The 56,718-nt window shown below is 60.8% G+C and carries 52 protein-coding genes and 2 pseudogenes (2 of these 54 only partly in view); 23 read left to right on the top strand and 31 right to left on the bottom strand.

The window, feature by feature from the left end; translation table 11 throughout:
* From HBJ59_RS09740 to HBJ59_RS09720, 5 genes are all read left to right on the top strand, one after another.
* Nucleotides 1-345: the 3' portion of a nuclear transport factor 2 family protein gene (locus HBJ59_RS09740; RefSeq protein ID WP_167663400.1), read on the top strand. 129 nt of this gene lie to the left of the window's left edge; 345 of the gene's 474 nt are visible here — the last part of the coding sequence; its start codon lies off the left edge, out of view; the stop codon is at nt 343-345.
* Between the two features lie 87 nt (nt 346-432).
* Nucleotides 433-1,896, top strand: coding sequence for an MFS transporter (locus HBJ59_RS09735; protein WP_167663399.1), 1,464 nt, complete (start codon nt 433-435; stop codon nt 1,894-1,896).
* Nucleotides 1,897-2,004: 108 nt separating this feature from the next.
* Nucleotides 2,005-2,505: a sigma-70 family RNA polymerase sigma factor gene (locus tag HBJ59_RS09730; RefSeq protein WP_076016721.1), complete on the top strand. Its 501-nt coding sequence runs from the start codon at nt 2,005-2,007 to the stop codon at nt 2,503-2,505.
* A 32-nt stretch (nt 2,506-2,537) separates the two neighbouring features.
* The gene (locus HBJ59_RS09725; protein ID WP_167663454.1) at nt 2,538-3,512 is read left to right on the top strand and encodes a FecR family protein; all 975 of its coding nucleotides are present in this window, start codon (nt 2,538-2,540) and stop codon (nt 3,510-3,512) included.
* A gap of 96 nt (nt 3,513-3,608) precedes the next feature.
* Entirely contained in the window at nt 3,609-6,014 is a 2,406-nt protein-coding gene (locus HBJ59_RS09720; RefSeq protein WP_167663398.1) for a TonB-dependent receptor, read from the top strand.
* Between the two features lie 277 nt (nt 6,015-6,291).
* Here HBJ59_RS09720 and HBJ59_RS09715 read toward each other — a convergent pair whose 3' ends face one another.
* Nucleotides 6,292-6,690: a hypothetical protein gene (locus HBJ59_RS09715; RefSeq protein WP_167663397.1), complete on the bottom strand. Its 399-nt coding sequence runs from the start codon at nt 6,688-6,690 to the stop codon at nt 6,292-6,294.
* Nucleotides 6,691-6,782: 92 nt separating this feature from the next.
* On the opposite strand from HBJ59_RS09715, the gene HBJ59_RS09710 reads away from it, so the two are divergent.
* The 4 genes from HBJ59_RS09710 to HBJ59_RS09695 all read left to right on the top strand — a co-directional run bounded on the left by HBJ59_RS09710 (nt 6,783) and on the right by HBJ59_RS09695 (nt 8,537).
* Entirely contained in the window at nt 6,783-7,019 is a 237-nt protein-coding gene (locus HBJ59_RS09710) for a hypothetical protein (protein ID WP_167663396.1), read from the top strand.
* A 95-nt stretch (nt 7,020-7,114) separates the two neighbouring features.
* Nucleotides 7,115-7,426: a hypothetical protein gene (locus HBJ59_RS31460; RefSeq protein WP_256670795.1), complete on the top strand. Its 312-nt coding sequence runs from the start codon at nt 7,115-7,117 to the stop codon at nt 7,424-7,426.
* Nucleotides 7,427-7,585: 159 nt separating this feature from the next.
* Nucleotides 7,586-7,933, top strand: coding sequence for a hypothetical protein (locus HBJ59_RS09700; RefSeq protein ID WP_167663395.1), 348 nt, complete (start codon nt 7,586-7,588; stop codon nt 7,931-7,933).
* Nucleotides 7,934-7,940: 7 nt separating this feature from the next.
* Complete coding sequence (locus tag HBJ59_RS09695) at nt 7,941-8,537, top strand: type III secretion effector protein (RefSeq protein WP_256670794.1); 597 nt, start codon at nt 7,941-7,943, stop codon at nt 8,535-8,537.
* A gap of 43 nt (nt 8,538-8,580) precedes the next feature.
* Here the strand turns inward: HBJ59_RS09695 and HBJ59_RS09690 are convergent, their stop codons facing one another.
* Entirely contained in the window at nt 8,581-9,732 is a 1,152-nt protein-coding gene (locus HBJ59_RS09690) for an MFS transporter (RefSeq protein ID WP_167663393.1), read from the bottom strand.
* 276 nt (nt 9,733-10,008) lie between these two features.
* Nucleotides 10,009-10,254: a hypothetical protein gene (locus tag HBJ59_RS09685; RefSeq protein ID WP_076016727.1), complete on the bottom strand. Its 246-nt coding sequence runs from the start codon at nt 10,252-10,254 to the stop codon at nt 10,009-10,011.
* 92 nt (nt 10,255-10,346) lie between these two features.
* On the opposite strand from HBJ59_RS09685, the gene HBJ59_RS09680 reads away from it, so the two are divergent.
* The gene (locus HBJ59_RS09680; protein ID WP_167663392.1) at nt 10,347-11,168 is read left to right on the top strand and encodes a helix-turn-helix domain-containing protein; all 822 of its coding nucleotides are present in this window, start codon (nt 10,347-10,349) and stop codon (nt 11,166-11,168) included.
* Here the strand turns inward: HBJ59_RS09680 and HBJ59_RS09675 are convergent.
* Genes HBJ59_RS09675 through HBJ59_RS09645 form a run of 7 tightly spaced genes read right to left on the bottom strand, consistent with a single transcriptional unit; the run spans nt 11,110 to nt 17,307 of the window.
* Nucleotides 11,110-12,330, bottom strand: coding sequence for a sugar MFS transporter (locus HBJ59_RS09675; RefSeq protein WP_167663391.1), 1,221 nt, complete (start codon nt 12,328-12,330; stop codon nt 11,110-11,112). The two genes, HBJ59_RS09680 and HBJ59_RS09675, sit on opposite strands and share 59 nt — an antisense overlap.
* A gap of 51 nt (nt 12,331-12,381) precedes the next feature.
* The gene (locus tag HBJ59_RS09670; RefSeq protein WP_167663390.1) at nt 12,382-12,729 is read right to left on the bottom strand and encodes an L-rhamnose mutarotase; all 348 of its coding nucleotides are present in this window, start codon (nt 12,727-12,729) and stop codon (nt 12,382-12,384) included.
* Nucleotides 12,726-13,499, bottom strand: coding sequence for an SDR family oxidoreductase (locus tag HBJ59_RS09665; RefSeq protein ID WP_167663389.1), 774 nt, complete (start codon nt 13,497-13,499; stop codon nt 12,726-12,728). Before HBJ59_RS09665 ends, HBJ59_RS09670 begins: the two co-directional genes overlap by 4 nt.
* Complete coding sequence (locus HBJ59_RS09660; RefSeq protein ID WP_167663388.1) at nt 13,496-14,356, bottom strand: amidohydrolase; 861 nt, start codon at nt 14,354-14,356, stop codon at nt 13,496-13,498. The genes HBJ59_RS09665 and HBJ59_RS09660 overlap by 4 nt, the downstream gene beginning before the upstream one ends.
* A gap of 38 nt (nt 14,357-14,394) precedes the next feature.
* Nucleotides 14,395-15,672 carry an L-fuconate dehydratase gene (locus tag HBJ59_RS09655; protein ID WP_167663387.1) on the bottom strand — a complete coding sequence of 426 codons (1,278 nt, stop codon included), beginning with the start codon at nt 15,670-15,672 and terminating at the stop codon, nt 14,395-14,397.
* Nucleotides 15,673-15,692: 20 nt separating this feature from the next.
* Nucleotides 15,693-16,538 carry an ureidoglycolate lyase gene (locus HBJ59_RS09650; protein WP_167663386.1) on the bottom strand — a complete coding sequence of 282 codons (846 nt, stop codon included), beginning with the start codon at nt 16,536-16,538 and terminating at the stop codon, nt 15,693-15,695.
* 28 nt (nt 16,539-16,566) lie between these two features.
* Nucleotides 16,567-17,307 (bottom strand): SDR family oxidoreductase, encoded by a 741-nt coding sequence (locus HBJ59_RS09645; protein ID WP_167663385.1) that lies wholly within the window; start codon nt 17,305-17,307, stop codon nt 16,567-16,569.
* A 234-nt stretch (nt 17,308-17,541) separates the two neighbouring features.
* On the opposite strand from HBJ59_RS09645, the gene HBJ59_RS09640 reads away from it, so the two are divergent.
* The 6 genes from HBJ59_RS09640 (at nt 17,542) to HBJ59_RS09620 (ending at nt 25,433) form a co-directional block, all read left to right on the top strand.
* Nucleotides 17,542-18,303, top strand: a complete 762-nt coding sequence (locus HBJ59_RS09640; protein WP_076016736.1) for a FadR/GntR family transcriptional regulator — start codon at nt 17,542-17,544, stop codon at nt 18,301-18,303.
* A complete protein-coding gene (locus HBJ59_RS09635) occupies nt 18,300-19,289 on the top strand; it encodes a diaminopimelate epimerase (protein ID WP_167663384.1) in 990 nt (329 codons plus the stop codon). Before HBJ59_RS09640 ends, HBJ59_RS09635 begins: the two co-directional genes overlap by 4 nt.
* Before the next feature lie 310 nt (nt 19,290-19,599).
* Nucleotides 19,600-21,642 (top strand): type VI secretion system tip protein TssI/VgrG, encoded by a 2,043-nt coding sequence (tssI, locus tag HBJ59_RS09630; protein ID WP_167663383.1) that lies wholly within the window; start codon nt 19,600-19,602, stop codon nt 21,640-21,642.
* Nucleotides 21,642-22,484, top strand: coding sequence for a DUF4123 domain-containing protein (locus HBJ59_RS09625; protein ID WP_167663382.1), 843 nt, complete (start codon nt 21,642-21,644; stop codon nt 22,482-22,484). The genes tssI and HBJ59_RS09625 overlap by 1 nt, the downstream gene beginning before the upstream one ends.
* Complete coding sequence (locus tag HBJ59_RS31455; RefSeq protein ID WP_256670793.1) at nt 22,477-23,271, top strand: hypothetical protein; 795 nt, start codon at nt 22,477-22,479, stop codon at nt 23,269-23,271. The genes HBJ59_RS09625 and HBJ59_RS31455 overlap by 8 nt, the downstream gene beginning before the upstream one ends.
* Nucleotides 23,272-23,282: 11 nt before the next feature.
* Nucleotides 23,283-25,433, top strand: a complete 2,151-nt coding sequence (locus HBJ59_RS09620) for a lipase family protein (RefSeq protein WP_167663381.1) — start codon at nt 23,283-23,285, stop codon at nt 25,431-25,433.
* Between the two features lie 2 nt (nt 25,434-25,435).
* On the opposite strand, the gene codA is transcribed toward HBJ59_RS09620, so the two are convergent.
* The 7 genes from codA to HBJ59_RS09585 all read right to left on the bottom strand — a co-directional run bounded on the left by codA (nt 25,436) and on the right by HBJ59_RS09585 (nt 32,078).
* Complete coding sequence (gene codA, locus HBJ59_RS09615) at nt 25,436-26,671, bottom strand: cytosine deaminase (RefSeq protein ID WP_167663380.1); 1,236 nt, start codon at nt 26,669-26,671, stop codon at nt 25,436-25,438.
* 27 nt (nt 26,672-26,698) lie between these two features.
* Nucleotides 26,699-27,916 (bottom strand): PucR family transcriptional regulator ligand-binding domain-containing protein, encoded by a 1,218-nt coding sequence (locus tag HBJ59_RS09610; RefSeq protein WP_167663379.1) that lies wholly within the window; start codon nt 27,914-27,916, stop codon nt 26,699-26,701.
* Complete coding sequence (codB, locus tag HBJ59_RS09605; RefSeq protein WP_076016744.1) at nt 27,913-29,181, bottom strand: cytosine permease; 1,269 nt, start codon at nt 29,179-29,181, stop codon at nt 27,913-27,915. The genes HBJ59_RS09610 and codB overlap by 4 nt, the downstream gene beginning before the upstream one ends.
* 202 nt (nt 29,182-29,383) lie before the next feature.
* The gene (locus tag HBJ59_RS09600; RefSeq protein WP_076016745.1) at nt 29,384-30,007 is read right to left on the bottom strand and encodes an NUDIX hydrolase; all 624 of its coding nucleotides are present in this window, start codon (nt 30,005-30,007) and stop codon (nt 29,384-29,386) included.
* 10 nt (nt 30,008-30,017) lie between these two features.
* A complete protein-coding gene (locus tag HBJ59_RS09595) occupies nt 30,018-30,470 on the bottom strand; it encodes a GNAT family N-acetyltransferase (protein ID WP_167663378.1) in 453 nt (150 codons plus the stop codon).
* A gap of 94 nt (nt 30,471-30,564) precedes the next feature.
* Nucleotides 30,565-30,921, bottom strand: a complete 357-nt coding sequence (gene queD / locus HBJ59_RS09590) for a 6-carboxytetrahydropterin synthase QueD (protein ID WP_167663377.1) — start codon at nt 30,919-30,921, stop codon at nt 30,565-30,567.
* Between the two features lie 77 nt (nt 30,922-30,998).
* Nucleotides 30,999-32,078, bottom strand: coding sequence for a patatin-like phospholipase family protein (locus HBJ59_RS09585; RefSeq protein WP_167663376.1), 1,080 nt, complete (start codon nt 32,076-32,078; stop codon nt 30,999-31,001).
* Between the two features lie 159 nt (nt 32,079-32,237).
* Here HBJ59_RS09585 and HBJ59_RS09580 point away from each other — a divergent pair, with 159 nt between their 5' ends.
* Genes HBJ59_RS09580 through HBJ59_RS09565 form a run of 4 tightly spaced genes read left to right on the top strand, consistent with a single transcriptional unit; the run spans nt 32,238 to nt 34,850 of the window.
* A complete protein-coding gene (locus HBJ59_RS09580; protein ID WP_008432789.1) occupies nt 32,238-32,546 on the top strand; it encodes a PepSY domain-containing protein in 309 nt (102 codons plus the stop codon).
* Nucleotides 32,546-32,869, top strand: a complete 324-nt coding sequence (locus HBJ59_RS09575; RefSeq protein ID WP_003219549.1) for a PepSY domain-containing protein — start codon at nt 32,546-32,548, stop codon at nt 32,867-32,869. The genes HBJ59_RS09580 and HBJ59_RS09575 overlap by 1 nt, the downstream gene beginning before the upstream one ends.
* Nucleotides 32,869-33,537 carry a response regulator transcription factor gene (locus tag HBJ59_RS09570; protein ID WP_076016748.1) on the top strand — a complete coding sequence of 223 codons (669 nt, stop codon included), beginning with the start codon at nt 32,869-32,871 and terminating at the stop codon, nt 33,535-33,537. Before HBJ59_RS09575 ends, HBJ59_RS09570 begins: the two co-directional genes overlap by 1 nt.
* Nucleotides 33,534-34,850 (top strand): sensor histidine kinase, encoded by a 1,317-nt coding sequence (locus HBJ59_RS09565; protein WP_167663375.1) that lies wholly within the window; start codon nt 33,534-33,536, stop codon nt 34,848-34,850. The genes HBJ59_RS09570 and HBJ59_RS09565 overlap by 4 nt, the downstream gene beginning before the upstream one ends.
* A gap of 41 nt (nt 34,851-34,891) precedes the next feature.
* Here the strand turns inward: HBJ59_RS09565 and HBJ59_RS32015 are convergent, their stop codons facing one another.
* Nucleotides 34,892-35,647: a methyl-accepting chemotaxis protein gene (locus HBJ59_RS32015; protein ID WP_371132963.1), complete on the bottom strand. Its 756-nt coding sequence runs from the start codon at nt 35,645-35,647 to the stop codon at nt 34,892-34,894.
* Between the two features lie 102 nt (nt 35,648-35,749).
* A pseudogene (locus tag HBJ59_RS32010) lies at nt 35,750-35,896 on the bottom strand (HAMP domain-containing protein); the annotation flags it as partial.
* A 1,537-nt stretch (nt 35,897-37,433) separates the two neighbouring features.
* Between HBJ59_RS32010 and HBJ59_RS09555 the strand changes: the two are divergent.
* The 3 genes and pseudogenes from HBJ59_RS09555 to HBJ59_RS32000 all read left to right on the top strand — a co-directional run bounded on the left by HBJ59_RS09555 (nt 37,434) and on the right by HBJ59_RS32000 (nt 40,503).
* Entirely contained in the window at nt 37,434-38,753 is a 1,320-nt protein-coding gene (locus tag HBJ59_RS09555) for a Na+/H+ antiporter family protein (protein WP_167410187.1), read from the top strand.
* A gap of 70 nt (nt 38,754-38,823) precedes the next feature.
* Nucleotides 38,824-39,645 (top strand): annotated as a pseudogene (locus tag HBJ59_RS32005) (cache domain-containing protein); the annotation flags it as partial.
* 36 nt (nt 39,646-39,681) lie between these two features.
* Nucleotides 39,682-40,503, top strand: a complete 822-nt coding sequence (locus HBJ59_RS32000; protein WP_372241461.1) for a methyl-accepting chemotaxis protein — start codon at nt 39,682-39,684, stop codon at nt 40,501-40,503.
* A gap of 12 nt (nt 40,504-40,515) precedes the next feature.
* Here the strand turns inward: HBJ59_RS32000 and HBJ59_RS09545 are convergent, their stop codons facing one another.
* From HBJ59_RS09545 to nuoC, 12 genes are all read right to left on the bottom strand, one after another.
* Nucleotides 40,516-43,875, bottom strand: a complete 3,360-nt coding sequence (locus tag HBJ59_RS09545; protein ID WP_167663373.1) for a dermonecrotic toxin domain-containing protein — start codon at nt 43,873-43,875, stop codon at nt 40,516-40,518.
* A gap of 350 nt (nt 43,876-44,225) precedes the next feature.
* Nucleotides 44,226-45,689: an NADH-quinone oxidoreductase subunit NuoN gene (gene nuoN / locus HBJ59_RS09540; protein ID WP_017476148.1), complete on the bottom strand. Its 1,464-nt coding sequence runs from the start codon at nt 45,687-45,689 to the stop codon at nt 44,226-44,228.
* A 7-nt stretch (nt 45,690-45,696) separates the two neighbouring features.
* Nucleotides 45,697-47,229, bottom strand: a complete 1,533-nt coding sequence (nuoM, locus tag HBJ59_RS09535; RefSeq protein ID WP_076016753.1) for an NADH-quinone oxidoreductase subunit M — start codon at nt 47,227-47,229, stop codon at nt 45,697-45,699.
* A 49-nt stretch (nt 47,230-47,278) separates the two neighbouring features.
* The gene (gene nuoL, locus HBJ59_RS09530) at nt 47,279-49,132 is read right to left on the bottom strand and encodes an NADH-quinone oxidoreductase subunit L (protein WP_076016754.1); all 1,854 of its coding nucleotides are present in this window, start codon (nt 49,130-49,132) and stop codon (nt 47,279-47,281) included.
* Complete coding sequence (gene nuoK, locus HBJ59_RS09525) at nt 49,129-49,437, bottom strand: NADH-quinone oxidoreductase subunit NuoK (RefSeq protein WP_003219560.1); 309 nt, start codon at nt 49,435-49,437, stop codon at nt 49,129-49,131. Before nuoK ends, nuoL begins: the two co-directional genes overlap by 4 nt.
* Before the next feature lie 2 nt (nt 49,438-49,439).
* Nucleotides 49,440-49,943 carry an NADH-quinone oxidoreductase subunit J gene (gene nuoJ / locus HBJ59_RS09520; protein WP_003219561.1) on the bottom strand — a complete coding sequence of 168 codons (504 nt, stop codon included), beginning with the start codon at nt 49,941-49,943 and terminating at the stop codon, nt 49,440-49,442.
* Between the two features lie 9 nt (nt 49,944-49,952).
* On the bottom strand, nt 49,953-50,501 hold the full coding sequence (nuoI, locus tag HBJ59_RS09515) for an NADH-quinone oxidoreductase subunit NuoI (RefSeq protein ID WP_003174725.1): 549 nt from the start codon (nt 50,499-50,501) through the stop codon (nt 49,953-49,955).
* Nucleotides 50,502-50,512: 11 nt separating this feature from the next.
* Nucleotides 50,513-51,520, bottom strand: coding sequence for an NADH-quinone oxidoreductase subunit NuoH (nuoH, locus tag HBJ59_RS09510; protein ID WP_076016755.1), 1,008 nt, complete (start codon nt 51,518-51,520; stop codon nt 50,513-50,515).
* Nucleotides 51,517-54,231: an NADH-quinone oxidoreductase subunit NuoG gene (nuoG, locus tag HBJ59_RS09505; RefSeq protein WP_076016756.1), complete on the bottom strand. Its 2,715-nt coding sequence runs from the start codon at nt 54,229-54,231 to the stop codon at nt 51,517-51,519. Before nuoG ends, nuoH begins: the two co-directional genes overlap by 4 nt.
* 135 nt (nt 54,232-54,366) lie before the next feature.
* Nucleotides 54,367-55,725, bottom strand: a complete 1,359-nt coding sequence (nuoF, locus tag HBJ59_RS09500) for an NADH-quinone oxidoreductase subunit NuoF (RefSeq protein ID WP_076016757.1) — start codon at nt 55,723-55,725, stop codon at nt 54,367-54,369.
* The gene (gene nuoE, locus HBJ59_RS09495) at nt 55,722-56,219 is read right to left on the bottom strand and encodes an NADH-quinone oxidoreductase subunit NuoE (RefSeq protein ID WP_003219568.1); all 498 of its coding nucleotides are present in this window, start codon (nt 56,217-56,219) and stop codon (nt 55,722-55,724) included. The genes nuoF and nuoE overlap by 4 nt, the downstream gene beginning before the upstream one ends.
* Nucleotides 56,220-56,221: 2 nt before the next feature.
* Nucleotides 56,222-56,718, bottom strand: partial view of an NADH-quinone oxidoreductase subunit C/D gene (gene nuoC / locus HBJ59_RS09490; RefSeq protein WP_167663372.1) — the 3' portion only. It continues 1,288 nt past the right edge of the window; the window shows 497 of its 1,785 coding nt (coding positions 1,289-1,785); its start codon lies off the right edge, out of view; the stop codon is at nt 56,222-56,224.

The following is a 56,718-nucleotide window of genomic DNA, read 5'->3' as shown; positions in this document are numbered from 1 at the left end:
GCCGACGCGACCCTGGAACTGCCGGGTTTTGGCGAGGGTGCCGGCCCGGAGGGTGTTGTAGCGATGGCTGAAGAGAGCTGGCGAAAGATGCCCCACATGCACCATTGGATGTCCAACCCGCTGATCCATATCGAGGGGGGCGTAGCCACGGCAACCGTCGCGGCTGACTGCCTCTTTCATGACATCGAAAAAGGCCCGGTACAGGTCAGCGGCCTGTATCACGACCACTTCGAGCGCCGCGAAGGCCAATGGCGATTCACCGCGCGACGTTTCGAACTGCACTTCCTCACACCGCTGGAAAACTGGAAGCCCATTGCTGGTTCGGAAACGTTTGTCGGTATTTGAACGAGAAACCTGCTCGGGACTCATCCGCTGGCCGCCTGGCGGATAACGCGAGGCCCATCATCGATTGGTTGTATATGGAGACTGTCCATGTTCTGCAATGATGTTTCCAAACCTGACCCTCGCCGTTGGGCGTTGTTCGTGGTTCTGCTTGTCGGCGCGTTCCTACCACCGCTGGATTTTTTTATCGTCAATATTGCACTCCCGTCGATCCGTGAGGAGTTGGGTGCCTCGGCCTCTGCTGAACAGTTGGTCATTTCTTCGTATGCTGCGCTTTATGCCGTGACACTGATCACTGGCGGGCGGCTCGGGGACTTGTACGGGAGAGGCCGTATGTTTCTTCTCGGGCTGGTCGGCTTTGCGGCCGCATCGGTGCTTTGCGGCTTCGCAGGGTCGCCCTGGGTGTTGGTTGTCGGACGCGCCTTGCAGGGCGTGACGGCGGCCGTAATGGCGCCGCAGGCGCTCGCGTCGGTGCAGGCGATTTTCCCTGATTCGGAAAAGCCCCTTGCGCTCAGCCTCTATGGTGCTGTCTTCGGCTTGGCCGCTGTAATCGGGCAGGCCCTGGGCGGCATCCTGATTTCCCTTGATTTCATGGGGCTGGGGTGGCGAGCAATTTTCCTCGTCAACTTGCCGGTGGTGGCGCTGGTCGCGCTGTTTGGCATCCCCTTGTTGAAGGAGATGCGCGTGCGCCACGCAACCAGGCTGGACCTGGGCGGCATGGGCTTGTCGATAGCCTGCCTCGGTGCGCTCATTGTACCGCTGATCGTGGGCCGGGAAGCAGGTTGGCCGTGGTGGTCGTGGTTGTCTCTTCTTACTGTACCGATGCTTGGGCGCCTGTTCTGGCTTTACGAGGCTCGCCTGGACCGTTCGGGCGGCGTGCCTCTTATCGTCCCGGCTGCATTGACGGCACCGGGGCTTGGCCGCGCGCTGATAATCGCATTGCTGTTTTACTCGATCGCGGTCTTCTTTCTGTTGTTCTCAGTCTATCTGCAGCAGGCGCTGCACGTATCCGCGCTGAGCGCCGGCCTTGTGTTCCTGCCATTTGGTGCAGGGCTTCTGGTAGGACCACTGCTGACGCCGTGGGGGCGGCGCATGCTCGGCGCCTATATCAATCCGCTCGGCATGGCCTTGGAGTCCATCGGGTTACTTGGGCTGGTCTGGCTCATCGTCGCGACACCGGTCGGGGTGCAACTGGCACCGGTGATCCTTGGCGCCATTCTGTTCGTGATTGGCCTCGGACAAGGCCTGACGATGCCGACGTTGATGCGAATGGTCACCGGCCGCGTTGCGCCGGCCTATTCGGGCATGATTGCCGGCATTGTCAGTTCGACCCTGCAAGTCAGCACCGCCCTCAGCGTCGCTGTAATTGGCGGGGTGTTCTATACCATCCTCGGTCCGCGCACCGATCCGGCAGCGATCACCCAGGCATTTATCGCCGCGACCCTTTGCATTGTCTTTTGCCTGGTCACGGGTGCAGGGTTGGGCATTACCCTCGCTTGGCGATCCGTAGCCAATGCCTCTGTCCTGGGGGGCTTGAGCCCACCCCGGCAGTAATGGGGTGGGACAGTGAAAAAACGATAACGAAAGAGGACGACAGGAAGCAATTGCCCCGCTTAATAGGAAGCATTACTATTCACGCCCCGCCTCCCCAGTGCTCCCTTGATGACTCCCCAGCCGCCCCGCAGAACAGGCTTTTTCGAGCACTACGAAGAGTTGATCGGGACCTGGACGCGGCGCCTGAGAAACCGTCAGCAGGCCGAGGACCTGGCCCACGACACCTTTGTTCGGGTGCTTGAGGCCAAGCCTACTGCGGTTGAGCAACCTCGTGCCTACCTGCATCAAACGGCGCGCAATATCGCAGTTGACGCCTATCGTCGCGAAGACCGCCGGGAGGCGATGGCGTTGGAAGCCTTTGATCAGAGCCCGCCCCACGGTGGCGACCCGGAGCATTTCATGCACGCGATCCAGCTGGCGGACTCCATCGAGCGGGCCTTGGCCGAGTTGCCGCTGAACTGCCGCAAGATTTTCATCTGGCAGAAAATCGAGGGCCTGACCCAGCAGGAAATCGCCGAACGCCTGGGCCTGTCTAAAAACATGGTGGAAAAGTATATGATCCGCACCCTGCGGCATCTACGTGACCGCCTGGACGCGATGGCCCCATGACCAATGCCCGCTTTGAAACAGGACCTTCCATGATGGATACCCGTGAGTGTGCCTGCGGCAGTGCGGTGGCCCGCGATGAGGCAGCGCAATGGTTTGTGCGTGTGCAGGACAGCCCGTTGAGCGTCGAAGAACGCGAACGGTTTGATGCCTGGCGCGCCGAGCATGCCGCACACCAGTACGAATTTGAGGTGCTGCAAGGCTTGTGGAGCGCCACCGACCTGGTGCCCAAGGCACGCTTGCAGGCGTTGTGCGATTCCCCGGAACCGCGTGTGAAGCGCCGGCCAGTGCTGCGCTATGCGGTGGCGGCGAGCGTGCTGGCGGTGGCCCTGGGCCTTGGCTTGTTCAGTGGCCTGGATCATCCGGCGACGTATAACGCTGAATTCAGCACCGCGCTGGGGGAGCGCCGGCAGGTGGCGCTGCCCGACGGTTCACTGATGGATTTGAACAGCCGCAGTGTGGTGGCGGTGCACTACGTAAAAGGCCAGCGCGGCATCGAACTCAAGCAGGGCGAGGCGATGTTCAGTGTCGAGCACGACACCAGCCGGCCCTTTGTGGTGTCGGCCGGGGCAGGGCAGGTGACGGTCACCGGTACACGTTTCGACGTGCGCCGCGATGACGACCAGACCCGCGTGGTGGTCGAGGCCGGGACGGTGAAGGTGCAAGGGCGCGCACCCGATGAGATCGTGATGCTTACCGCTGGCCGGGGCACCCATGTGGATGCCCGGGGCCAGGTGGCGGCTGCCTACGCCGTCAACCCCGAAGAGCTCACGGCCTGGCGCACCGGCAAACTGGTGTTCAACAACGCCACCCTCGGCGAAGTGGCCCGTGAAGTCTCGCGTTACCGCGAGCAACCATTGCGGGTCAGCGCACCAGCGGTGAGCAACCTGCGCTTGACCAGCGTGTTCAAATCCAACGACACCGATGCCTTGCTCAAGGCCTTGCCGCACATTCTTCCGGTGGCCTTGCGCACCTTGCCCGACGGTAGCCAGGAAATAATTTCACGATAGATTCAGGTTTTTTCCGAGTTCTTCGTCTTCTTGTGCAACTGCAACTGGTTTGCATTAACAGCCGCACTCTCTTGCGATCACAGGACTCCGTTCGACGTGAAAAAACTCGCCGTGAAAAACAATAAATCATCCCGCTGGGCACCGCTTGCGCTGGCGCTGGCCGTCAGCGCCGCAGTGCCTGCGGCCTACGCTGACGACGCCATTCATATCCAGGCCCAGTCCCTGGGTTCGGCGTTGAGCCAGTTGGGTCAGCAGACGTCGCTGCAAGTGTTCTTCAGCCCCGACATGGTGGCCGGCAAACAAGCCCCGGCCGTCGACGGTAACCTGTCCCCGGAGCAAGCCCTGCGCCAATTGCTGCAAGGCAGCGGCCTGGATTATCAGATCGACGCTGGCTCCGTGACCCTGCGCCCGCTTGGCAAAGGCACCGGCGAAGCAGGTTCGCCGCTGGAGCTGGGTGCCACCGACATCAAGGTCGTCGGCGACTGGCTGGGCGACGCGAATGCCGAAGTGGTGCAGAACCACCCCGGCGCGCGCACCGTGGTCCGACGTGAGGCCATGGTGGAGCAGGGCGCGATGAGCGTCGGCGATGTGCTGCGGCGCATTCCCGGGGTGCAGGTGCAGGAAGCCAACGGTACCGGCGGCAGTGATATTTCCCTCAACGTCGGCGTGCGCGGCCTGACCTCGCGGCTGTCGCCACGCTCCACGGTGTTGATCGATGGCGTACCGGCGGCGTTTGCCCCCTACGGTCAGCCGCAGTTGTCGATGGCACCTATCTCCTCCGGCAACCTCGACAGCATCGACGTGGTCCGCGGCGCGGGCTCCGTGCGTTATGGGCCACAAAACGTCGGCGGTGTGATCAACTTCGTGACCCGCGCCATTCCGGAAAAATTCTCCGGTGAGGTCGGCACCACCCTGGAAACGGCGGCCCACGGCGGCTGGAAGCACATCGAAAACGCCTTCATCGGCGGCACCGCTGACAACGGTATCGGCGCGGCGTTGCTGTATTCCGGGACCAAGGGTGATGGTTACCGCGACCGCAACAACTCCAACGACATCGACGACGTGATCTTCAAGACCCACTGGGCACCGACCGACCAAGACGATTTCTCGCTGAATTTCCACTACTACGACGCCAGCGCCGACATGCCCGGCGGCCTGACCCAGAAGCAGTACGACGCCAACCCGTATCAATCGGTGCGTGACTGGGACAACTTCAGCGGTCGGCGCAAGGATATGTCCTTCAAGTACGTCCGGCAGATCGACGACCGTACCCAGGCTGAAGTGCTGACGTATTACTCCGACAGTTTCCGCGGCAGCAACATCGCCAACCGCGACCTGAAAACCCTGGGTTCCTACCCGCGCACCTACTACACCTTCGGCATCGAGCCGCGGGTGTCCCATGTGTTTGATTTGGGGCCGAGTACCCAGGAAGTCAGCGTCGGTTATCGCTACCTCAAGGAAGGCATGCACGAGCAAGCCACCAGCCTGGCGCTGGTCAATAACGTGCCGACGCCGGTGGGCCAGAATGACGGCCACGTTTACCAGGACCGTACCGGTGGTACCGAGGCCAACTCGTTCTATATCGATAACAAGATTGATATCGGCAAATGGACCGTTACCCCGGGCATACGCTTTGAGCAGATCCGTACCGAATGGCACGACCGTCCGGTAGTCGCCCTGAATGGCACCAGGGTCCAGGAGAAGCGTCGCGAGATCCACAACAACGAACCGCTGCCGGCCCTGAGCGTGATGTACCACGTCTCCGATGCCTGGAAACTGTTTGCCAACTACGAAACGTCCTTCGGCAGCCTGCAGTACTTCCAACTGGGCCAGGGCGGTAACGGCGACCAGACCGCGAACGGTCTGAACCCGGAAAAAGCCAAGACCTACGAAATCGGTACCCGTTACAACGACAACGTCTGGGGCGGTGAAGTGACGTTGTTCTACATCGACTTCTCGGACGAGCTGCAATACGTCAGCAACGATGTGGGCTGGACCAACCTCGGCGCTACCAAGCACGAAGGTATCGAAGCGTCGGCCCATTACGACCTGTCGAACCTGGACCCACGCCTCGATGGCCTGACCGCCAACGCCGGCTTCACCTACACCAAGGCCACCTCCGAAGGCGACGTTGCCTTCAAGGGTCGCGACTTGCCGCTGTACTCCCGTGAAGTGGCTACCCTGGGGCTGCGTTACGACGTCAACCACTGGACCCATAACCTGGACGTCTACGCCCAATCTGGTCAGCGTGCGCCGGGCACTGGCACCACCTATATCACCCAGCCGACCGCTGACGGCCAGTACGGGGATATTCCCGGTTACGTCTCGGTCAACGTGCGCAGCGGTTATGACTTCGGTGCGCGTCTGTCGAACCTGAAGCTGGGCGCCGGGGTTAAAAACCTGTTCAACCAGGAGCACTACACGCGCTCCAGCGACAACAACTCCGGGATCTACCTGGGCCAGCCGCGCACGTTCTTTGTGCAGGCCAGCGTGGGGTTTTGACTCGCAGTTGATTTAAGCGGTCGCAGCCTGCTCCGGCATTGCCGGCACGGGCTGTGACCTTTCCTCGCTTTCACAGGAACTGAATCCGACCGTTCGGCCACACAGGTTTGCCCACTTTTCATACAGTACCTGGACGATCATTTCGTCGTGGTGCTCTGGAGGATGAGGCGCTCCCTGAAACCAGCCGCACAGGAGATGCCTATGTCGGTATCCATGTCCAATCAGACCACCGCCTCAATTCACAACAACCCTGCGCCCCCGTGCCGACCCTGTATCGTTAAACCGCCAAAGCCGGACCCGGGAGCATGCCGGCCAGGCATCGGCAAGCCACCGAGGCCGGATCCAGAGCCGTGCCGACCAGGTATCGGCAGGCCGCCAAAGCCAGATCCAGAGGCATGCCGGCCAGGCATCGGCAAGCCACCGAGGCCGGATCCAGAGCCGTGCCGACCAGGTATCGGCAGGCCGCCAAAGCCAGACCCAGAGGCATGCCGGCCAGGCATCGGCAAGCCACCGAGGCCTGATCCAGAACCGTGCCGGCCAGGTATCGGCAGGCCGCCAAAGCCAGACCCAGAGGCATGCCGGCCAGGCATCGGCAAGCCACCGAGGCCTGATCCAGAACCGTGCCGGCCAGGTATCGGCAGGCCGCCAAAGCCAGATCCAGAGCCGTGCCGGCCATGTACCGGTACACCGCCGAAGCCGGATCCTGGGTATTGCGGGCCAGCTTTTGGAAGGCCGGATCCGGAGTACGACAGACAGCTTGCCCAACGGATGCTTGAGAATTTCAATCCGTTGAAGGGGGGATTCTTCAGCCGCTCGATAAAAATTGATGATCTGAATCGATTGGCTGCCATGCCGCTGACGGGCCGCCCGCAGACGGACTTACTCATTCAGCTTGCGAAGGAAGTCACCCGCAACTCTCATCTGCTCAACCAAATGGACACCATGGGTGGTCGTCCCGACGATGGCAGGATCCACAAGGACGCGCTGCGCTGGTTGTCTCGCTAACCCCGTCATGACCTGATCACGCCGCGAATACTTCGTGGCGCGATTTCCCGCGTTGATCAATGCGCTGTATTTCCACTCCAGGCCAGGTCTTAGACATGACGTCAACGTCGTTTGGGTCACGAAATTCCGGCTCCCAATCGGCCTGCATTCCGCCGGTTGATGCTTCGCCGCAAGGTAAAAGTCGTGAGCAGGGTGCGGAGGCCCGGCGAGTGAAGTGTTTCACCGGGCAGCACAAGTTCCAGGCGCCGGCAGCCGACGACTTCATCAAAGGTATGTTGCCCAATGGGCAGTTGCCTGCCGCTGACCATTCGGTGTTACGCCAGTTTTGCGCAGCGATGGGGTCTATGGTCGGCATGATCAAAGGCCTTTGGCAGGCGACGAAACCGGCCTCACGGAAAGCCAACTGATTTTCGCTTTTTACATGTTGTCATTGGAACACTTCGCTACCGAGGAACCATTGCCTGCGGGACACCACACACCTTTGGCTTGTTAGTTGCGCGAGCGATACGGCCGTTACCGGGGTGATGTCCAGGCAAGCGTGGATCTAAAATTGGTGGAGATGAATCATGAGAATTGATCGCGGATCAGGCTATCTGCAGCCCGGTGGTACAGGTCCATTTGACGTGGTACCGGATGAGGGCGTGCGTGCCGTTCAGGTGGCTTCAAGTGAACCTCGTGATGCTGGCCGGCAAGCCAATCATCAACCAGGTGCTGCGGCTGTTCGGTCTTCCGGCTATAGGCCGCCTTTGCGGGGGGAAAATCACTGGGGGAGTTTACTGAACCATCTGCCGCTCCAGAACGATGCTGCCAATCACTCCCGTCGGCCTAATCCCTACATTAATTTCCCGGACGGTGATCTGGTGAAAGCCGTGAACATTCAATTCCCCATGCTGAAAAAACTCAATGAGAAGTGACGGGCTGATGTTGTCTTCACTCCAGCAAATCGCCGGCAAAAAGCTCGGCGTGAGCCAAGAAGCCGATAGCGCCATCCTGCTGGCCAAGGCACTTGTCCAGCGCCCGCGCTTGATCGATGCGATTACCGATCAAGACGGTTACATCACCCGGGAAAGCCTTTCGAAGGCCGAAAATGTGGTGTTCGGCAACAGCGATCCAAGCGCCTTCAGCCCGGACCCTTTCCACGCCAAGAGCAATGCCGAACTCGTCCAGGTATTCAAGGCAATGTTTACCGAGTTGCGTGACAGGTCCCAGGACCGCAAGGGGTTCTTTGAGCAGATCGGCTACGTCAACATCGAGTTGCTGGTTGCCATGAGCAAGGACCCGGACGAACTCGACAGCCAGGGTGAACCTCTCCTGGACCCAACCACCGGGCTGGCGCGGAAAAAATACGATGAACAGCAGGTGTACATGGCGAAGAATATTGTGGATCGGCCCGGGTTATTGCAGTCCCTGGAAAACGCCCACAGCGGCGGTCGGCGTATTTTTGGCAGCTATCACCAAGAGGGTTGGCTGAGTAATAAAACCCTTGATCGCTGGCTCGAGCACAACAAAACCCGATAGCCCGGGTAACGCCTCAACGAATGAGGCGTTACGGGGTTGCCCGTCATACCCGCAGTATTTTCCCGCTGATCGCCACGCCGATCAGCAGCACGGCAATCAGCACAAACGCCGTGCTCAGGCTGCTTCCGTGAGCGATAAAGCCGATCACCGCAGGGCCGGCGAGAATGCCGGTGTAACCCAGGGTGGTGATGGCAGGCACGGCAATGTGTTCCGGCATGACGGTTTGCTTGCCGACGGCGGTGTACAGCACCGGGACGATGTTCGAACACCCGGCGCCGACCAGCGCATACCCCAGCAGGGCGGTTTCCCACGCCGGGAATAGCGTCGCCAGCAGCATGCCGGCCGCCGCGAGGGCGCCGCCGAATACAATCACCCGGCTTGCGCCCAGGCGGCGAACAATCCTGTCGCCGGTGAGGCGGCCGACGGTCATGGTCAAGGCAAAGGCTGCATAGCCGAGGCCCGCATAGGCTTCGTCAAGGCCGCGCTCGGCGCTCAGGAAGACCGCGCTCCAGTCCAGCACGGCGCCTTCGGCGAGAAACACGATGCAGCACAGGCAGCCGATAAACAGCACCACGCCGTGGGGTATGGCAAAGGCCGGCCCGGAGCTTTCACTGCCGTAAGGCAGCAAGTGCGGTCCGGCCTTGAGCAAGGCCACCGCGATGACGACGATGACGGCGAGGGTGGCCTGCAATGGCGACAAGCCCAACCCCAGCAACCCGCTGACACCCGCCGCGCCGACAATCCCGCCCAGGCTGAACAGCCCGTGGAAGCCCGACATCATGGTCTTGCCGCTGGCCCGTTCGACCATCACCGCTTGCAGGTTGACCGTGGAGTCCACCGTGCCGAGGCCGGCACCAAACACGAACAGCGCGGCCATCAACAGCGGAATCGAAGTGACCGTTGCCAGCATCGGCAGGCCCAGGCAAATCAGGATCGTCCCGCCAGTGGCCACTCGGCGGATGCCGTAGCGCGAGGCCAGGGCACCCGCGACCGGCATCGCGATCATCGATCCCACGCCGAGGCACAGCAGCAACAGGCCGAGGGTGCCCTCATTGAGTTGGGCGCGGGCTTTGGCATAAGGCACCAGCGGTGCCCAGGCGGCGATGCCGAAACCTGCGATAAAAAACGCGATACGGGTCGACATTTGTTCCAGCCGCCCGGGTACCACGGGCGCTGGGGTGCTGATGGCGGTCATGAAAAATCCTTGGTTTTGCGTTCAACGAACGATGTGCAGCGCAACATCCTTGCACATCAGGCCGTATCGAGCGAGCCGGGTTCCTTGGGTGTACCTGAACACGGGGCAACAATTTTTTCTGGATCATGGAACGCGATCGGCCTTTGCAACCACTATCAGCCTGTAGGACGAGTAATCGCCTGCTGTGCGAGGTGGTCTGGAAGGTGCGTAATCCCCGCGAGAACTGGCGAACCCCGGGATTCTTGCGGTGGATTACCACCTTCCAGGCCGATCCTCTCACTTCAGCAGCCGGGCCAACTCGGGATCCCGCACCTGCAACACTTCAAACAAGCCCAGGGCTTGCAACGCGGGGAGGGCCTGCAGCATGTCCTGTTCGGCCACTAATCGCTGTTCACCCGGGGTGGCCGGATCACACCAGGTTCTGGCATTCGCAAGGAATGCCCCCACCGTGCCTTTGCGCACTGTCACGCCATTGAACTGGCCTTGGTCGAGATGATCGGGAAGCAGGTCTTCTGCACGCATGACGCAGTCCTCAATGAATGAATCCGCAGTCTAGGCGTACACATATGGCTACACTGCCTTATCCGGGCCATTCAATACGGTAAAGCTGCCATATGCTGCCAACCTTCGTTTCATCTCAACTCGCCAACGCAATCGGCGGTCCCTTGCTGGTGGCAACGTTGCGGAGCAGCCCCGTCGAACGCACCACTGCGCCCCATCAGCATGCCCGGGGGCAATTGATCGGGGCCCAGCGCGGGTTGCTCTCGGTGCAGGCGGCGCACCAGCATTGGGTGGTGCCGGCCACTCACGCTGTGTGGATTGCCCCCGGTTGCTCCCACGCCTTGCGTTCCCACGGGCCGTTTGATGGCTGGAGTGTGTATGTCGACCCTCAGGCGTGTGCCGGTCTGCCGCAACAGACCTGCGTCATCGCCACGTCGTCCTTGTTACTCGAGGCTGTCAGGCGCGCGGCAACCTGGAGCCAGACGGTGCTCGAGCCGACACAGGCCCGGATTGCCCAGGTGATCCTTGATGAAATCGCCGGCTTGCCCCAGGAGCCATTCGGCTTGCCGCTGCCCCAGGACCCACGCCTGCTGCGCATCGCCCAGGCGCTGGCCGACAACCCCGACGACAACCGCCTGCTGGAACAATGGGCGCAGTGGGCCGGAGTCTCTGCGCGCACACTGGCCCGGCGGTTTGTCGCCGAGACCGGGTTCACCTTCAGCCAATGGCGCCAGCGTGCGCGGTTGTTACGCGCGTTGGAGTTGCTGGCGGCGCATGCACCGGTCACTCGGGTTGCGCTGGACCTGGGTTATGAAAACGTCAGTGCCTTTATTGCCATGTTCCGACGCACGTTCGGGACGACGCCGGGGCGGTACTTCATGGATGGCGCAACCGACTACGGGCATAAACCGCCACAATCACGAAACAGCCCATAGGTAATAAATAAGCCAGCGCCACCGTGCTGTTATCCGCGATCTTGCCCATCAAGTAGGGCATCAGGGCACCGCCGACAATCGCCATGATCATGAATGAACTGCCGCGCTTGGTATGCGGCCCGAGGTTTTTCACGCCCATGGCGAACAGCGTCGGGAACATGATCGACATGAAGAAGAACACCGCAATCAGCGCGATCACCGAGATGCCTTCGAGGCCAATCGCTACCAGCGCGCACAATGCGATATTGATCAGCGCATAAATCAGCAGCAGCTTCTGCGCGCTGACCCGTCCCATCAACCAGGTGCTGAAAAAGCGCCCGAACATGAAGGCCAGCATCGCGATCGACAGCAGGTAAGCCGCTTGCTGATTGCCCATCTGTGCCCAGTGCTCGGTGACGTAGTTGATAAAAAATGCACCGACCCCGACCTGGGCCGCCACGTAGAAAAACTGCGTGATCACCCCACCGACGAATTCCGGATATTGCCACAGCCCTTTGCCAGTCTCCGGTTGCAGTGCCTGCTCCTGGGCGCGCAAGTCCGGCAGCGGTGTGCGGGCGATCAACAGCGCCACCAGCAACACCAGAACGGCGATCACCACGTAGGTGGTTTGCAGCGAACTCATGTCCGACGCAGGCGTATTGCCGGCGCTGAAAAACATTGCGCCACCAATCAGCGGCCCGAAGAACTGACCAAGGCCGTTGAACGATTGCGCCAGGTTCAACCGCCGCTCGGCGCCCTGGGGCTCGCCCAGCACCGTGGCGTACGGGTTGGCAGCGGTCTCAAGGCAGCCCAGGCCGCAGGCGATGACGAACAGCGCGAACAGGAAGAACGGAAAACTCGCCGCCGCTGCCGCTGGCATGAACAGCAACGCGCCCGCTGCATAGAGGCACAAGCCCAGCAGGATCCCGGCCTTGTAGCCGTGGCGGTCCATCAGTAATCCGGCCGGCAGGGCGATCAGGAAATAGGCGCCGAAATACGCGCTTTGCAACAGCCCGGACTGGGCCTTACTGACGTGCAGCACTTCCTGGAAATGCTTGTTCAGTACGTCCAGCAAACCGTAGGACAAGCCCCACAGGAAGAACAGACTGGTCACCAACATCAGCGCCCAGCGATAGGTCGGCACGGCACGGGTGCCTGCCAGGTGTGTGTCTTTGCTTAACATGACGCTTCTCCTGTTGTTTTTATGGGATCAAGGCGTGCGATGCGGCGGGTACTAGGGTTGGTCGGTGAGGCTGAAAACCTGCGTCAGCGGCTGCCATTTGCCGCCAGGATCAGTCCATGGCGTGGGCGCCTGGAAACGCCACATCAGGGTTTCCCAGGCTTGCACTTCAGGGTTGGCGCGTGCGGCGTGGTCCAGCCCTTCGAAGCTGAAACCGGCCGCAGTGTCCATGACCATGAACAGCCGCGTGCCCAGGCGCCAGATCTGCATCTCTACGATGTGCTGGCTGCGCAGATGTTCGGCCACGGCGGGCCAGATGCGTTGATGCAACTGCTGGTACTCGTCGATCAATGCCGCATCGTCGACCAGGTCCAGGGCCAGGCAGTAACGTTGGCCGCTCATGTCAGCGCTCGGTCCAGATGGGTGTAGCCACCGTCCACCACCAGCCATTGCCCGGTGGTGTGGGAGGCGCGGGGTGAGAGCAGGAACAACACGCTGTCGGCAATTTCCTCGGGGGTGGTCATCCGTTTGCCCAAGGGGATTTTTTCGACGATGGCGGCGAGCTTGGCCTCGGGGTTGTCGAAGCCATCGATCCAGCGCTGGTACAACGGTGTCAGCACCTCGGCAGGCACCACCGCATTGACCCGGATGCCGAACTTCAGCAAGGAGGCTGCCCATTCCCGAGTCAGGGACAGCTGCGCTCCTTTGGCGGCGGTATAACCGCTGGTGCCACCCTGGCCGGTGAGGGCCGTCTTGGAGCTGATATTCACGATCGCCCCGCGACTGGCCTTGAGGGCGTCGAGGCACAGGTGGGTCATGAGGTAGTAGTGAATCAAGTTTTTTTCCAGGGATTCGACAAAGGCAGCACGGCCGGCGTCCAGCCCCACACCGTCATTGACCCCGGCATTGTTCACCAGACCGTCGATGCGCCCGAAGCGTTGCAACACTTCGTTGACGGCCGCGCGGCAGGCGTCTTCATCGCGCAACTCGACGCGGATGAAGTGGCTTTGGCCTTGCTGTTCCAGCTCGGCCGCGAACGCTGGCGACAACGGTTGATGACCGAAAATCACCGGGATCGCGCCTTCGGCAATCAGCCCCATGGAGATGGCGGCGCCAATCCCCGAGCCGCCGCCGGTGACGATGATCACGCGTTCCTGCAAATGCAAATTCATGGGCAGTTTCCTTCAAGGTGATAGACCCGCTGGGCGGTGCCGCCCCAGATCGCCTGCTGTTCATTGGGCGACAGCTGGCCGAGGGTCTGTTGCAGCAATTGGCAGGTGCCCTGGTATTCGCCTGCCAGCAGGCACACCGGCCAGTCCGAGCCGAACATCAAGCGCTCGGCGCCGAACAGTTCCAATGCCAGTTCGATATAAGGGCGCAATGCCTGCGCGTTGCGTTGATCGGGCCCGGCTTCGGTGAGCAGGCCCGACAGCTTGCAACTGACGTGGGGCAGGGCGGCCAGGGGCGCCAGGTGTTCTGCCCAACCGGCCGGGCCGTTGGCGATGTCGGGCTTGCCCAGGTGATCCAGCACCAGATGATGCTGGTCGTGGCGTTGGCACATGGCGGTGGCGGCATCGAGGTCGGCGCAGCGGATCAGCACCTCATAGACGTAGCCTTGTTGTTGCAGGTGACGCAGGCCGCGGGCGAATCCCAGGTCAGCCATGAAACTGGCGGGTGTAGGTTCGTCCTGAATCTGATGCCGAAAGCCCTTGAGTTTCGGTGCGTCGCGCCACTGTTCCAGGTGTTGTTCCAGGGTTGGGTCGCACAGGTCGACCCAGCCGACGACGCCGAGTATCCACGGGTGCTGCCGCGCCATATCCAGCAGCGCGTCGGTTTCCTGCTCACCCGCGCGGGCCTGCACCGCAATGCAGCCGTCCAGTTCGGCAACGTCGAGTAACGGCCGTAGATCCTGTGGGAGAAAGTCCCGCCGCAGGTCAGCCTCAGCCGCACCGATCCACGGATAATCAGCGGCCCGGTAGCGCCAGAAATGCTGGTGCGCATCGAGCCTCAGAGGTGATGGGGACGACATTATTATTGTGCTCCGTCCAATCAAATGTGTGCTTCAGGTCACGGCCGGTGGCGGAATTGCTCCCGGGACGCGGCTTTCATCTGGATCGAGAAACCCGGTGCCTTGGGCGGCAGATAAGCCGCATCGCGCACCACACACGGTTCCTCGAAATGCTCGTGCAAATGGTCGACATACTCGATCACCCGGCCTTCATGAGTGCCGGCGATGCACAGGTAATCGATCATCGACAAATGCTGCACGTACTCGCAAAGCCCTACACCGCCAGCATGGGGGCAAACCGGCAGGCCATATTTGGCCGCCATCAGCATCACTGCCAGCACCTCGTTGACCCCACCCAGGCGGCAGGCGTCAATCTGCACCACGTCGATGGCTTCGCGCATGATCAATTGCTTGAAGATGATCCGGTTCTGGCACATCTCGCCGGTGGCGACTTTGACCGGTGCCACACCCAGGCGAATCCTGCGATGGCCTTCGATATCGTCGGGGCTGGTGGGCTCCTCGATAAACCACGGCCTGGCAAACGCCAATTCGCGCACCCAATCAATGGCGGTGTCGACTTCCCACACCTGGTTGGCATCGATCATCAATTGGCGGTCCGGCCCCAGCACTTCGCGGGCGATGCGCACGCGGCGCAGGTCGTCCTGCAAGTCGTGGCCGACCTTGAGCTTGACGTGATTGAACCCGGCATCCACTGCTTCCTGGCACAGCCTGCGCAGCTTTTCGTCGCCATAACCGAGCCAACCGGCCGAGGTGGTGTAGCAGGGGTAGCCATTGGCTTGCAGGTCGGCCATGCGTTCGGCCTTGCCCTCGGCGCGTTGGCGCAGCAAGGCCAGGGCTTCGCTGGAGGTGATGCAGTCGGTGATGTAGCGGAAGTCGATGCACCGCACCAACTGTTCCGGGCTCATGTCGGCCACCAGGCGCCACAGGGGTTTGCCTTCGGCCTTGGCCCACAAATCCCACGCGGCGTTGACGATCGCGCCGGTGGCCAGGTGGATGGCGCCCTTGTCCGGGCCAATCCAGCGCAACTGGCTGTCGCTGGTGACATGGCGCCAGAAACGGCCCATGTCTTCGGCGATCCATTCCAGGGTCAAGCCCACCAGCAGCGGCTGCATGGCCTGGATTGCTGCGCAGCAAATCTCGTTGCCACGGCCGATGGTGAAGGTCAGGCCATGGCCTTCAAGGGCCGGGTTGTCGGTCTGCAAAATCACATAGGCAGCCGAGTAGTCCGGGTCCGGGTTCATGGCGTCGGAACCGTCCAGGGACTGGGACGTAGGAAAGCGGATATCTTCGACGCGAATCGCGGTAATGGTGGTCATGAACGGCTCCTTGGTTCTTGTCAGGCGTCGACCGTGATCTGGTTCTGTTCGCCAAGGCCTTCGATGCCCAGGCGGATCTTTTGCCCCGGTTTGAGGTAGACCGGCGTGGGCTTGATCCCCAGGCCGACACCGGGCGGGGTGCCGGTGGAAATCACGTCTCCTGGTTGCAGGCTCATGAACTGGCTGAGGTAGCTGATCAATTTGGGGATCTGGAAAATCATCGTGCGGGTGTTGCCGTTCTGGTAGCGATGGCCGTCGACTTCGAGCCAGATCGACAGTTGATGCGGGTCGGCGATTTCATCGCGGCTGACCAGCCACGGGCCCAACGGGCCGAAGGTGTCGCAGCCTTTGCCCTTGTCCCAGGTGCCGCCGCGTTCCAGCTGGAATTCGCGTTCGGAGACGTCGTTGATCACGCAGTAGCCGGCCACGTGCTGCATGGCCTGGCTTTCGTCGATGTAACGACCGCCCTGGCCGATCACCACGCCCAGTTCGACTTCCCAGTCGGTCTTGGTGGAGTGGCGGGGGATTTCGATGTTGTCGTTCGGGCCGACAATGGCGCTGGTCCATTTGTTGAAGATGATCGGTTCGTCAGGGATGGGGGCGCCGGTTTCAGCGGCGTGATCGGCGTAGTTCAGGCCGATGCAGATGAATTTTCCTACTTGGCCGACACAGGCACCCAAACGCGGATTGCCCGGTACCAAGGGCAGGCTCGCGGGGTCGAGCTCTTGCAGGCGAGCGAGGTTTTGCGGGAGCAGGGCGTCACCGGCGACATCGCTGATGTGAGCGGACAGGTCACGCAGACGTCCATCAGCGTCCAGCAGGGCCGGACGTTCCTGGCCTTTTTCACCATAGCGCAGCAGTTTCATGAGCAATCCTCTTATTGGAAGTGGGCGGTCAGTTGCTCCAGCCGCCGTCAATGATCTGGGTGGTGCCGGTGGTAAAGGCGCTGGCATCGGAGCCAAGGTACAGCGCCAACTGGGCAATTTCCTGGGGTGTACCCAAGCGTCCCATCGGCTGACGCGCGGTGAAGGCGGCGTATACCACATCCTGCTGGCGACCTTCACGGCTAGCTTGTTCGATGATGCGTTGCTGCAGCGAAGGCGACTCCACGGTGCCGGGACAAATGGCGTTGCAGCGAATGCGTTGGGTGACAAAATCCGCCGCGACCGACTTGGTCAGGCCGATGACCGCGGCCTTGCTGGCGCAATAAGCAAAGCGGTTGGGCACGCCCTTGAGGCTGGAGGCTACCGACGACATATTGATGATCGAACCGCCGCCCGCCGCGAGCATCCCCGGCAGAAATGCGCGGATCATGCGGTACATGGCGGTGACGTTCAGGTCCAGGGCAAACGTCCAGTCGCTTTCCGGGCATTCAAGAATATTGCCGGCGTGCACCACGCCTGCGCAGTTGAACAGCACATCGAGCGGGCCGATTTCGGCAGCAAGGCGTTGAATGGCGCTGGCGTCGGTGACATCCAGTAATACCGTTTGCGCGCCCGGCAAGTCGGCGAGCGCCTGTTGATTGATGTCGGCTGCAATCACTTCGGCGCCGGCCGCCAGATAGGCTTCGACGCTGGCGCGGCCAATCCCCTGGGCGGCGGCGGTGATCAGCACGCGTTTACCGGTGAGGTCCATGACAGATTCCCTTGATTGTTATTATTGGCTCAATGGTCAGGCCATTGAGGGCGTAAAACGCCTGCATCTGTGGCATAGCGAACCCCGGAGGGTTTGCTATGATCAGCACACTGGAAACGATCCAATGGTCAGGCCATTGATCCAATTTTTAGCATGGGTCTTCCCGGTCAACAAGCGGCTTTTTCGCGGGTTGATCACGTTGACCGTGCTGTGCATGAATCGAGCTGAGCCTAGATGCCATTTCAAGTGATTGATAACCAACGTCTTTATCGACAAATCGCCGACCAGTTGCGGGCGTTGATCGACAGTGGAGAATTTCCGCCGGGCAGCCGTCTGCCGGCTGAACGCGAACTGGCCAAGCTGTTGGGGGTGAGTCGCGCCTCCGTTCGTGAAGCGATGATTGCCTTGGAGGTGATCGGGTTGGTGGACGTGCGGGTGGGCAACGGCGTGCTGGTGTGTGAGCCGGTGCAGCCGAAAGTCAGCCAGGAACCGGTAATGGCCCAGGCCACCCGGGATCAATGGAAAGAGTTCGATCCGGAACTCAACCTGCACGTCGATTTCAATGCCGAGATTCCGCCGTTTTCCTTGCTCCAGGCCCGTCGCCTGATTGAGCCGGAAGCTGCCGCCCTGGCGGCCAAACACGCCACTGACGAGGAACTCGCGGGTATCCGTGAGGCCTTCGAGCGCAACGTGCAGGATAACCGCGAAGGCTCCCACACCCACCCAGGCGATCGCCTGTTTCACATCCGCATCGCCCAGGCCTCGGGCAATCCGGCCTATGCGCTGATGATTGCGCACCTGCTGGGGCATCGTTACGGCAGCATGTTCCAGCGGTTGCAGGCGCATTACACCTCGGACGACATGCCCCATCGCTCGGAAGACGAGCACCGCAAGATCCTTGATGCACTGGAACAACGGGACGTGGAAGGTGCGCGACAGGCCATGCGCAAGCATCTGGAGGAAGTGGTACGGATCTTTATGCGGACTGCGCAATGACTGTGTTCTACGACGCCCGCGGCAACATCTACGGTGTGGTAAGCCCGGCGCAGTTACGCAACAAGGGAATCGACGTGCCGGATCGCGCCGACTTGGCCGCTGGTACCCGGGGTGTTTGGGCATCGGCGGCGATTGCTGCCGAGTGCGGTTGGGGTACTTTGCCGCGCCCGGCAGAGGCCAAGGAGCATCGCTGTGACGGCTTGTTGGTGGGGCCGTTTCAGGCAGCGCCGCCCTTTGACCTGTTGATCGTCAACACGGATGGCTCCCTGGCCGAACGCAGTGGCAATGGCCTGACGATTTTTGCGCAGTCGTTGACCGACCTGGGATTGATGGCGCAAGGCTGCGACCTGCGGGTGCATCACGACAAGGCGGATGCACTGTCGCCAGTGGTTACGCGAGTTGAGCCTGCGGAGTATGAACAGGTGCAGGGCTTCTGGCTGGCGTTGGGGCGTCCCGAATTCGGGCCTGTGGCGGTAGGGGCTGTTGGCGTTGGCTTGGTCTCGCTTGAGGGAACCGAGGTGAGCCATGTTTTGCCACTGGCTACGCTTAATCCGGAGTGGCGTCACAGCCAGTTTGTACGGGTGGGCAACCCTCATTGTGTGACGTTGGTACAGGATGCGTCGGCGTTGCCGGACAACGCGCAGATGCATCGGCCAGCGTTGTTCGATCCGCTAAAGGCGATTGCTTTTGCACCCCCTGCCGGGGCCGGCCAACCGTGTATTTCCGGGGTCAACCTGCAATGGGTTGCGCGGGATTCAGGCAACCGCGTCATCGCGCGGGTGTTCGAGCGTGGTGAGGGGCCGACGGCGTCGTCCGGGACCAGCGCCAGTGCGGTGGCTTGCGCCGCCTGGTCTGTAGGATGGGTGACTGCGGGTGAGGTGGCGGTGGTGATGCCGGGCGGTACTGCACCGGTGCGGCTGCAGGCTGAGGCGGGTGAAGTGTTGAGCGTTAGCCTGTTCGGGACGGCGCGGGTGCAAGAACTCTGAAAGAGGAATGACTGGCTTAATTATCTTTGTCGGTCGGTTCCTTATAAATAAGTAATCTTGGTGAATAGTCGTGTAGGAGTATTCTTGTTGTTGAATGCTGGCTGTTTAACTGTATTTCCGTAATTCATAAAAGACTCTTCCAATATCAATGTACGAATCTTCTTTTTTATTTTGAGGCGGTCGATTTTTGCCTGAAGGCGCTAGTATTCCTGGGGCTCAGGCATTTTTAATCGGCTTCGAATTGAGTGGTTTTCTCTTCGTTTTCTGAAGGGGGTATTTCAATTCGACAATGAATGGCGGGTAACAACGGATGTTTAACACGCTTGTTTCGTCACGCTTCAAATTGATCGTCGCAGGAATAAAACAGGAACTTCAGGTACTGGCGTTTAAAGGCAGCGAGAGTATTGACCAGCCTTTTTTCATTGAAGTGCAGTGGGTCAGTGAAAACCCCGGCCTTGATCTGGAGGAGCTGCTTCACCAACCGGCCTATCTGGATTTTGGTGAGCCGGGTGAAGGCCTTCACGGGCAGATCTATGCCGTTGGCCGGGACGACCCGGGGCGGCGCCTGACCCGCTACCACCTGACCCTTGCTCCGCGTCTGGCGTACCTGGTCCACCGTAGCGACCAGCGGGTTTTCCAGCAGCGCAGCGTGCCGCAAATCATCGCGGCGGTGCTTGAGCATCACGGTATTTTCGCCGATGCCTATGCGTTTGAGTTAGGGCCGGTGGTGTACCCGCCACGTACGTTCTGTGTGCAATACGCGGAAACCGATCTGCATTTTATCCAGCGGCTGTGCGAGGAAGAGGGCATCCACTACCACTTTCGCCACAGTGCGGACGGCCATGTACTGGTGTTTGGTGATGATCAGACGGTGTTTCGTCGTTTGCCGGCGCAGCACTATTGTGCGGCCGGTGGCCCAGCGGCCGAAGCATTGGTGATCCAGCGTTTCGATGTGCGCCTGGCCACACGCAGCGCTCAAGTTGTTCTGCGTGACTATGACTTTGAACATCCGTCGTCGCGCCTGCACGAGCAGGCCGGATCTTCCCCGGCACTTGAGAACTATCAATACCCAGCGGGATTCACGGGGCACCTGCGAGGTTCGCAGTTGGCCCGTCGGGGCCTGGAACGTCATCAGCGGGACCGTCATCGGGCGTTGGGCCGCAGTGATCAGCCGGCTTTGCGCAGTGGGCATTTCCTGGAACTGCGCGGCCACCCGGACCTCTCCTGCAATGACTTGTGGCTGATCACCAGCGTGCGCCACGAAGGCTATCAGCCGCAGGTGCTGGAGGAGGCGGTGGTGGATACCGAGGCATTCCAAGGCTATCGCAATCGATTTACCGCAACGCCCTGGCGCGCCGCTTACCGCCCGCCGCTCAAGCACCCCAAACCGCGTATCAGCGGCAGCCAGACCGCAACCGTCACCGGCCCCGTGGGAGAGGACGTGCATTGCGACGCACACGGGCGGGTGAAAATTCGCTTTCATTGGGACCGGCTGGACAAGAACGACGACAAGAGCAGCTGCTGGGTGCGGGTGGCATCCGGTTGGGCGGGCGACAGCTTTGGCGCGGTGATGATCCCGCGCGTGGGCATGGAGGTATTGGTGACGTTCCTGGAGGGCGACCCGGACCGGCCAGTGATCAATGGTTGCCTGCCTAACACGTTGCAACCGGTCGCCTATCCGTTGCCGCAACACAAGACCCGTAGCGTTCTGCGCAGCCGCAGTTCGCCGGGCGGGTCGGGAGCTAACGAGCTGCACCTCGAGGACCGCAGCGGCCAGGAGCTCATCTACCTGCGCGCCCAGCGCGACCTGGAGCAGCAGGTCGGCCACGACAGTCGGCTGGAGGTGCTGGGCGAACGCCAGGAAACCATTCACGGCTTGAGTGCGGCCACTCTTGGGAGTGAGGAACATCGCAGCATTGCCGGGCACCGCAAGGTCCGGCTTGAGGCGGATGATCACCTGCACGTGCAGGGCAACAGCCAAACCCATGTAGGCCATACCCTGGTGATCGAAGCGGGGCAACAGGTCCATCTGAAGGCGGGTGCCAACCTGGTTATCGATGCCGGCGCGCAGTTGAGCTTCAAGGCCGGTGGTGAGCATTTGCTGATTCAGGCCGGCGGGATCTTCAGCAGTCGCCCGATCACGTTGGGCGGTGTGCCTGCCGGGACGCGCACAGCTAACCCTGTCGGGCCGGGTGACGTGACTGCCTCAGCCGCATTTGTAGCGGACGGGCCAAAGGTTTCGGTTACCCAAGGCGCAATCATGGAGCTGGCCAGACGACTGGATGCGGACTTCTGTCCAGTGTGCGAGCGCTGCCGCGAAGGCCTGTGCGAATCCACGGGGAGGGCGGCTTGATGGAGATCGCGCCTGGCCAGTGGATGGCTGAACAGCAGCAGGCAGGGCGCCGGCTTTGCCTGGTTCTACAGGGTGAAAGCGATGCGCGCGGGGTACTGCTGGCGACACGCACGGTCGCTGAGTATCGCAGCCTCTATGGTGAAACCGTCGCATCGGAAATGGCGGCGGACGGGCCGATGCTCCTGTTGCTCGACCATGTCAACGAGCCCGGATTGGTGGGCTTGTTGCAAAACCCTCAGCGTAATTGGGGATGGTTGGGCAGCCTGCCTGGTGATGATTTATCGGGTGTTACCCGGCATTGGCGCGACAGGTTAGTGGTGGGAGCGCCGGGGAGCCAGGCGCTGTACCGCTTCCACGATAACCGCACCTTGGCGCGGGCTTTGGTTCACCTGCCTGCTCAGGACTGGCCCGCTTTTCTCGGGCCGCTGATCAGCGTGTGTTACTGGCAGGGTGAGCGTTGGTGCCGTGGTGATAACCCGGCTCCTGGGATTTATCCGGTGCCTGGCCCTGCACCGTGGCTGGAGGTTCCGAATCCTCAGGCGGGAGCGATTTTGCAGGCCAATATCCTGCGTTATCTGCTGGCTGAGTACAGCGAGGCGCTCAGTCAACTGGCTGAATTTCAGGACCCGAGAATCTGGCTGGAACAGGTGCTGGAACAAGCGCGGGGTTGGCAATGGGAGAGGCCGGAACAGCTGGAGTTTTTGGTGGTGCGGTGGTTGGTAGAAGCCACTGGGGACGTGCTTATTCGATGGCAGCCGATGCGTGGGGAAGTGGCGGAGGATCATTTTCAGCGTGTGGTTGGGGAGTGGAGTCGGGTGGAGCGGGAGAAGCAGGATGCGTAGGGGAGTTATGTTGAGAGTGCGGCGAGGGTTGCTCGTTTGTGGCGTGTTGGCTGTTTCTGGCTGCGTGATGAAGCCGGCGGATAATTTTACCCTGGAGGTCGACTTGCCGGCGAATTTTCGCTTCAAGAGTGATGCGGCTTACCGGCCGGCAACGGGTGAGACCTGCACCCTACCCAAACGACAGGGCAAGTGGCGGGAGGACAAGGTGTTTGACACCCTCGGCAAGCCGGTGGCCCATCGGGTGAGCTTTGAGGTACCACTGACGGAGAGGGTGGATGGGTGCCCGTTGGTGTTGCGCAGTATTACGTTTGATATGTATGCGAAGTGGGGAGAGCGGTCGGCGGATGTCGGGGGGGATTTCGCAATTATTAATGTGCGGGATCGGTTAGAAGACGGGATGGCCGGAATGCCTGAGTCGGGTGTTCAGGAGTTACGGGGGCGGTGTCAGTGGTTTTTCAGGACGATCGGACCGCTGCATGCGATCAGGAAAATTCTCATGTGTAACTCGTTGGACGCTATTGGACAACCGAGTAAATCGCGAGCAGGAGGCTTTGCACAAAGGGACCAGTTAAATGGGAAAACACTGAGAATGGTACTAGCAGTGACTAACGAGGAACTACCTGCTGTAGACGACAATTGGGTGGCCGTACCGGGAGGCTGGAAACGTTGTATGGGGGAAAGTTTGGACGATGTGTTTGCGTATTGCCGTGGGAATACTACTGATTTCAAAGCTATCAAAATGCCGGATGGACGCGTATGCGACGTCTATCCCACGTGTAAAGAATAGGAAGCTTATTTATGAAACAGGATGCATGGAAGCAACCGTTTTTTAGTGACAAGGCGCCTGCTTGTTCGTTACGAGGACATTGGGCAAGTTTCTGCTTAGTAGATGAGTCGGGGGACGGAAAGGCCTACGGCGGTCTGCCTTACACATTTTATGATAGTGCGGGGCGTGAGTACTTCGGTCGCCTGGATGGTGAGGGCTTCGCCAGACAAGACGATTTTTATTGTGGCCCGCTAATCGTTAAGTTGGATGCGCGCTACTCCGGCTCGGAAAAGCCATATACCGAACTGATGACGCGTGTGGCTTACAAGCTACCCATCACCGAGCTCCAGGTTCGTGCGGAAAAAACCCGCTTTCTACGCCCCGACGGTCAACGTGTGGAACGAAGTGTTACGAAGAGTCAGACGGACCACTTCTATCAGGTTGAAGTGCGTGATTTGGTCCGACATGCAGCTCACCTGCCACCCGTGGCATCCCGCACTCATCGGCCCCCGCGGCATGCTCTAAAAATGATGGCTGACCTTGGATTCGGGCCACCCCAGCCGACGTTGGTCGGCGTCGTTTTATTTCCCAACCGGCACACAGTACTTGAGGTTCGCCCATTGCGAGCACTGCGCCCTATGCTGTCAACCGAGGATCAATTCTGTGCCTTGAACCTCTATCAGTTGGCACTGATGTCCACGTTGAGCTATTGCGATTTTGGACAAGAGCCTCCAACAAAACCCATCGATCAAGTCAGTTTTCCACTGGAGCCCAGCGTTGGTCATTTCTTTGCCGACAGGCTATCGGGCTATCAGGAACCCTGGAAAGTCGATGTTGAGCTGGTGCAACATTTTTACCCCGTTTATGAAGACGTACCGTATTCCCGACGTTTCGAAATTTTGCCCTTCGACGCTGAGTTGTATCAGCAAAATCGCATTGAGTTAGGGGAAGAGCAGGAACATCCGGAACGACTGCACTTTTTCGATGATAAAAAGCACGGCACTGACACCCAGGCCTATATCTGCCATCACGATGAAGTGATCCTTGTTGCGATAAGGGGCACGGCCAGTGGCGCCGATAAACTGCGGGATGCAAATGCCCATCAAGTGGCCTTTGTCGAGGGCGTAGGCAAGGCTCATGAAGGCTTTCACAAGGCTTATCAGGCCATGCGTGATTTTGTACTGCGCTACCTTGACCAATTTTATACAGGGCAGCGGATCGTCATTTGCGGCCATAGCCTCGGCGGTGCGATTGCCTTGTTACTGGCTGAGGGATTACGTCGAACCGAAGATGCCCACTACAACATCCTCCTATACACCTTCGGAGCCCCCCGAGCTGCCGACTCCGAGTTCACCGACGGTGCCTCCGCTCTGGTGCATCACCGCATCGTCAACCACAACGACCCTGTCCCGAGTGTTCCTGCGCCCTGGATGAACACCACCGCCAAAATCTGGATTCCTGGCGCCGTGGTGCTATTCAGCAACCCTGCGCCCGGGGGCCTGCTGTTTGCCTTGGGCCTGGTACGGCTGACCGGCAACCCTTACCAGCACCACGGCGCGCAGCAGCATTTCATGCCGATCCTGCTACCGGACGGTACACACTCTTCCGTCTTGTGGACCCCCGGCTGTGAATCCATTGAGGACGCGGCCTGCAAACGCGCATTGAGGCTCAATGGCGATATGCCGGATCGCGCCAACCTGATCAAACAGCTTGTTCAGAGTGCCCATCACTCCATGGTCGTCAGCTACATCCCCGCCGCCTGGGCCACGTTGCGCCGCTGGCAACAAACCCTCGACACCCATGGCACCCTCGTAACTGCCCGTGAATTTGAACTGATCGACAAAGCCTTGTTCACCATGCAGCACCAGCTACGGGAACAACGAAAAAAGCTGGATCTGCATCGTCCTGCCAACCAGCGTGGCTACGAACACCACGACCCCATGAGCCAGGAAGTAGACCGGCTGAAGGACAGTCGCGACCGCCTGGAAACCCTCCGCTGGCGCCGCCTCCAGGCTCGCGACGTCTACGGCAGCCAAGCTTCATCACCCATCCTTCAATCCAGCCTGAAACGCTGGTTCACCCATCCGCAAAACCGCGAACTCACCCAGATGGCGAGCATCCCGCCACAACCGGATGACGGCTGGGGAAAGCCGCAAACCCTCGATATCGACTCAATCGTATGAGCCTACAAAAACTCCACCTGCGCCGGCTGACGCTTCATCAGCACCTTGCCTGCGCGAATCGAATACAGCGGCAATCCCTGGCTGCGAATCACTTCATAGTCGCTGTCCGCAGACAGGATCAACAGGTTCGCCGGACGCCCTGGCTCCAGGCCATAACGATCCCCCAAGGCCATGGCCTTGGCGCTGTTATCGGTGACCAAGTCGAGGGCGCTTTGCAGGGTGCGGTAGCCGAGCATGTGGCAGATATGCAGCCCGGCTTCCAGCACCCGCAAAATATTGCCGTTACCCAGTGGATACCAAGGGTCGACGATGGAGTCCTGGCCGAAGCAGACGTTCATGCCGGCCTCCAGCAGTTCGTTGACCCGGGTCACGCCGCGGCGTTTGGGGAAGGTGTCGAAGCGGCCCTGCAGGTGGATGCTTTCGGTGGGGCAGGAGACAAAGCTGATGCCCGAATGCCCCAGCAGGCGGAAGAGTTTGGCGCAATAGGCATTGTCGTAAGAGCCCATGGCCGTGGTGTGGCTGGCCGTCACGCGGGCACCCATGTCGCGGCTGCGGGCTTCTTCGGCCAGCACTTCAAGAAAACGCGAATGCGGGTCGTCGGTTTCGTCGCAGTGCACGTCTACCAGGCAACCGGTGCGCTCGGCCAGGTCCATCAGGAACTTCACCGAACTCACCCCTTGGTCGCGGGTGTATTCAAAGTGCGGGATCCCGCCGATTACGTCGGCGCCCAGGCGAATGGCCTCTTCCATCAACTCGCGTCCATTACGGTAGGACTCGATGCCTTCCTGGGGGAAGGCGACGATTTGCAGGTCGATCAGGTGGCCGCTTTCCTCGCGCACTTCGAGCATGGCCTTGAGCGCGGTGAGGTCCGGGTCGGTGACGTCGACATGGGTGCGCACATGCTGGATGCCATGGGCAGCCAGGGTCTGGATGGTTTTTTTGGCGCGGGTCTTGGTGTCTTCCAGGGTGATGGTGGCCTTGCGTTCACCCCAGCACTCTATGCCTTCAAACAGTGTGCCGCTCATGTTCCAACGCGGTTCGCCGGCGGTCAGGGTGGCGTCGAGGTGGATGTGCGGCTCGACGAAGGGCGGTACCACCAGGTTGCCGGCGGCGTCCAGGTCGTCGGGGCCCGCTATGGGAGCCGCGCCTTGTTGGGTGATGCTGGCGATCCGGCCGTGTTCCAGGTGCAGATCATGCAGGCCTTCACGGTTGCGCAGGCGGGCGTTGATGATGTGCATGGGCAAGTTCCTCTTGGCAAAAAACAGTCAGGCAGACAGCCGCCAGATCATCAGCGCAATGCCGATGTCCAGGCGGTCATAAGAATTGTCCAGCGTCAGCCCGCACAGGGCTTCGATGCGCTGGACGCGGTGCGTCAGGGTGTTACGGTGAACCGCCAGCCGCTGGGCGGCGGCCACAAGGTTACCATTCTCGTGGAACCAGGCCTCCAGGGTCGGCATCAGGCTTGGGCCGTGGTGCAGGTCGTGCCGCAGCAGCGGCCCCAGGCGTTCGTTGAGAAACTGGTCGAGCAGGGCGCGATCCCGCACGCCGCTGAGCAATTTGAGTACCCCCAACTCGTCGTAGACACACAGCCCGGCGCGCTCACTGAACCGTCGTGCAGCGGCCAACGCCTGGCGCGCCTCATCCAGGGCCTGGGCCAGTCGCGCGGGTGGGTGCGCGGCAGCACTCAGGCCGATAAACAGTTTCAACGGCGCCAGGCGCAGGTTCAGTGCTTTCAACCAACCTGCCAACAATTGGCGGTTGGCCAATGCCGCACCCGCGTCCATCGCCGGCAACAGCAACGTCCATTGTCCGGCACGCCCTAGCACAGGCAGACGCGACGGATGCTGCGCCGAAAACTGGCGCAAACGTCGGGTAATGGCATCGTGCTGACGGGCAAGCTGTGCCTCCACCACCGGCGCTTCACCTTGGGCAAACAGTGCATCGCTGCCGTCCAGTTGCAGCTGGACGAGCTGCCAGTGCCCGGCCAACGGCATGCCCAGCTGGGCGGCGCGGTGCAACAGCAAATCCAGGGATTGGTAATCACCGGCCAGCAGGCGTTCCAATACATCATGTCGCGAGCGCCCCAGCTGTTGCGACTGGATCAATGCCGAACCGATGGCCTGGGTCACCAGCACCATCTTCAACGAGTACGGCTGTTCGATCAGCGGCATGCCCGCATCGTGCGCCGCTTCCAGCAAGCGCTGGGGAATTGCCTGGATATAGTCCGGCCCCGTGAGGATTACCAGACCGGCGACCTGGCGCTGACAGGCTTCGTCCAGCAACACCAGCAGGTTGGCCTCATCCCGTGGGTGATTGATGCCGGTGACGAACACCAGTTCGCCGCCCAACACCCATTCGGCAATGCCGCTGTTTTCCGCGACATAGGGCCAGCGCACCGTGTTCTCCAGGCCGGCTTCCCCGGCCCGCAGGCACATCGACTCAAGGCCGGGCAAGGCCAGCACATCGGCTATCGTCAGGCTCATGCCTGGACGTCAGCCAACGGTGCCCGCACGCGCAGGACGCTGGTCAGCACGATGTAGGTCAGCGACGCAGCCACAATCCCCACCAACGGCGCCACCCAAGGTGAGTGAAACGCCAGCACCGTGCCCACGGCGTAAGCGATCAGCCCTGGCCAGTTGAAAGCCGGCAGCCGCGTATCGGCCAAGCGCGGATAGTGGCCGCGATAGCGATAGAAGAAGTCCGCCATGATCACCCCGCCAATCGGTGGGATCACCGTGCCCAGCAGGATCAGGTAGGGCACCAGCATGTCGTACATACCCAGCAGCGCCAGCAGGGTGCCGATCACCGCACCGGCCAGGGTCACCGTTTTGCGGCGCTTGGTGCGCAGCAGGTTGCAGCCGGCAACGGCGAAGTTGTAGATGGTGTTGTCCTGGGTGCTCCATATATTCAGGAGCAACATTGCCATGGCCGCCATGGCAAAGCCCTGCAGCAGTAACACTTCGACCACGTCGGGCTGCTGGTAGACGATGGCGCCGTAGGCACCGATCAGTACCATCAAGCCGTTGCCGATAAAGAAGCCGATCAGGCTGGCCAGCACCGCGACCTTGGCCGAGCGCGAGAACCGCGTCCAGTTGGTGGCCTGGGTTGCGCCGCTGACGAAGGTGCCGAACACCAGCGTGATGGCGGTGGACATATCCAGCTCACCGGTGGGTACCACGGCCAGCAGGCCGTCCAGCCCGCCGACCTTTACCGTGGCAACCCACATCGACAGAAACAGCAAAATGCCCATAGCCGGCACCGCGATGTAGGACAGAATCTCCAGCCCGCGATAGCCCACGTAGGCCGTCGCGCAGAACACCATTCCAAATAGCACCATCAACCCCAGAACGCTGCCCTGGCTCAACTCGAAATATTTGCCCAGCACCACGGCTGCGGTGGCGGTGCCCCAGGCGTACCAGCCGATCTGGGTGAAACCGAGGATCAAGTCGCTCAGCTTGCTGCCCACTTCACCGAAGCAAAAACGCCCCATCAGCACCGAGTTCAAACCGCTCTTGAACGCGATGTAACCCAGGCCTGCGGCGTAGATACCCAACAGCAGGTTACCCAGGGCCACGACGCCGAGCATTTGGGTAAAACTGAAGGCCACCCCCAGCTTGCCGCCGGCGAACATGGTCGCGGTAAAAAAGGTAAAACCCAGCAGCACCATGGCGGTGGAGGCCAGGCCTTTGCGGGCATGCATGGGCACCTCGCTGAGAGGGTAGTCATTGCCCGGTTCGTTCTGCGTCATGTGCCGTTCTCCCTGAATGAGTGACGCAGGCCTATTGCACCCGTCGTGCCAAGTGCAGGGCAGTGACGAGCGCACGGTCAGGACTGTGCAGGTTGCACAGTATTTATAGCCAAACAGGGAGGACGCGCAGGAGGGATTGGTCTTTCTGCCCAGTCAGGCGCGAAAGCGGTGCAGGGGTGATACAAATTGGATCACCGGTTATTCAATCGAACAGGGTGTGAGTGGTCTCCCCGCGATGAAAGGCGAAGGCGGCCTCAAGGTCGCTTTCAATCGTGCGGCCACGGGACAACGGCGGTAGGTCGTCGAGGCTGAAGAACCCGACTTCCGTGGTTTCGAAACCGGCCATCGGCGCCAGTTGATCAACCCGCTCGCACAGAAAGTAGAGTTTGTAGAAATCCCGGATATCGGGCCGGTACAAGCCTTTGGCCTTATGGGTGACGCTGTACAGCGCCCGGGCGGTGACCGTCAGGCCGGCCTCTTCGCGGATTTCCTTGACGATGTTTTCAGCCGCCGACAGGCCAATATCCGCATACCCCCCGGGCAACGCCCAGCAGCCATCCGTCAGCTCTCGCACCAACAGGATCCGGTCGCCGTCAATTACCGCGCCCCGCACATCAATCATCGGCGTTGAATAGCGCTTGGCAAAATCCGGCACCAGGCCGGTGATGCGCTCCAGCGGCACTTCGCCCAACTGCGCCAGCATGCTGTGGGCGATCTGCGCGATTTCCTCGAGGCGCTCGCGCTCGAAGTCATCGGTGCAGAAGTGCAGCCCCGTGGACGCCAATGCTTGCAAGCGCTTGGCCTGGGCCAGCCAGGTGTTTTCCATGGGAACTCCTTCAGTGCGAGGCGGTGAGGTCTTTTTGCATGTAGACCCGTCGCAGACCGTTTTCCAGGGCCCGATGGGTTTCCACATAGCCTTTGCGGGTGTACAGCACGATGTTTTCGCTCATCGCCTCATTCGTGTAGAGACGGATGGCGCCCTGCCTGGCCTGGCATTCGGTGAACTCCAGCAATAGACGGCCGTAACCCAAACCCTGAGCGCCGGGGGCGACGGCCAGGTTGTCCAGCAGCAGGTACTTCTCGTGATGGATCAGCACGACAAAGCCGTGCACCTGGCCTGCGTGCTCCAGCACATGCACGCGTTCGGCTGTAACTTGCTGGTGATAGTCATCCAGCATCGGCCCAGGTTTGCGCCCGATTCGTTCGATGTACGGGGAGTAGGCGGCGTGGACGATGGCCTCGATAGCGCAGATATCGTCAACGGTGGCGGGGCGGATAAGGGGTGGCATCGCAGCGTGCGCCTTCTGTACAAGAGGCCGTGACTGTAAGGGACTCACTGGCATAAAAAAACCACCTCAAGGGTGGTTTTTTTACCTCGCCGGCTTAATCGCCGCGATAGATGCAGCCGCTGGTGCAGGTCTCATGGATACGAATCGCGCTGAGTTCGGGCAACAACGGTTTCAGTTCATTCCAGATCCACTTGGCCAGCACTTCGCTGGTGGGGTTTTCAAGGCCCGGAATGTCATTGAGGTAGTTGTGATCGAGGCGTTCGTAGAGCGGCTTGAAAATCGCCTTGATCTCCGAGAAGTCACGGATCCAGCCGGTATGCGGGTCGAGGTCGCCGCTGAGGTGGATCGCCACTTTGAACGAATGGCCATGCAGGCGCCCGCATTTGTGGCCTTCCGGAACGTGAGGCAGGCGGTGGGCGGACTCGAAGGTAAACTCTTTGAAGATTTCCACAGGGTTTTTCAGCTCGGTGAGGTGTCTGGCAGGCGGCGAGTTTAACAGTTTGTGACCTCGCCGCGCACACCGCTTGATCAGAGGGCCAGCAGGCGCTCGCCCAATTGCCCGGTTTCGGCCAGTTGCAGAAACTCGTCCCCCAGCCGCTGACTTTCGCTCATCGCGGTTTGCCAGTACTTGTTGCGGCCCGGGTCATCGCCCATGAAGCGCTTGAAGTCGCTGCGGTCCGGCAGTTTGCCGTGGGGCAGGCGGGCCAGGTATTCCTTCGACGGTGCCAGCAGTAATACATCCTGCAGTCCCTGTTGATTGGCGCGGCGCCACGGCAAGCCTTTGTCGAACCAGCCGGGAATGACCCGGTCGGTGAAGTGCGGGTACAGCACAATGTCATCACCGTGGTAGGGCAGGTCGAGGTGATAGTCCAGCAGGCCGCCATCGCGATAGGTGCCAGCACCGGCGCCCGGCAGGTCGCGCACGCCTTGCATCACCATGGGGATAGAACCCGACGCCAGCAACGCCTGGCGCAGGTTACCCAGTTCCAGATCGAGGAAGCGCGAGGGGAAATCCTTGAGCGCATGCAGCGGAGGCGCTTGGCGTGGGTCGTGGACGATCAGCCGTTCGAAGTGCCGGGACAACCGCGCGCGGCCCCGCAAGTTGTCGGCGATCACCGATGACAGCCCCAGACCAAGGCGACCGCGATGATCGTCCGCCAGCAGGCCGTGGCTTTTGACCACCATGATGTTCAGCCGGTAGTTCGGGTTATCAAGCACCCGGGCATCACGGCCGGCCAGCAAATCATCGAGCATGCGCACGCAACTCTGGCTGACTTCGGCCATGGTCACGCCTTTGGCAAAGCGCTGTTCGTTGTACAGCCGGCCCAGGTCGAGCAGGCCTTGTACCGGGTCGGGCAGGCACGCACTGGCAAACCGCCAGGAGCCAATCGAGGCGCCGATCAGCGCACGTTCCCGTGGCGCGCGGGGAAGCCAGTCGCCGAACAGCGCCAGGTCCAGACCCTGGATGCCCAGGGCCTTGGGGCCACCGGCGGCGCCGGGAAGGATGCCGACCTCCGCAGGCGCAAGCCCTTGTTCGCGAATGCGCGAGAACGCACGTTTACCGGCCTTGAGGGTCAAGGCGGGGAACTTCATATGGATAGCAGTCATACCGGTCTCATTTACCGCGAGCAGGTCAGTATAGAAAATCTGGCCTGGTTGCAGGCAAAGGTCTCGCAGAGAATTGCCATGGTGGCAATTCAGTTTCAGTTAAGTTGGATCCAGTACGGTGAGCCCCGTAGGCAAAATATCCTGAAACGGAGACTCACCATGAAAACCCTCACAGCCTTGATCGCCAGCAGTATCATTGCCCTCACCGCTGGCGTCGCCCAGGCTCGCGACCTGGGGCCGGACGAAGCACTGAAGTTGCGCGACGCTGGTACCATTGTGTCTTTCGAGAAGCTCAATGCTATCGCACTGGCCAAACATCCCGGTGCCACCGTGCATGAAACCGAGCTTGAAGAGGAATACGGCAAATACCTTTACCAGGTTGAACTGCGCGACGCCCAGGGCGTTGAGTGGGACCTGGAACTGGACGCTGTCACCGGCGCCGTCCTCAAGGATCATCAGGATACGTAATGAAGGTAAATCTACGCACCAGCGTTCAAGTGGCGCTGGTGCTCCTGGCATTTTGCTCAGGCCTGGCCGCTCGGGACCTGGGCCAGGATGAAGCACTGCGCCTGCGCCAGAAGGGCGTGATCGCGCCGCTTGAGCATCTGCTGGGCCCGGCTTTCGAGCGCTACCCGGGCGCCAAGCTGCTGGATGCAGAGCTTGAAGAGCACAAGGATCGTCCTGTGCGCTTTATCTATGAAATCGAACTGTTGACGGTCGAAGGCGTGGTGCGCGAGATCGAACTCGACGCCAACACCGGTCAACTGCTCAAAGACAAGGAAGACGACTGATGCGCCTGCTTCTGGTGGAAGACCACGTACCCCTGGCCGATGAGCTGATGGCCGGGCTCAATCGCCAGGGCTATGCCGTGGACTGGCTGGCGGACGGGCGCGACGCGGTGTATCAGGGGCGCAGCGAACCCTACGACCTGATCATTCTTGACCTCGGCCTGCCGGGTTTGCCCGGGCTTGAAGTGTTGACGCAGTGGCGTGCCGCCGGCCTGGCCACGCCGGTGCTGATCCTCACCGCTCGCGACTCCTGGGCTGAGCGCATCGAAGGCCTCAAGGCGGGCGCCGACGATTACCTGAGCAAACCCTTTCACCCCGAAGAGCTGCACCTGCGTGTTCAGGCCTTGCTGCGCCGTTCCCATGGCCAGGCCAATCAGCCCACCTTGCAAGCTGCCGGCTTGCACCTGGATGAGGGCCGCCAGTGCGTGATGCGCGATGGCGAGGAGATCCAACTGACAGCCGCCGAGTTTCGGCTGCTGCGCTATTTCATGCTGCACCCCGAGCAAATCCTTTCGAAAAGCCATTTGGCCGAACATTTATATGATGGCGAGACTGAGCGTGACTCCAATGTGCTTGAGGTCCACGTCAATCACCTGCGCCGCAAGTTGGGCCGCAGCGTGATCGAGACCCGGCGCGGCCAGGGTTACCGTTTCGGCGCCAGCCCTGCGTGAAGTCGATCCAGCGGCGCCTGAGCCTTGGGCTGATCAGCGTAATGGTGATTGTCGGCCTGGTGCTGGCCCAGACCAGCCTGTGGCTGTTCGAAATGGGCCTGCAACGCTACCTGGAATCGGGGTTGCGCAACGACAGCGAAAACCTGCTGGTGGCGTTGGTGCGCGGGCCTATGGGCGTGCAACTGGATGAACAGCGGCTGTCTCCTGCTTATCAACGGCCGTTTTCCGGGCACTATTTCCGTATCGATTTTGCCGACACCCATTGGCGTTCCCGCTCGTTATGGGACCAGGAACTGCCACAACTGCCCCAAGCCGGGCTCAAGGGCAACCTGCAATTGGGGCCGGAAGGCCAGCAGTTGCTGGTACTGCGTTCGGACTACAAGCGTTTTGGCCAATCGATTTCCATCAGCGTGGCCCAGGACTACACCCCGGTCAGGGAAAGCTTTCGCCTGATGCGCCAGATCGGCCTGGTGCTGGGACTGGCGGCGCTGTTGCTGATCCTGCTTCTGCAACGGGTCACCGTGCGCCGCGCCTTGCGCCCGCTGGAGACCGCGCGCAACCAGATCGCGCAACTGCAGCAAGGTCAGCGCTCGCAACTGGACACCCAGGTGCCGGTAGAACTGGAACCGCTGGTGGCGCAGATCAACCACTTGCTGGCCCACACCGAAGACAGCCTCAAACGTTCGCGCAATGCCCTGGGCAATCTTGGCCATGCGTTGAAAACCCCATTGGCGGTGTTGCTGAGCGTGGCATCCAGTGAGCAGCTCAAGGACCATCCGCAACTGAGCAAGCTGCTGCGCGAACAGCTGGAGCAGGTGCAACAACGGCTTAATCGCGAACTCAATCGTGCGCGCCTGGCCGGCGAGACGCTGCCCGGGGCCCTGTTTGACTGCGATGGCGAATTGCCGGGGTTGCTGGCGACCCTGAACATGATCCATGGCGAACACCTGGATTTGAGTTACCGCGTACCGCCTGGTTTGCAGTTGCCGTGGGACCGCGAAGACCTGCTGGAGTTGTTGGGCAACCTGCTGGACAACGCCTGTAAATGGGCGGACGAGGAGATTGTGTTGAGCATCAGCGAAACCCCGGAATGCTTTCGGCTGGTGGTGGAAGATGACGGGCCGGGGATTCCCGAGAGCCAGCGCGACCAGGTGTTCAGCCGAGGCACGCGGCTGGATGAGCAGACTGACGGGCATGGTCTGGGGCTTGGGATCGTGCGGGATATTGTTGAGGTGTGGGGCGGGGTGCTGCGGCTTGAAGAAAGCGAATTTGGTGGTTTAAAGGCAGTAATCGACTTGCCACGTCGCCACTAGCAGGTGGTGAAGAAGCAAGCTTCTTCACCACCGGTGTGTCATCAAACCCTGAACTGATCCATCAGGCCCTGCTGCTGATTCGCCAAGCTGTTCAACGCCTGGCTGACCCGCGCCGATTCATTCGCCTGCTCGGACAACGACTCCGTCACATCGCGAATCGTCGCCACGTTGTTGTTGATCTCCTCGGCCACCGCGCTTTGCTCTTCGGCGGCGCTGGCGATTTGCAGGTTCATGTCGCTGATCACCGTCACCGCATCGCCGATCTGGCGCAAGGCGGTCACGGCCTGGCCCACTTGTTCGACGCTGCCCTGGGCCTGGCGATGGCTGTTGCTCATGGAGCCGACCACTTCCTGGGTACCGCTTTGCAGTTGCTCGATCACCAGGCGGGTTTCTTCAACCGACTCCTGGGTACGCCGCGCCAGATTGCGCACTTCGTCGGCGACCACCGCAAAACCACGACCGGCTTCACCCGCACGGGCAGCTTCGATGGCGGCGTTCAGCGCCAGCAGGTTGGTCTGCTCGGCAATCGCACGAATCACTTCCAGTACCGAACCGATCTTCTCGCTGTTGGCGGCCAGGCCTTCAACCTGGGTCATCGCGGTGCTCATGTCTGCGGCCAAATGGCCGATGCTGGTGGTGGTGCGGTCGATCACGGTCAAACCTTCACGCGTGGCCTGATCGGCATCGCGGGCGGCCTGGGCGGCTTGTGCTGCACTGCGGGCAACGTCCTGGGCGGTAGCGCTCATCTCGTGGGAGGCGGTGGCCACCTGGTCGACCTGGCGGTATTGCTGCTCCATGCCGGCGCTGGTCTCAGTGGCAATCGCCGCCGACTGGTCAGCGGTGCCACGGGCGTCCTGCACCGAGCGTTTGACCTGGGCAATGATCGGCTGCAGCTTGTCGAGGAAGCGGTTGAACCAGCCGGCCAACTCGCCGAGTTCGTCGTGCTTGTCGTAGGCCAGGCGCCGGGTCAGGTCGCCTTCGCCACTGGCGATGTCTTCCAGCATACGCGCCACGCCGAGGATCGGCTGCGTCACGCTGCGGGCCATCAGCCACACCAGTAACAGGCCGATAATTGCTGCCAGCAAGCCCAGGCTCAGTTCCAGCAGGGTGCCTTTCGCATTGTCGGCATCCAGTTTGGACTTCAGGGCTTCAGCCGGAGCCACCAGGACTTTTTCCGGTACATCCAGCAGAACGCCCCACGGTTTGCCATCGGGGATCGGCTGGAACGGCGCGAGCACCTTGAGTTGATGGTCGGTGCGCACGCTGCGGGTCTGGGTGCTGGTGGAAAGCGAACTGATCAACTGCGCGCCGTTGGCCGTGTCGACGGCGTCCAGGCGCTGGGCGAGTTTGCCGGCGTCCGGGCTGTAGCCGGCCAGCAGGCCCACCGGGCTGATGATGCTGACGCTGGTCTGGCCGTCATAGAGTTTCTGGCTGGCGCCCTGGCTGACGGCTTGCAGGCTGTTGAGGTTGATGTCCACCGACAGCGAGGCGATGACTTTGCCGTTGACCATCAGCGGGAAGACGATGCTGGTCATCAGCACCTTTTGCCCGTCGATCACATAGAAATAGGGTTCGATCACGCACGGCTTGAGTGTGGTGCGCGGGCAGGTGAACCAAGCGTTGGCTTTTTCGCCGCTGGGTCCGACGCTGGTGTCGGACATGTCGCTTTCGGGCAGCGACATCGACGTCAGCTTGCCCGCAGTCGGCTGCGACCAGTACAGCGCAAAACGGCCTTTGTCGTTGCTGCCCAGCTCTTGCTGGTTGGCGAACAACTCGTCCTTGCCATCCAGTGCGTTGGCCTCGAACACCAGGGACAAGCCCAGCAGTTCCGGATTGGCTTGCAGCGCAGCCTTGACCTGGCGCGTCAGGTCTTCGCGCAGGTCGAAGGCATCCAGGAAGCGTTTCTCGGCCTGTTCGCGCAGGAACAGCACTTGGCGGGAAAAACCGTGGCCGTATTGATAGGCGTCCATGAACTGCTGGCGAATGCCCAATGCCTGGACTTCACCCTGGGCTTCAATGCGTGCCTGGGCGGCTTCGTCGAGCATTTCCATGCTGGAAGCCTTCACCAGGTCGGAGCTCTGCGCCATGCGGTACAGCGAGAGACCCACCAGCAAGGTCACGATGCCCAGCAGGCAAAGTCCGGCCAGCAGGGTAATTTTCCATTGAATGGACAGCTGTCTGAGCGACATGGAGCCTTCCTTAACCTTTCGATACGACAGAGACGATCTGCCTGTATCGGCCGCCCAGGATTTTTCTTTATTCAAACGATCAATTTAAACTTGTTTGTGTGGCGAGGGGGCTTGTCCCCCGTTGGGCTGCGTAGCGGCCCCAAAAAAAGCGGGAGCGCTGCGCACTCCAACGGGGAACAAGCCCCCTCGCCACAGGACAAGCCCCTCGCCACAGACGAGCCCCCTAACCACTGACAAACCTTCTCCCCACAGTTTTGACAAGCCAGGCCGGGTGCTGCAAAGTGCGCGCCCTCTAATAAAACTCCTTTAAAACCTGGTTTGCGGCAGCCGTTCCCGACAGCAGCCCGGGCAGGTGTGTGCTTTTTTTAGTTTTTTCTGTCTTGAGGTAACGATGATTAATGCAGTAATCGCCGCGGTCGGCACGATGCTGGTGCTCAGCCTGTCCCGCGTGCATGTGGTGATCGCGATCATTGTCGGCGCCCTGGTGGGTGGACTGACCGGCGGCCTGGGCATCGACGCAACGCTTAAGGCGTTCAACAGCGGGCTGGGTGGCGGTGCGACGGTAGCGTTGTCCTACGCGTTGCTCGGCGCGTTCGCCGTGGCGATTGCCAAATCCGGCCTGGCCCATGCGTTGGCCGACAAAGCCCTGCTGCTGGTGGATCGCCAGGAAGCCACGGGCGGCAGTCACGTCAAATGGCTGTTGATCGGCCTGCTCTGGGTGGTGGCCATCGCCTCGCAGAACATCCTGCCGATCCACATCGCGTTTATCCCGCTGCTGGTACCGCCGCTTTTATACGTGCTGACCAAGCTGCAACTGGATCGCCGCCTCATCGCCTGTGTCATGACCTTCGGCCTGATCACGCCCTACATGTTCCTGCCGGTGGGCTTCGGCAATATCTTCCTGAATCAGATCCTGCTGGCCAACGTGGCCAAGAGCGGCGTCGACATCAGCCACGTCAACGTCACCCACGCCATGGGCCTCCCGGCGCTGGGCATGGTGGTCGGCCTGCTGGTGGCGGTGTTTATCAGCTACCGCAAGAAGCGCGTGTACGACCTGGAGAAAATCGAGCGGGTCGAGCAGGTGGCGGTGCAGTACAACCCGCTGACCCTGCTGGTGGCCGGCCTGGCGATTGCGGCGGCGTTCATTATCCAGCTGTGGCTGGACTCGATGATCATCGGCGCCCTGGCCGGGTTCCTGATCTTTTCGGTGTCGGGCATCGTGCGCTGGCGCGACACCGATGACCTGTTCACCGAAGGCATGAAGATGATGGCGATGATCGGCTTCATCATGATCGCCTCGTCAGGCTTTGCCGAAGTGCTCAAGGCCACCGGCGAAGTGCAGACACTCGTGCAAGCCTCGGCGGCGTTTATCGGCCATAGCCGCGGTGTGGGCGCGTTGCTGATGCTGCTGGTGGGGTTGTTGGTGACCATGGGTATCGGCTCGTCGTTTTCCACGGTGCCGATCCTCGCGGCGATCTTTGTGCCGTTGTGCGTGCAGTTGGGCTTCAGTCCGCTGGCCATCGTGTGCATCGTCGGCACGGCCGGGGCATTGGGTGATGCGGGCTCACCGGCGTCGGACTCCACCCTGGGCCCGACTTCGGGTTTGAACATCGACGGCCAGCATCACCATATCTGGGACACCGTGGTGCCGACGTTCCTGCACTACAACATTCCGCTGCTGGCGTTTGGCTGGTTTGCCGCGATGACGCTCTGACGGGATTGTCCTACAGATTTATTGTTACTAGCCGTTAACCTCTTAAGTTGTCCCTTAAGAGAGAAGAGCCATGCGTCTGAGTCTAAAGGCCAAAGTACTGTCCCTTGCTGTCCTGCCCGTGTTGTTGTTTGCCGTGATCATCAGCCTGACCACGGTCTGGATCCTCCGGGAGCAGGCTCGTAACGAGGTTGAAGAAACCCGTCAGAACCTGCTCAACGACGCCAAGACCACCTTGCGCGGTTACGTCGAGGTGGCCATGACCACCATCAAGCCGCTGTACGACGCTGCCGCCCAGGGCGACACGGCGGCGCGGGCGCAGGTGGTCAAGCTGCTGTCCAACACCAGCTACGGCAAGGACGGTTATTTCTTCGGCTACGACTCCGAGACCATTCGCCTGTTCAAGGGCAACAGCCCGGACGGCGTCGGTAAAAGCTTCAAGGACAACCGCGACCCGAATGGCGTCTACGTCAACCGCGACCTGGTGAAGGTCGGCAAGGACGGCACCCACTACCTGCAATACAGCTCGACACAGCCCGGCCAGACCGAGCTGGTGCCCAAGCTCGGCTACACCGAATACCTGCCCAAATGGGACATGGTGATCGGTACGTCGGTGAACCTGGACGGTATCGACGCCCAGGTCGCCGAGGTTCAGGCCAAGGTCGAGAAGCGCATGGAAGGCGTGGTGCTGAGCATCATCGGGATTGCCGTGGTGGTGCTGCTGGTGATCGCCGCCGTGGGCATGCTGGTGGCCAATACCATCCTGCGGCCGTTGCACCTGATGAAGATCAATCTCGACGACATCGCGGCCGGTGAGGGTGACCTGACCCGCCGCCTGGCTATCACCAGTCAGGACGAGCTGGGGGAACTGGCCGGTTCGTTCAACCGCTTTGTCGACAAGATCCACGGCCTGGTGCGGCAGATTACCGAAATGACCTCCCAGCTTACCGGCCTGGTGAGTCAGGTCGCCGAGCAAGCCAATCGCTCGGAGAAAGCCATGGAGCGCCAGCGTCACGAGACGGACCAGGTGGCTACCGCGATCAACGAAATGTCTTCTGCTGCCCACGAAGTGGCGCGCAGTGCTCAAGGTGCAGCGGTGGCGGCACAGCAAACTGACGCCGAAGGCCAAGCCGCGAAAAAAGTCGTGGACGGCAGCATTGCGCAGATTCATGCGCTGGTGAACGACATCCGCACCAGCGGCGTGTCCCTGGACAGCTTGCAGCAGGACGTTTCCTCGATTGTCAGTGTGCTGGGTGTGATCCGCTCGATTGCCGAGCAGACCAACTTGCTCGCCCTCAACGCCGCCATTGAAGCCGCGCGGGCAGGGGAGGCCGGTCGTGGTTTTGCCGTGGTCGCCGACGAAGTACGGGCTCTGGCGAGCCGCACCCAGCAAAGCACCCAGGAAATCCAGGGCATGATCGACCGTCTGCAAAAAGGCACCGAAGCCGCCGTGGAGTCCATGCGCCGCTCCAGCGACGCCGGCGACGGCACGTCTGCCAAGGCCAACGAAGCCGGTGCGTCCCTGGACACCATGGCGCAGTTGATCGGCACCATCAACTCGATGAACGCGCAAATCGCCAGTGCGGCGGAAGAACAAACCGCCGTGGCCGAAGAAATCAATCGCAGCGTGCATCAGATCGCGGTGGCGGTGGACAGCGTGGCGGATGAAACCCAACAGGGTGCCCAGACCTCCCGCAGCCTGGCGGACCTGGGGCAGCGGTTGGGTCAGTTGGTGGGGCAGTTCAGGATCTGACCGGGGGGGGCATCAACCCGGGTTATAGGGGGTTTCTCCATGGGCGATGACGCGGTCCACCAAGTCTGAACCGGGCGCGGTCCGATACTTCAAGGGCACATCAAATCGCGTGTCTACATAAAAGATATGCGGGTTGTCCGGGCTTCGCACCATTTGCAGGCCCGAGGTGTTTATCTCGTAGTAGTGGGTCATTTTATCCAGTGCATTACCGTACTGGCGGCGCCCGAAAATGGTCCGGGAAATCTCTGCGGTTGCCTTGTCATCAGGTGCCAGATCCGTGAAGTAATGCCTTCCCTGGTTTCCAGGCAGGCGTTCTCCGGTCAACTTGCTGCTCGAGGGCGACAGGTTACGACTGGCAAGGATGGCTGAATGACCTTTTTTCCCCGTGTAGTGATAAAAAACGTTCTGGCCTTTGACTGGCGGTTCCAGCGTAGCTTTCTCACCCGGAAAACTTTCGGCCAGCCGAGGCCGTTTGTTGGCTGCGTCTGGTTGTGCAGCCGGATTGCTGGCGGTGCTGGATGATGCAGCGCCATTGCCTTGGGAAAGGGGGCGTTTGGCTGTCGCCTGGGAAGGGCGGCTGGCCTGATAGCCGTTGGCATGCGAGCTCGCTCCATTGGTTGTCGCTCCTCCCCCACGCAATTTACTGACTCGCCACGTGCCATCGTTTGTCCGGTGCAGGAACGCGACCTGTTTTTGGTTTTGCGGATCAATGACGCGGACGATGCCGCCCTCGGCTTTGTAGTTCCGGCTTATTTGAAACGGCCTGTTGATGCCGGTGCCATCGGTATACCGGATGTAGAACTGTTCGCCGACCTGATAGGTGCCGTCCCCCCTTTTCGGCCTACCGGCAAGCAGGTTCTCGGGCACCGCATGACTACTGAGGTCGGGCAACTGGGCGGTGGTTGCCTTAATGGCGGGAGGTGTACGGGGTATCAGTGGTGCCAGGGCGCTTTCTGCCGCCGGTAACCGCAATACGGGTCGTAGAATCGGGCTGGCATTGGTTGCAGTGTTAGTCGTGCGGCCTGCGTATCGTGCATAAATCATGGCCAGCCGGTTGGGTTTGTCGAGAATTTTGACGATGGACTGGCCCGGCGCATTGATGAATTTCAGTCCGGTCCTGCCCAGCCTGACGCCAGTGGATACGCCTTTGCCGACAATGGGCAGGACGTCCATGAGCGCGGTGCCTACTGCGATACCGAACATTACCTTATTGTGGGTCGACTCCTTTTCCACCTCAGCGGTGCTGACAGAGCTGAAGTCGGCTTTGTCGATCAATATTTCCGTCATCTGTTTGTACAGGGCGTCCAGGACATTGCCCTGGATGGGTTTGAGGTAGGCGCTGCTCGCCATCTCCTTGGCCTTGGCTATACGATCCAGCACGTTGGGAATATTTTTTTGCAGCAGATCGGAGAGAGTGGCCTTCAGGCTATTGGGGTTGATCGGCGAAGCTTTGCTTTCGGCGTAGGTTTTCCATTGCGGCTGGTTGAACAGTTCTTCGAGGGCTGCCTGACTGGCAAGTTGCCGAAATGACACGCCGTCGGGAGCGTCAGGGCTATACAACACCAGCGCCGACTCCGGAGCATTACCGATGGCGAGTACACCCTGAAGAGGCAGGCCGTGAGCGCTCACGGTATGGGCGACAATGGTTTTGCCATCCACCTGCGGTCGAGTGGCGGCGTCCGGATAATCAAGGACAGCCTGTACCCACTGAGGCCCCTCGGAATCTTCCGGATAAGCGTGCCGGTTCAATTGCCCCAAAAAGGCTTGTTTGTTCATGGAATCGGTCAGAGTGGCTTTCCACGCCGTGCGCAGTTTTCCGGGCTCTCCCTCCTGGGCATCCGGCGCCATTCGTTGCTGGAGCAATTTGACATAGTTGCCGCCGACATCTATCTCGCTTGCGAAAGCTTTGAGTTCTGCGGTGTTCCAGGTAATGGGGTTGAAGTCGTCATCCAGCAGGTCGAGGCCCATATCGTCAATTAACGGGGCAGTCATGGTCACTGAGGTGTGCTGATGGCTGTCTGCCGCAGGCCAGGCGGTGGGATTCTTCAGCGAGAAGTCAGTCAATGACAGGTATTGGGTATCGACGGTGCGATCAGTGTAGGAGCCTGCCCGGCTACCGCTATGAATTCTGGACCGTGTGGTGATTTTCACCTGGATCTGGTCCGGGTCGTAATTGGCTGTCGGGTATTTTTCCTTGAGTGCGGCGCTCAACCTCTGTTTGGCAAACGCTTGCAGGGAGGGAATGTCTTCCAGCAGCGGCGTCAGCGTCTGTAGGCTGCGCTGCTCCACACCCTCAAGGTATTGATAGTGGCCTTCATGGAGGAGCGACAGCTCTTTCAACCATGATGGACGTTGTTTTTCTTCCAGCCTTTCATACTCGGCAAGCAATGCATTGTTGCCGTCCATGGGGGCGGCCCAGTTGGCTGCATCCTGTATAGCGCCATGCACATCTGGTCGGCTTAACAAGGCTGGGTAGGTTTTGAATAACCCCACAATAGTGGCTTCCAGCTCATCTGTCTGGCGTTGGAATAGCTGAGGTATCACTTCGACGACAACGTCCCCCGGGACGGGAGCAAAACCAAGCGCCAGATCGTCCCCGGACAACGGCTGGCGCTTGTTTTCCACCGATAAAGGCAGGGTTTGCGCCAGCAGTGTTGCCGGGATGCCGCCGTTGTTGATTCGTTGCGCCAGCATCGTGTGCAGTTGCGCAGGGGTTGCGAACTCTTCAAAGCCTTCTCCCGGCGTGTAAAGCACCACGGGGCCATTGCGCTCGTCGGCCAGGATGCTCTTGCTCCCGTTGGGCCAGTGCGGCGCTTCGGCGGCGGAGCCGTCATTGCGACTAATCATGAAGGCACCGGCCAGGCGCGCACCCACGGCGGTGTTGTCATCCACCGTGATTGGATACACGCCCAGCCTGTTGCCAGGAGGGAAAGCGGTTTCCCGGGCCGCCAGGGTCGGGAAGCGAAACGCGTTGTCGATCAGCGTTTTGCTTTGTGGGCTCAGTGTGCCGTTGGTTGCCCCCAGGGCTGCCAGGTTGGAGAGCATGTCTCGGTGCAGGTTGATCAGCTCGTTTTGAGGTGAGGTCGAGTTGCGCTCAGGGGGGCGCTGAGTTGTCCAGAACCGGTTGATGGTTTCGGAGAATTGCTGAGCGAGTTTTTTGCCTGGCTCTGGATGTGACAGCAGCGCCTCGATTTGCTTTGGCGTTTGCTGCCCCAAGAAGCTACTGAAGGTGGGCTGTTGCGCCCGCAACCGATTGATTTGCGTGTTGAGTTGCGTGTACTGCTGGAGGAACGCGGCTTGATCGGTAGGTGCCCTTCCAAATACATACCGTGCGACTACCGCTGGATAAATGGCATGGACGTTCGGTGGCATGGGGGAGGCAGCTGTGACGCGGGGCGCCTGCGCCGGTTGCTCCTGGTGCACCGACCTCGCCTGGGACCCGATAGAGGGCGATGGTGTGAGAGCGAGGGGAGCGGGAGGAATATAATCAAAGGGCGGTGGGGCAGCTGCAGAAAATATCGACATTCGTTGCACCTCGAAAGGCAGGCCTCAGTCCATTCTCACCTGTTTTTTTTGGATACCGCTCCAGCGGCATATCCTTCAGTGGGGGAGAGGGAATGTCTGGTTCCTTTGGCGAAAAGGAGCGATGTGTATCTTCGAGTGAGCACAATGCAAAACGGCGCCCGAAGGCGCCGTTTTGCTTGCTGCATCTAACTAAGCGGTCAACCCGCCATCACCGCATGCTGCACCAGGGTGAGCAACGGCTGTGGGTAAACACCCAGGAAGAACGCCAGCAGGGCGATTGCCAGCAGCATCACGCCGCCCGCTTTCTGCTCCCAGTGCAACTCGGCGTCCACACGGCGCAGGTTTGGCTCGATCAGGTACAAGGTCACCATCACGCGCAGGTAGTAGAAAACGCCGATGGCGCTGCCCAGTACCAGGGAAGCAACCAGCCACCATTCGTGAGCCTCAACACCGGTCGCCACGATGTAGAACTTGCCGATGAAGCCAGCGGTCAGCGGGATACCGGCCAGGGACAGCATCATCACGGTCAGTACGGCGGTCAGGTACGGACGGCGCCAGAACAGGCCGCGGTATTCGTACAGGGCGTCTGCGTCACGGCCTTTGTAAGGCGAGGACATCAGGGTGATTACACCGAAAGCGCCGAGGCTGGTGATCACGTAGGTGACCAGGTACACGCCGATGGCTTCCATCGCCAGGCCCTTACTCGCCACCAGGGCGATCAGCAGATAACCGAAGTGCGCGATGGACGAATAACCCAGCAGACGCTTGAGGTTGTTCTGGGTCAGCGCCAGCAGGTTACCGAACAGGATCGAGGCGATTGCGATGATGGTCAGCACGTTGCTGAGTACACCGGTGTTGGCCGCAGGGGAGATCTGGAACAGACGCACCATCACGGCAAACACGGCAACTTTCGACGCGGTGGCCAGGAACGCGGCCACCGGCGCCGGGGCGCCTTCGTACACGTCCGGGGTCCACAGGTGGAATGGCACCAGCGACAGTTTGAACGCCAGGCCGATCAGCATCATGGCCAGGCCCAGTTGGGCGATTGGCGCAGGGCTGCCGGAAGCTGCCAGGGCATGACCGATACCGCTGAAGCTCAGGCTGCCGGCTTCTGCGTAGAGCAGGGCCATACCGAACAACAGGAACGCGGAACCGGCGGCCGACAGCACCATGTACTTGATGCCGGCTTCCAGGGAACGCTTGTTGAAGAAGGCATACGCCACCAGGCCGTAGACCGGGATCGACAGCAGTTCCAGGCCGATGAACAAGCCGGCCAGGTGCTGTGCGCTGACCAACACGATACCGCCGGTTGCAGCCAGCAGGATCAGCAGGTACAGCTCTTCGCGGTTGCCCGGGTAACCCGTACCGCCTTCGCCGAGGTAGGCGTGGGCGAGGGTGACGCAGGCCAGGGTGGCCACGAGGATCAACGCGATATACAGCAGCGCGAAGTCATCGACCATCAACAGCGGCGTGACCGCCAGCGGTGCGACCTTGAGTGCCGGGATAATCGACAGCAAGGCCAGGTTCAAACCTGCCACGGAAATCAGGAAGGTCTGTGAGTGGTTGCGGCGCCATGCGATCGCCAGCATCACCACCACAACGGTGAGGCTGGAGATCAGCAGCGGCGCAAGCGCGATAAAGTGTTGGATCGTGAATTCCATAGCGCTCTTACCGGGCCGAAGCGAGTTGAGTGAAGGCGGTGCTGAACCATTGCTGCACGCCATGCATCGTTGCGGCAGAGGTATCCAGGAACGGTTGCGGGTACACGCCGATAAAGATCAGCAGTACGGCAAGGCCGAGCACCATGATCAGTTCGCGACCGTCCATGCCGTGCAACACGGTGTCGGACTTGGCCGGACCGAAGTACGCACGGTGGATCATGATCAGCGAGTAGACCGAACCGAACACCAGGCCTGAAGTCGCGATCGCACTGATCCACGGTGTATGCACGAAAGCACCCATCAGGATCAGGAACTCGCCGATGAAGTTACCGGTACCCGGCAAGCCCAGGGATGCGGCGGCGAAGAACAGGCTGATGGCCGGCAGGTAGGCGATACGCGACCACACGCCACCCATTTCACGCATGTCACGGGTGTGCAGGCGCTCGTAGAGCTGGCCACTGAGGATAAACAGTGCCGCTGCCGACACACCGTGCGCCAGCATCTGGATCACCGCGCCTTGCAGCGCCAGTTGGCTGCCGGAGTAGATGCCGATCAGTACGAAACCCATGTGGGAAACGGACGAGAAGGCAATCAGGCGCTTGATGTCGGTTTGGGCGAAGGCCAGGAACGCACCGTAGAAGATCCCGATCAGACCGAGGGTCATGGCGATCGGCGCAAACTCGGCCGAGGCATTCGGGAACAGCGGCAGGGCGAAACGCAGCAGGCCGTAGGCCGCCGTCTTCAACAGGATACCGGCCAGGTCCACAGAACCTGCGGTCGGCGCCTGGGCGTGAGCGTCAGGCAACCAGGAGTGGAACGGCACCACCGGCAGCTTCACCGCGAACGCGATGAAGAAGCCCAGCATCAGGATGTACTCGGTGGTCAGGGACATCTTGGTTTTCAACAGGTCGGCGTAGTTGAACGTGATCACGCCCGTGCTGTTGAAGTTGACCAGTACCAGACCCAGGATCGCCACCAACATGATCAGGCCGGAAGCCTGGGTGAAGATGAAGAACTTGGTCGCCGCGTAGATCCGGGTTTTTTTGCCGTCCGAAGAACTGTGACCCCAGAGCGCGATGAGGAAGTACATCGGCACCAGCATCATTTCCCAGAAGAAGAAGAACATGAACAGGTCGAGGGCGAGGAACACGCCGACAACACCGCCCAGGATCCACATCAGGTTCAGGTGGAAGAAGCCCACGTGACGCTGGATTTCTTTCCAGGAGCAGAGTACCGAGAGGATACCCAGCAGGCCGGTCAGCAGGATCATCAACAGCGACAGGCCGTCGAGGGCCAGGTGCACGTTGATGCCGAAGCGCTGGATCCACACGTGCTTGAATTCAAGCGCGAAGGTTGGATCGACACCCGGTGCCGGAGCAAATGAATAGTCACCGTGGGCCCACAGCCAGAGGCCGAGCGCGAGTTCCAGGGACATGGTCAGCAACGCAATCCAGCGGGGGAGGGTGGCGCCGAAGCGTTCACCCATCCAGCAGAGCAGGCCGCCGATAAAAGGGATCAGGATTAGCCAGGGCAGAATCATGACGGGCTCGTTTCCTTTCGCAAGTTCGCAAAGTTCGCAATGTGCATAGTCAGACCGCGACCACGATGATGGCGCCGATCACCAGGACGGCACCGGCCGCCATGGAAGCTGCATACCAGCGCAATTGGCCAGTCTCGCTGCGGCTCAGGGCGGTGTGACCGGCCTTGGCGGCACGCGGGATCAAACCGATGGTCTGGTCGAGCGGGTCTTTGCGCAGTACGTGGCTGATCGCAAGGTAAGGCTTGACGAACAGTTTGTCGTAGATCCAGTCGAAGCCCCAGGCAGCGAACCACCAGGCCGAAAGGAAGCGGCCAATGCCACTGTTGGCGATGGCGGTGACGAAGCGGCGCTTGCCGAGGAACAGCAGGGCTGCCAGCAGGATACCGGCCAGGGCGATGGCACCCGAGGCGATTTCCAGGCTGTGCTTGGCTGCACCACCGGCATGACCTGCACTTTCCGGCAGAACACCGGCCAGAGGCGGGGTGATCATGGCGCCGACGAAGGTCGACAGGACGATCAGCACCGACAGTGGCAACCAGTGGGAAATGCCGTGGCCTGCATGGGCTTCAGTCTTGGCTTCACCGTGGAACGTGATGAAGATCAGGCGGAAGGTGTACAGCGAGGTCATGAACGCACCCACCAGGCCGGCATACAGCAGGCCGTGGTTACCGCTGGCAAAGGCTTCCCAGAGGATTTCGTCTTTCGAGTAGAAACCTGCGGTCACCAGTGGCAGGGCCGACAAGGCCGCGCCGCCGACGATGAAGCTGGCGTAGGCCAATGGCAGTTTCTTCCACAGGCCGCCCATCTTGAAGATGTTCTGCTCGTGGTGGCAGGCAACGATCACCGCACCGGAAGCAAGGAACAGCAGGGCCTTGAAGAAGGCGTGGGTCATCAGGTGGAAGATCGCGCCGTCCCAGGCGCCAACGCCCAGGGCCAGGAACATGTAGCCGATCTGGCTCATGGTCGAGTAGGCGAGGATACGCTTGATGTCGGTTTGAACCAGGGCAGCAAAACCTGCCAGCACCAGGGTCACGCCACCCACCAGGCCCACCAGATGCAGAATCTCCGGTGCCAGGGTGAACAGTCCGTGGGTACGGGCAATCAGGTAGACACCGGCAGTCACCATGGTGGCGGCGTGGATCAGTGCCGAAACCGGGGTAGGGCCGGCCATCGCATCCGCCAGCCAGGTTTGCAGCGGCAGTTGCGCGGATTTACCAACGGCGCCACCCAGCAGCATCAGGGTCGCCAGGGTGATCCAGAAGTCGCCGACCTGGAATTTCTGCGGTGCCAGCACCAGCAGTTCCTGGATGTTCAGCGTGCCCACTTGTTGGAACAGGATGAACAGGCCGATGGCCATGAACACGTCGCCGATCCGGGTCACGATAAAGGCTTTGAGTGCTGCGTTACCGTTGTTGCGGTTGCTGTAGTAGAAACCGATCAACAGGTACGAGCACAGGCCCACGCCTTCCCAGCCGAAGTACAGGAACAACAGGTTATCGCCCAGCACCAGGAACAGCATGCTCGCGATAAACAGGTTGGTGTAGGCGAAGAAGCGCGAGTAACCGGCTTCACCGCGCATGTACCAGGATGCGAACAGGTGGATCAGGAAGCCCACACCCACCACCACGCCGAGCATGGTGATCGACAGGCCGTCGACGTAGAGGGCGAAGTTGGGCTTGAAGCCCTCCACCGACATCCACTGCCACAGCACCAGGGTGTAGTGACCGCCTTCCGGCGGCGCAACGTTGAATTGCCAGATGACGTAGGCGGCGACAATCGCCGACAGACCAATGGAACCCACGCCGATCAAGGCCGAGAGGTTTTCCGACCAGCGTCCACGGGAGAACGACAGCAGCAGGAAACCGATCAGGGGAAATACGAAAGTCAGAAAGATCATGTTCATCCGCGCATCTCACTGGCAGCGTCGATATCAAGCGTGTGGAAGCGACGATACAGTTGCAGCAGGATCGCCAGACCAATACTGGCCTCGGCGGCTGCCAGGCTGATCACCAGGATGAACATCACTTGTCCATCCGGCTGGCCCCAACGGCTACCGGCCACGATGAACGCGAGTGCCGCGGCGTTCATCATGATTTCCAGGCTCATCAACACGAACAGAATGTTGCGGCGAACCATCAGGCCGACCAGGCCAAGGCAGAACAGGATGCCGGCGACCGCCAGACCATGCTCCAAAGGGATAGCAGGCATCGTCATTGCTCCTTGGCTTCGTTACGGCCCAAGTGGAAGGCGGTGATGGCTGCAGCGAGCAGCAGCATTGAAGCCAGTTCGACCACCAGCAGGTACGGGCCGAACAGGCTGATGCCCACGGCTTTCGCGTCTACGGTGGTGTGGCCGATGGCCTGGCCGCTCTGGTGAGCGAACAGCACATACAGCAGTTCACCCAGCAGCAAGGCTGCCAGGATCACCGGGCCGAGCCAGATGCCGGGCTTGAGCCAGACGCGTTCCTGGGCGACCGAAGCCGGCCCCAGGTTGAGCATCATCACCACAAACACGAACAGCACCATGATGGCGCCAGCGTAGGCAATCACTTCCAGCACACCGGCGAACGGTGCGCCGAGGCTGAAGAAGGTCATGGCCACGGCGATCAGCGAAATGATCAGGTAGAGCAGGGCGTGCACGGGGTTAGTGTTGGTGATCACGCGAAGCGTGGACACCACTGCAATACCCGATGCGAAATAGAAAGCGAATTCCATCTTTCTTCCTTAAGGCAGCAAGCTCTTCACGTTGATCGGCTCGGCTTCGTTTTGTGCGGCGCCTTTCGGCTTACCGGCAACGGCCATACCTGCAACACGATAGAAGTTGTAATCAGGGTTTTTACCGGGACCAGAGATCAGCAGATCTTCTTTCTCGTACACCAGGTCCTGACGTTTGAACTCGGCCATCTCGAAATCCGGTGTCAGCTGGATTGCGGTGGTCGGGCAAGCTTCCTCGCAGAGGCCGCAGAAAATGCAGCGCGAGAAGTTGATGCGGAAGAAGTCCGGGTACCAGCGACCGTCTTCGGTTTCAGCTTTCTGCAGCGAGATGCAACCCACCGGGCACGCCACGGCGCACAGGTTGCAGGCCACGCAGCGCTCTTCGCCGTCGGGGTCGCGGGTCAGGACAATGCGGCCGCGATAACGCGGCGGCAGGTACACCGCTTCTTCCGGGTATTGCAGGGTGTCGCGTTTGCGAAAGCCGTGACCGAACACCATCACCAGGCTTCGCAACTGGGTACCGGTACCCTTAACGATGTCGCCAATATATTTGAACATGGGTCAAATCCTCACTGAACCGCGCCCGCTGGCGTGTTCAACAACACAACGGCAGCAGTCACCAGCAAATTGATCAGGGTCAGCGGCAGGCAGAATCGCCAGCTGAAATCCATCACCTGGTCATACCGTGGACGCGGGATGGAAGCGCGCAGCAGGATGAACAGCATGATGAAGAACGCGGTCTTCAAGAAGAACCAGAAGAACGCCAGCTGCGGCAGGATGCCGAACGGACCGTGCCAGCCGCCGAAGAACAGCGTGACCAGCAGGGCCGAGATCAAGATGATGCCGATGTACTCACCGACGAAGAACATGCCCCATTTCATGCCGGCGTATTCGATGTGGTAACCGTCGGCCAGTTCCTGTTCCGCTTCCGGCTGGTCGAACGGGTGACGGTGAGTCACGGCGACGCCAGCGATGAAGAAGGTACAGAAGCCGAAGAACTGCGGAATGATGAACCACAGGTTCTGCGCCTGGTACTCGACGATGTCGCGCATGTTGAACGAGCCCACCTGCACCACGATGCCCATCAGCGCGAGGCCCATGAACACTTCGTAGGACACGGTCTGGGCCGAAGCCCGCAAGCTGCCCAAGAGGGCGAACTTGTTGTTACTGGCCCAACCGGCGAACAGCACCGCGTAGACCGACAAACCGGCCATGGCGAAGAAGAACAGCAAGCCGATGTTCAGGTCCGCCACGCCCCAGGTCGGGGTGATCGGGATGATTGCGAAGGCAATCAGCAAGGCGCTCATGGCCACGACCGGTGCCAGGGTGAAGATCACCTTGTCGGCAAACGGTGGTGTCCAGTCTTCCTTGAAGAACATTTTCAGCATGTCGGCGGCTATCTGGAACATACCAAACGGGCCAACGCGGTTCGGACCGTAACGGTCCTGCCACCAGCCCAGCAGGCGACGTTCGACGAAGCTGAGCAAGGCGCCCGCCACGACCACGGCCAACAGGATCACGATGGCCTTGACCACCGCGATGATCACGTCGATCACTTCAGGGGTGAACCAGGTCATTGAGCTGCCTCCTGCAGACCGTCAACGGTGAGGCCGAAGATCGCCGGAGGAATCCCCGCGAGGCCTTTTGGCAATGCAACCAGGCCAGCACCCAACTCGTCATTGATGCGCAGCGGCAGACGCAGGGTCTTGCCCGCTACGGTCAGGCTGAGCAGGGCACCGTCGTTGACGCCCAGGCGGTCGGCTTCGGACTTGGCAACAGACACGTAGGCGGCCGGAATGCGCTCTTGTACCGGCGCGGCTTTGGAAGAGGTTTCTTCGCTGCCGAACAGGTGGAAGAACGGCACAACCTGCCAGGTGCCCTGGGCCGGGTTGAATGGACGCGGAACGCTGGCGAACCAGTTCAGCGAGTCACCGGTGCTTTCGATCAGGCGGGTGCCCGGGTCGCCAGCGCGGATGTGACCACCGACTTCGTCCTGGAACTTGTTCCAGGCTTGCGGCGAGTTCCAGCCCGGCGACCAGGCAAATGGCACCTGCTGACGTGGCTCGACCGAACCCGAGTAACCTTCCATGGAGAAGGCGAACGCGGTGTCGTTGTCTTGTGGAGTACGTGGCTCATGCACGCTGATGTCGGCACGCATGGCGGTACGGCCGGAGTAACGCAGCGGTTCACGGGCCAGTTTCATGCCCTTGATGCGGAACGAGGCAGACGGTGCAGCGTCGACGATGCGTGCCAGTTGCGGTGCTGCTGCGGCTGCAGCAGCGGTCACATGGTCGAGCTGGGTCCAGTCGATCGGCTGGTTCAGCAGGGTAGCGCGCAGGGCATGCAGCCAGCGCCAGCCTTCGTGAACCAGGATGCTGGCGTCCATGTACTTCGGATCGAACACCTGGAAGAAGCGCTGGGCGCGGCCTTCCTGGCTGACCAGGGTACCGTCGCCTTCAGCAAAGCTGGCGGCGGGCAGTACCAGGTGGGCGCGGTCGCTGGTGGCGGTTTTCTGGTGGTCGGCAACAATCACCACTTTGGCCGCGTTCAGCGCAGCGTCGACCTTGGCCGAATCAGTGCGGGTGTACAGGTCGTTTTCCAGTACCACGATCGCGTCGGCACTGCCGTCGGTCACGGCTTGCAGGGCAGCGTCCAGGGACTCGCCACCGAGCATGGCCAGGCCGAGGCTGTTGGCTTCCGGCACGATCAGGCTGATGGAACCATTCTTCTCGCGCAGCTTCAAGGCTTTGGCAATGTTGGCAGCGGCTTCGATCAGCGCCTTGGAACCCAGCGAGGTGCCGGCAATGATCAATGGACGCTTGGCCGCCAGCAGGGCGTCGGCGATGCGCTGGGCCAGTTCAACGGCTTCAGCGTCCAGGCCTTCAACGGCAGGCGCGCTGGCGTCGAGGGCGTGGGCCACGGCGAAACCGATGCGGGCCAGGTCGTCAGGCGCGGCGTGTACGCATTCTTCAGCGATGTCGTCGAGCTTGGTTTCAGCCAGGCTGGCGATAAACAGCGGGTTCAGCGCGTGCTGGCCGATGTTTTTCACGGCAGCGTCGAGCCAAGGCTGGACGCGCATGGCGTCGGCCATGTCTTCGGCCTTGCCTTTTACCGACTGGCGCAAGGACAGGGCCATGCGTGCAGCGGTCTGGGTCAGGTCTTCACCAAGGACGAAGATCGCGTCGTGGTCTTCGATGTCGCGCATGTTCGGAACCGGCAGCGGGCTGTCGTTCAACACTTGCAGCACCAGGCGGATACGCTCCAGCTCACCGGCTTCGATACCGGAGTAGAAGTGCTCGGCACCTACCAGCTCGCGCAACGCGTAGTTGCTTTCGAGGCTGGCGCGGGGCGAGCCGATACCGACGATGTTGCGACCGCGCAGCAGGTCAGCGGCTTTATCCAGCGCTTCGTCGAGGCTCAGCTTGGCGCCGTCGGCCAGCAGTGGCTGACGTGGGCGGTCTTCGCGGTTGACGTAGCCATAGCCGAAACGGCCACGGTCGCACAGGAAGTACTGGTTGACCGAACCGTTGAAGCGGTTTTCGATACGACGCAGTTCGCCGTAGCGTTCGCCCGGGGAGATGTTGCAACCGCTGGAGCAGCCATGGCAGATGCTTGGCGAGAACTGCATGTCCCACTTACGGTTGTAGCGCTCGGAGTGAGTCTTGTCGGTGAACACACCGGTCGGGCAGACCTCGGTGAGGTTGCCGGAGAACTCGCTTTCGAGGGTGCCGTCTTCAACGCGACCGAAGTACACGTTGTCGTGGGCGCCGAATACACCGAGGTCGGTGCCGCCGGCGTAGTCCTTATAGAAGCGCACGCAGCGGTAGCAAGCGATGCAGCGGTTCATCTCGTGGGAGATGAACGGGCCCAGTTGCTGGTTCTGGTGGGTGCGCTTGGTGAAGCGATACCGGCGCTCGTTGTGGCCGGTCATCACGGTCATGTCTTGCAGGTGGCAGTGGCCGCCTTCCTCACACACAGGGCAGTCGTGCGGGTGGTTGGTCATCAGCCATTCGACGACGCTGGCGCGAAACACTTTCGCTTCTTCGTCTTCGATGGAAATCCAGCTGCCGTCGGTGGCAGGGGTCATGCAGGACATCACGATACGACCACGGGTGTCGTTCTCGTCGGTGTACTGCTTGACCGCGCACTGGCGGCAAGCGCCAACGCTGCCAAGGGCGGGGTGCCAGCAGAAATATGGAATGTCGAGGCCTAGCGACAGACACGCCTGTAACAGGTTGTCTGCCCCATCGACTTCGAGCTCTTTGCCGTCTACGTGGATAGTGGCCATGGTTCAAAGTTCTTCGTTGGCCCGGTGTCAGCGGGCGTGGCTAATGGAATCTTGTTATTCATGTGCATCAACACAGCCATCAAGGCGTCAGCACATGAGAAAGCGAAGGGCACGGACCCTTCGCCTTTTTAAGCGTTACGCACCGACCATGGTCGGTGTTACCACCTGATTCAGGTCACCGGCGCGCGCAGGTGCGATGCCAGCCTCGAATTCAGAGCGGAAGTATTTGATCGCGCTGCCCAATGGCTCCACGGCGCCCGGTGCGTGAGCACAGAAAGTCTTGCCTGGGCCGAGGAAACCGACCAGACCCAGCAGGGTCTCGATATCGCCAGGCTGACCTTCGCCGTTCTCGATGGCCATCAAGAGCTTGACGCTCCATGGCAAACCATCGCGGCACGGGGTGCAGAAACCACAGGATTCGCGGGAGAAGAACTGCTCCATGTTGCGCAGCAACGACACCATGTTCACGGTGTTGTCCACGGCCATGGCCAGGCCGGTACCCATACGGGTGCCCACCTTGCCGATGCCGCCGGCGTACATTTGTGCGTCGAGGTGCTCGGGCAACAGGAAGCCGGTACCGGCGCCTCCTGGCTGCCAGGCCTTGAGGGTGTAGCCGTCGCGCATGCCGCCGGCGTAGTCCTCGAACAGCTCGCGTGCGGTCACGCCGAATGGCAGTTCCCACAGGCCCGGGTTCTTGACCTTGCCGGAGAAGCCCATGAGCTTGGTGCCCATGTCTTCGCTGCCTTCGCGGGCCAACGATTTGTACCACTCCACGCCGTCGCCGATGATTGCCGGCACGTTGCACAGGGTTTCAACGTTGTTCACGCACGTCGGCTTGCCCCACACGCCAACGGCGGCAGGGAAGGGCGGTTTGGAACGCGGGTTGGCGCGGCGGCCTTCGAGGGAGTTGATCAGTGCGGTTTCTTCACCGCAGATGTAACGCCCGGCGCCGGTGTGCACGAACAGCTCGAAGTCAAAACCCGAACCGAGGATGTTCTTGCCCAAAAGCCCGGCTGCCTTGGCTTCTTCCACGGCACGGTTCAGGTGCTTGGCGGCGGTGGTGTACTCGCCACGCAGGAAGATGTAGCCACGGTAGGTTTTCAGCGCGCGGGCGCTGATCAGCATGCCTTCGATCAGCAGATGGGGCAGTTGCTCCATCAGCATGCGGTCTTTCCAGGTGTTCGGCTCCATTTCATCCGCGTTGCACAGCAGGTAGCGGATGTTGATGGATTCGTCTTTGGGCATCAGGCCCCACTTGACGCCCGTGGGGAAGCCTGCGCCGCCGCGGCCTTTAAGGCCTGCGTCTTTCACGGTCTGGACGATGTCGTCCTGGGCCATGTCGGCAAAGGCTTTGCGCGCGGCCGCGTAACCGTTCTTGGCCTGGTATTCGTCGAGCCAAACGGCTTCGCCGTCGTCACGCAGGCGCCAGGTCAGTGGGTGGGTCTCGGGCGAACGCTTGATCAGGTTGGCCGGGCCGAAGGAAGTCAGGGTCATGGGTAGCCCTCGAGCAATTGGGTGACGCCAGCAGGCTGTACGTCGCCGAATGTGTCGTCGTCGATCATCAACGCCGGCGCCTTGTCACAGTTGCCCAGGCAGCACACCGGCAGCAGCGTGAAGCGCCCGTCCGGAGTGGTTTGGCCCAGGCCGATGCCCAGCTTGCTCTGGATCTCGCTGACCACGGACTCGTGGCCACCGATGTAGCAGACCATGCTGTCGCAAACGCGAATGATGTGGCGGCCAACCGGCTGGCGGAAGATCTGGCTGTAGAACGTCGCCACGCCTTCAACGTCGCTGGCCGGGATGCCGAGGATCTCGCCGATGGCGTAGAGGGCGCCGTCCGGCACCCAGCCACGTTCCTTCTGGACGATCTTCAAGGCTTCGATCGACGCCGCGCGCGGGTCTTCGTAGTGATGCAGCTCGTGCTCGATGGCCGAGCGCTCGGTTTCACTCAAGGTGAAACGGTCTGTCTGGATAAGCGTGCTATTCATGCTTAGCGGTCCACGTCGGCCATAACGAAATCGATACTACCCAGGTACGCAATCAAGTCCGCGACCATTTCACCTTTGATCACCGAAGGGATCTGCTGCAGGTGCGGGAAGCTTGGAGTACGAATCCTGGTGCGGTAGCTCATGGTGCCGCCATCGCTCGTCAGGTAATAACTGTTGATACCCTTGGTCGCTTCGATCATCTGGAAGGATTCGTTGGCCGGCATTACCGGGCCCCACGAAACTTGCAGGAAGTGCGTGATCAGGGTTTCGATGTGTTGCAGCGTGCGCTCTTTGGGCGGCGGCGTGGTCAGCGGGTGATCCGCCTTGTACGGGCCTTCCGGCATGTTGCGCATGCACTGTTCGATGATCTTCAGGCTCTGGCGCATTTCTTCGACGCGCACGATGCAGCGGTCGTAGGCATCGCCATTGGCTGCCAGCGGGACTTCGAACTCGAAGTTCTGGTAGCCGGAGTACGGGCGCGCTTTACGCAGGTCGAAAT

Source organism: Pseudomonas sp. AN3A02, from assembly GCF_011765255.1.
Classification (GTDB): Bacteria; Pseudomonadota; Gammaproteobacteria; order Pseudomonadales; family Pseudomonadaceae; genus Aquipseudomonas.
This window is presented reverse-complemented; position numbering and strand designations above follow the sequence as displayed.

Coding starts and splice junctions, on each gene's coding strand:
- HBJ59_RS09585 (WP_167663376.1), bottom strand. CDS start 32,078: ATGACTGCTATCCATATGAAGTTCCCCGCCTTGACCCTCAAGGCCGGT.
- nuoK (WP_003219560.1), bottom strand. CDS start 49,437: ATGCCTGCTATCCCTTTGGAGCATGGTCTGGCGGTCGCCGGCATCCTG.
- nuoG (WP_076016756.1), bottom strand. CDS start 54,231: ATGGCCACTATCCACGTAGACGGCAAAGAGCTCGAAGTCGATGGGGCA.
- codB (WP_076016744.1), bottom strand. CDS start 29,181: ATGACGCAGAACGAACCGGGCAATGACTACCCTCTCAGCGAGGTGCCC.
- HBJ59_RS09700 (WP_167663395.1), top strand. CDS start 7,586: ATGAGAATTGATCGCGGATCAGGCTATCTGCAGCCCGGTGGTACAGGT.
- HBJ59_RS09690 (WP_167663393.1), bottom strand. CDS start 9,732: ATGACCGCCATCAGCACCCCAGCGCCCGTGGTACCCGGGCGGCTGGAA.
- HBJ59_RS09545 (WP_167663373.1), bottom strand. CDS start 43,875: ATGCCACCGAACGTCCATGCCATTTATCCAGCGGTAGTCGCACGGTAT.
- nuoM (WP_076016753.1), bottom strand. CDS start 47,229: ATGATTCTGCCCTGGCTAATCCTGATCCCTTTTATCGGCGGCCTGCTC.
- HBJ59_RS32015 (WP_371132963.1), bottom strand. CDS start 35,647: ATGGAGCAGCAATACCGCCAGGTCGACCAGGTGGCCACCGCCTCCCAC.
- nuoL (WP_076016754.1), bottom strand. CDS start 49,132: ATGAACATGATCTTTCTGACTTTCGTATTTCCCCTGATCGGTTTCCTG.
- HBJ59_RS09710 (WP_167663396.1), top strand. CDS start 6,783: ATGCTTGAGAATTTCAATCCGTTGAAGGGGGGATTCTTCAGCCGCTCG.
- HBJ59_RS09620 (WP_167663381.1), top strand. CDS start 23,283: ATGAAACAGGATGCATGGAAGCAACCGTTTTTTAGTGACAAGGCGCCT.
- HBJ59_RS09670 (WP_167663390.1), bottom strand. CDS start 12,729: ATGAGCGGCCAACGTTACTGCCTGGCCCTGGACCTGGTCGACGATGCG.
- nuoF (WP_076016757.1), bottom strand. CDS start 55,725: ATGACCCTGACTTCCTTCGGCCCGGCCAACCTGATCAAGCGTTCGCCC.
- HBJ59_RS09660 (WP_167663388.1), bottom strand. CDS start 14,356: ATGTCGTCCCCATCACCTCTGAGGCTCGATGCGCACCAGCATTTCTGG.
- HBJ59_RS09575 (WP_003219549.1), top strand. CDS start 32,546: ATGAAGGTAAATCTACGCACCAGCGTTCAAGTGGCGCTGGTGCTCCTG.
- HBJ59_RS09685 (WP_076016727.1), bottom strand. CDS start 10,254: ATGCGTGCAGAAGACCTGCTTCCCGATCATCTCGACCAAGGCCAGTTC.
- HBJ59_RS09610 (WP_167663379.1), bottom strand. CDS start 27,916: ATGAGCCTGACGATAGCCGATGTGCTGGCCTTGCCCGGCCTTGAGTCG.
- HBJ59_RS09730 (WP_076016721.1), top strand. CDS start 2,005: ATGACTCCCCAGCCGCCCCGCAGAACAGGCTTTTTCGAGCACTACGAA.
- HBJ59_RS31455 (WP_256670793.1), top strand. CDS start 22,477: ATGCGTAGGGGAGTTATGTTGAGAGTGCGGCGAGGGTTGCTCGTTTGT.
- HBJ59_RS09655 (WP_167663387.1), bottom strand. CDS start 15,672: ATGACCACCATTACCGCGATTCGCGTCGAAGATATCCGCTTTCCTACG.
- HBJ59_RS09600 (WP_076016745.1), bottom strand. CDS start 30,007: ATGGAAAACACCTGGCTGGCCCAGGCCAAGCGCTTGCAAGCATTGGCG.
- nuoJ (WP_003219561.1), bottom strand. CDS start 49,943: ATGGAATTCGCTTTCTATTTCGCATCGGGTATTGCAGTGGTGTCCACG.
- tssI (WP_167663383.1), top strand. CDS start 19,600: ATGTTTAACACGCTTGTTTCGTCACGCTTCAAATTGATCGTCGCAGGA.
- HBJ59_RS09675 (WP_167663391.1), bottom strand. CDS start 12,330: ATGTTAAGCAAAGACACACACCTGGCAGGCACCCGTGCCGTGCCGACC.
- HBJ59_RS32000 (WP_372241461.1), top strand. CDS start 39,682: ATGACCTCCCAGCTTACCGGCCTGGTGAGTCAGGTCGCCGAGCAAGCC.
- HBJ59_RS09680 (WP_167663392.1), top strand. CDS start 10,347: ATGCTGCCAACCTTCGTTTCATCTCAACTCGCCAACGCAATCGGCGGT.
- HBJ59_RS09625 (WP_167663382.1), top strand. CDS start 21,642: ATGGAGATCGCGCCTGGCCAGTGGATGGCTGAACAGCAGCAGGCAGGG.
- HBJ59_RS09635 (WP_167663384.1), top strand. CDS start 18,300: ATGACTGTGTTCTACGACGCCCGCGGCAACATCTACGGTGTGGTAAGC.
- HBJ59_RS09645 (WP_167663385.1), bottom strand. CDS start 17,307: ATGGACCTCACCGGTAAACGCGTGCTGATCACCGCCGCCGCCCAGGGG.
- HBJ59_RS09570 (WP_076016748.1), top strand. CDS start 32,869: ATGCGCCTGCTTCTGGTGGAAGACCACGTACCCCTGGCCGATGAGCTG.
- HBJ59_RS09580 (WP_008432789.1), top strand. CDS start 32,238: ATGAAAACCCTCACAGCCTTGATCGCCAGCAGTATCATTGCCCTCACC.
- HBJ59_RS09595 (WP_167663378.1), bottom strand. CDS start 30,470: ATGCCACCCCTTATCCGCCCCGCCACCGTTGACGATATCTGCGCTATC.
- HBJ59_RS09725 (WP_167663454.1), top strand. CDS start 2,538: ATGGATACCCGTGAGTGTGCCTGCGGCAGTGCGGTGGCCCGCGATGAG.
- HBJ59_RS09715 (WP_167663397.1), bottom strand. CDS start 6,690: ATGGCCGGCACGGCTCTGGATCTGGCTTTGGCGGCCTGCCGATACCTG.
- nuoH (WP_076016755.1), bottom strand. CDS start 51,520: ATGACCTGGTTCACCCCTGAAGTGATCGACGTGATCATCGCGGTGGTC.
- nuoN (WP_017476148.1), bottom strand. CDS start 45,689: ATGGAATTCACGATCCAACACTTTATCGCGCTTGCGCCGCTGCTGATC.
- codA (WP_167663380.1), bottom strand. CDS start 26,671: ATGCACATCATCAACGCCCGCCTGCGCAACCGTGAAGGCCTGCATGAT.
- HBJ59_RS09650 (WP_167663386.1), bottom strand. CDS start 16,538: ATGAAACTGCTGCGCTATGGTGAAAAAGGCCAGGAACGTCCGGCCCTG.
- HBJ59_RS09735 (WP_167663399.1), top strand. CDS start 433: ATGTTCTGCAATGATGTTTCCAAACCTGACCCTCGCCGTTGGGCGTTG.
- nuoI (WP_003174725.1), bottom strand. CDS start 50,501: ATGTTCAAATATATTGGCGACATCGTTAAGGGTACCGGTACCCAGTTG.
- nuoE (WP_003219568.1), bottom strand. CDS start 56,219: ATGAATAGCACGCTTATCCAGACAGACCGTTTCACCTTGAGTGAAACC.
- HBJ59_RS31460 (WP_256670795.1), top strand. CDS start 7,115: ATGACGTCAACGTCGTTTGGGTCACGAAATTCCGGCTCCCAATCGGCC.
- HBJ59_RS09665 (WP_167663389.1), bottom strand. CDS start 13,499: ATGAATTTGCATTTGCAGGAACGCGTGATCATCGTCACCGGCGGCGGC.
- HBJ59_RS09695 (WP_256670794.1), top strand. CDS start 7,941: ATGTTGTCTTCACTCCAGCAAATCGCCGGCAAAAAGCTCGGCGTGAGC.
- HBJ59_RS09640 (WP_076016736.1), top strand. CDS start 17,542: ATGCCATTTCAAGTGATTGATAACCAACGTCTTTATCGACAAATCGCC.